The sequence below is a fragment of the Mesorhizobium carmichaelinearum genome, from assembly GCF_900199455.1.
GTDB lineage: Bacteria > Pseudomonadota > Alphaproteobacteria > Rhizobiales > Rhizobiaceae > Mesorhizobium > Mesorhizobium carmichaelinearum.
The window spans coordinates 1-56,344 of record NZ_FZQR01000029.1; the positions used below are offsets into that span (position 1 = coordinate 1).

General features: G+C 63.4%; 55 protein-coding genes and 1 tRNA gene (1 of these 56 cut by a window edge). 31 read left to right on the forward strand and 25 right to left on the reverse strand.

Translation table 11 applies throughout. The annotated features are described in order from the left end of the window. Positions 1-57 precede the first annotated feature (57 nt). A complete protein-coding gene (locus CKW40_RS35105; RefSeq protein ID WP_095204298.1) occupies positions 58-330 on the reverse strand; it encodes an usg protein in 273 nt (90 codons plus the stop codon). Between the two features lie 303 nt (positions 331-633). On the opposite strand from CKW40_RS35105, the gene acs reads away from it, so the two are divergent. The 3 genes from acs to CKW40_RS35120 all read left to right on the forward strand — a co-directional run bounded on the left by acs (position 634) and on the right by CKW40_RS35120 (position 4,298). After that, a complete protein-coding gene (gene acs, locus CKW40_RS35110) occupies positions 634-2,589 on the forward strand; it encodes an acetate--CoA ligase (RefSeq protein ID WP_095204299.1) in 1,956 nt (651 codons plus the stop codon). Next, positions 2,589-3,338: an MOSC domain-containing protein gene (locus CKW40_RS35115; protein ID WP_095204300.1), complete on the forward strand. Its 750-nt coding sequence runs from the start codon at positions 2,589-2,591 to the stop codon at positions 3,336-3,338. The genes acs and CKW40_RS35115 overlap by 1 nt, the downstream gene beginning before the upstream one ends. Before the next feature lie 141 nt (positions 3,339-3,479). Continuing rightward, positions 3,480-4,298 carry a sugar phosphate isomerase/epimerase family protein gene (locus CKW40_RS35120; RefSeq protein WP_095204301.1) on the forward strand — a complete coding sequence of 273 codons (819 nt, stop codon included), beginning with the start codon at positions 3,480-3,482 and terminating at the stop codon, positions 4,296-4,298. Between the two features lie 14 nt (positions 4,299-4,312). On the opposite strand, the gene CKW40_RS35125 is transcribed toward CKW40_RS35120, so the two are convergent. The 3 genes from CKW40_RS35125 to CKW40_RS35135 form a co-directional block, all read right to left on the reverse strand. Next, positions 4,313-5,575, reverse strand: coding sequence for an SAM-dependent methyltransferase (locus CKW40_RS35125; RefSeq protein ID WP_095204302.1), 1,263 nt, complete (start codon positions 5,573-5,575; stop codon positions 4,313-4,315). A 381-nt stretch (positions 5,576-5,956) separates the two neighbouring features. After that, entirely contained in the window at positions 5,957-7,381 is a 1,425-nt protein-coding gene (locus CKW40_RS35130; protein WP_095204303.1) for a pilus assembly protein, read from the reverse strand. A gap of 313 nt (positions 7,382-7,694) precedes the next feature. Continuing rightward, complete coding sequence (locus tag CKW40_RS35135) at positions 7,695-8,564, reverse strand: transglutaminase-like domain-containing protein (protein WP_095204304.1); 870 nt, start codon at positions 8,562-8,564, stop codon at positions 7,695-7,697. A 168-nt stretch (positions 8,565-8,732) separates the two neighbouring features. Between CKW40_RS35135 and CKW40_RS35140 the strand changes: the two genes are divergently transcribed. After that, positions 8,733-9,398: an HAD-IA family hydrolase gene (locus CKW40_RS35140; RefSeq protein WP_095204305.1), complete on the forward strand. Its 666-nt coding sequence runs from the start codon at positions 8,733-8,735 to the stop codon at positions 9,396-9,398. A 60-nt stretch (positions 9,399-9,458) separates the two neighbouring features. Here the strand turns inward: CKW40_RS35140 and CKW40_RS35145 are convergent, their stop codons facing one another. Next, positions 9,459-9,680: a DUF1674 domain-containing protein gene (locus CKW40_RS35145; protein WP_095204306.1), complete on the reverse strand. Its 222-nt coding sequence runs from the start codon at positions 9,678-9,680 to the stop codon at positions 9,459-9,461. 105 nt (positions 9,681-9,785) lie between these two features. On the opposite strand from CKW40_RS35145, the gene htpX reads away from it, so the two are divergent. From htpX to CKW40_RS35160, 3 genes are all read left to right on the forward strand, one after another. After that, complete coding sequence (gene htpX / locus CKW40_RS35150) at positions 9,786-10,802, forward strand: zinc metalloprotease HtpX (protein WP_095204307.1); 1,017 nt, start codon at positions 9,786-9,788, stop codon at positions 10,800-10,802. Next, positions 10,760-12,181, forward strand: coding sequence for an RsmB/NOP family class I SAM-dependent RNA methyltransferase (locus CKW40_RS35155; protein WP_095204308.1), 1,422 nt, complete (start codon positions 10,760-10,762; stop codon positions 12,179-12,181). Before htpX ends, CKW40_RS35155 begins: the two co-directional genes overlap by 43 nt. A 224-nt stretch (positions 12,182-12,405) precedes the next feature. Continuing rightward, positions 12,406-14,130, forward strand: coding sequence for a heparinase II/III family protein (locus tag CKW40_RS35160; protein WP_095204309.1), 1,725 nt, complete (start codon positions 12,406-12,408; stop codon positions 14,128-14,130). A 27-nt stretch (positions 14,131-14,157) separates the two neighbouring features. Here the strand turns inward: CKW40_RS35160 and CKW40_RS35165 are convergent, their stop codons facing one another. Beyond that, on the reverse strand, positions 14,158-14,466 hold the full coding sequence (locus CKW40_RS35165) for a putative quinol monooxygenase (protein WP_095204310.1): 309 nt from the start codon (positions 14,464-14,466) through the stop codon (positions 14,158-14,160). 148 nt (positions 14,467-14,614) lie between these two features. Here CKW40_RS35165 and purH point away from each other — a divergent pair, with 148 nt between their 5' ends. Beyond that, a complete protein-coding gene (gene purH, locus CKW40_RS35170) occupies positions 14,615-16,231 on the forward strand; it encodes a bifunctional phosphoribosylaminoimidazolecarboxamide formyltransferase/IMP cyclohydrolase (protein ID WP_095204311.1) in 1,617 nt (538 codons plus the stop codon). Between the two features lie 129 nt (positions 16,232-16,360). On the opposite strand, the gene CKW40_RS35175 is transcribed toward purH, so the two are convergent. Beyond that, positions 16,361-17,803, reverse strand: coding sequence for an MFS transporter (locus CKW40_RS35175; protein ID WP_095204312.1), 1,443 nt, complete (start codon positions 17,801-17,803; stop codon positions 16,361-16,363). 265 nt (positions 17,804-18,068) lie between these two features. Next, positions 18,069-22,859, reverse strand: a complete 4,791-nt coding sequence (locus CKW40_RS35180; protein ID WP_095204313.1) for an NAD-glutamate dehydrogenase — start codon at positions 22,857-22,859, stop codon at positions 18,069-18,071. Positions 22,860-22,995: 136 nt separating this feature from the next. Here CKW40_RS35180 and CKW40_RS35185 point away from each other — a divergent pair, with 136 nt between their 5' ends. Next, on the forward strand, positions 22,996-23,559 hold the full coding sequence (locus CKW40_RS35185) for a peroxidase-related enzyme (RefSeq protein ID WP_095204314.1): 564 nt from the start codon (positions 22,996-22,998) through the stop codon (positions 23,557-23,559). Between the two features lie 137 nt (positions 23,560-23,696). After that, complete coding sequence (locus CKW40_RS35190; RefSeq protein WP_095204347.1) at positions 23,697-24,023, forward strand: YciI family protein; 327 nt, start codon at positions 23,697-23,699, stop codon at positions 24,021-24,023. A 9-nt stretch (positions 24,024-24,032) separates the two neighbouring features. On the opposite strand, the gene CKW40_RS35195 is transcribed toward CKW40_RS35190, so the two are convergent. Beyond that, on the reverse strand, positions 24,033-24,647 hold the full coding sequence (locus CKW40_RS35195; protein WP_095204348.1) for a LysE family translocator: 615 nt from the start codon (positions 24,645-24,647) through the stop codon (positions 24,033-24,035). Between CKW40_RS35195 and CKW40_RS45470 the strand changes: the two genes are divergently transcribed. The 3 genes from CKW40_RS45470 to CKW40_RS35205 all read left to right on the forward strand — a co-directional run bounded on the left by CKW40_RS45470 (position 24,646) and on the right by CKW40_RS35205 (position 26,699). Further along, the gene (locus tag CKW40_RS45470) at positions 24,646-24,771 is read left to right on the forward strand and encodes a hypothetical protein (protein WP_280175420.1); all 126 of its coding nucleotides are present in this window, start codon (positions 24,646-24,648) and stop codon (positions 24,769-24,771) included. The genes CKW40_RS35195 and CKW40_RS45470 overlap by 2 nt on opposite strands. Before the next feature lie 47 nt (positions 24,772-24,818). Beyond that, positions 24,819-25,646 carry an alkaline phosphatase family protein gene (locus CKW40_RS35200; RefSeq protein ID WP_244571406.1) on the forward strand — a complete coding sequence of 276 codons (828 nt, stop codon included), beginning with the start codon at positions 24,819-24,821 and terminating at the stop codon, positions 25,644-25,646. A 426-nt stretch (positions 25,647-26,072) separates the two neighbouring features. Beyond that, entirely contained in the window at positions 26,073-26,699 is a 627-nt protein-coding gene (locus tag CKW40_RS35205) for a DUF1062 domain-containing protein (RefSeq protein WP_095204315.1), read from the forward strand. A gap of 60 nt (positions 26,700-26,759) precedes the next feature. Here CKW40_RS35205 and typA read toward each other — a convergent pair whose 3' ends face one another. Further along, on the reverse strand, positions 26,760-28,589 hold the full coding sequence (typA, locus tag CKW40_RS35210) for a translational GTPase TypA (protein ID WP_095204316.1): 1,830 nt from the start codon (positions 28,587-28,589) through the stop codon (positions 26,760-26,762). Between the two features lie 197 nt (positions 28,590-28,786). On the opposite strand from typA, the gene CKW40_RS35215 reads away from it, so the two are divergent. Next, positions 28,787-29,071: a hypothetical protein gene (locus tag CKW40_RS35215; protein ID WP_244571407.1), complete on the forward strand. Its 285-nt coding sequence runs from the start codon at positions 28,787-28,789 to the stop codon at positions 29,069-29,071. A 13-nt stretch (positions 29,072-29,084) separates the two neighbouring features. On the opposite strand, the gene CKW40_RS35220 is transcribed toward CKW40_RS35215, so the two are convergent. Then, a complete protein-coding gene (locus tag CKW40_RS35220) occupies positions 29,085-30,659 on the reverse strand; it encodes an alkaline phosphatase D family protein (RefSeq protein WP_095204350.1) in 1,575 nt (524 codons plus the stop codon). 53 nt (positions 30,660-30,712) lie between these two features. Next, a complete protein-coding gene (locus tag CKW40_RS35225; RefSeq protein WP_244571408.1) occupies positions 30,713-32,065 on the reverse strand; it encodes an MFS transporter in 1,353 nt (450 codons plus the stop codon). Between the two features lie 74 nt (positions 32,066-32,139). Here CKW40_RS35225 and CKW40_RS35230 point away from each other — a divergent pair, with 74 nt between their 5' ends. Beyond that, entirely contained in the window at positions 32,140-32,757 is a 618-nt protein-coding gene (locus CKW40_RS35230) for a TetR/AcrR family transcriptional regulator (protein ID WP_095204351.1), read from the forward strand. Between the two features lie 43 nt (positions 32,758-32,800). Further along, entirely contained in the window at positions 32,801-33,394 is a 594-nt protein-coding gene (locus CKW40_RS35235) for a hypothetical protein (protein WP_095204352.1), read from the forward strand. Between the two features lie 9 nt (positions 33,395-33,403). Here CKW40_RS35235 and ppa read toward each other — a convergent pair whose 3' ends face one another. From ppa to CKW40_RS35265, 6 genes are all read right to left on the reverse strand, one after another. Beyond that, positions 33,404-33,937, reverse strand: coding sequence for an inorganic diphosphatase (ppa, locus tag CKW40_RS35240; RefSeq protein WP_095204318.1), 534 nt, complete (start codon positions 33,935-33,937; stop codon positions 33,404-33,406). A 200-nt stretch (positions 33,938-34,137) separates the two neighbouring features. Further along, a complete protein-coding gene (locus CKW40_RS35245; RefSeq protein WP_010912199.1) occupies positions 34,138-34,644 on the reverse strand; it encodes a GNAT family N-acetyltransferase in 507 nt (168 codons plus the stop codon). Positions 34,645-34,887: 243 nt separating this feature from the next. Beyond that, entirely contained in the window at positions 34,888-35,526 is a 639-nt protein-coding gene (locus CKW40_RS35250) for a TPM domain-containing protein (protein WP_095204319.1), read from the reverse strand. A gap of 4 nt (positions 35,527-35,530) precedes the next feature. Then, on the reverse strand, positions 35,531-36,427 hold the full coding sequence (locus CKW40_RS35255) for a TPM domain-containing protein (RefSeq protein WP_095204320.1): 897 nt from the start codon (positions 36,425-36,427) through the stop codon (positions 35,531-35,533). 4 nt (positions 36,428-36,431) lie between these two features. Next, positions 36,432-37,232, reverse strand: a complete 801-nt coding sequence (locus CKW40_RS35260) for a TPM domain-containing protein (RefSeq protein ID WP_439331026.1) — start codon at positions 37,230-37,232, stop codon at positions 36,432-36,434. A gap of 48 nt (positions 37,233-37,280) precedes the next feature. After that, the gene (locus tag CKW40_RS35265) at positions 37,281-37,919 is read right to left on the reverse strand and encodes a LemA family protein (protein WP_095204321.1); all 639 of its coding nucleotides are present in this window, start codon (positions 37,917-37,919) and stop codon (positions 37,281-37,283) included. A 163-nt stretch (positions 37,920-38,082) separates the two neighbouring features. Between CKW40_RS35265 and CKW40_RS35270 the strand changes: the two genes are divergently transcribed. From CKW40_RS35270 to CKW40_RS35295, 6 genes are all read left to right on the forward strand, one after another. Further along, positions 38,083-38,334, forward strand: coding sequence for a hypothetical protein (locus CKW40_RS35270; RefSeq protein ID WP_095204322.1), 252 nt, complete (start codon positions 38,083-38,085; stop codon positions 38,332-38,334). A 13-nt stretch (positions 38,335-38,347) separates the two neighbouring features. Continuing rightward, entirely contained in the window at positions 38,348-39,232 is an 885-nt protein-coding gene (gene pdxY / locus CKW40_RS35275) for a pyridoxal kinase PdxY (protein ID WP_095204323.1), read from the forward strand. Further along, a complete protein-coding gene (locus CKW40_RS35280; RefSeq protein ID WP_095204324.1) occupies positions 39,229-39,996 on the forward strand; it encodes a DUF429 domain-containing protein in 768 nt (255 codons plus the stop codon). The genes pdxY and CKW40_RS35280 overlap by 4 nt, the downstream gene beginning before the upstream one ends. Positions 39,997-40,142: 146 nt before the next feature. Then, a complete protein-coding gene (locus tag CKW40_RS35285) occupies positions 40,143-40,787 on the forward strand; it encodes a carbonic anhydrase (RefSeq protein WP_095204325.1) in 645 nt (214 codons plus the stop codon). Next, positions 40,784-41,218: a hypothetical protein gene (locus CKW40_RS35290; protein WP_095204326.1), complete on the forward strand. Its 435-nt coding sequence runs from the start codon at positions 40,784-40,786 to the stop codon at positions 41,216-41,218. Before CKW40_RS35285 ends, CKW40_RS35290 begins: the two co-directional genes overlap by 4 nt. 90 nt (positions 41,219-41,308) lie before the next feature. Continuing rightward, positions 41,309-43,363 (forward strand): M3 family metallopeptidase, encoded by a 2,055-nt coding sequence (locus CKW40_RS35295; RefSeq protein WP_095204327.1) that lies wholly within the window; start codon positions 41,309-41,311, stop codon positions 43,361-43,363. 81 nt (positions 43,364-43,444) lie between these two features. On the opposite strand, the gene CKW40_RS35300 is transcribed toward CKW40_RS35295, so the two are convergent. From CKW40_RS35300 to CKW40_RS35315, 4 genes are all read right to left on the reverse strand, one after another. Beyond that, on the reverse strand, positions 43,445-45,022 hold the full coding sequence (locus CKW40_RS35300) for a M81 family metallopeptidase (protein WP_095204328.1): 1,578 nt from the start codon (positions 45,020-45,022) through the stop codon (positions 43,445-43,447). 23 nt (positions 45,023-45,045) lie between these two features. Further along, on the reverse strand, positions 45,046-45,870 hold the full coding sequence (locus tag CKW40_RS35305; RefSeq protein WP_095204329.1) for a carbohydrate ABC transporter permease: 825 nt from the start codon (positions 45,868-45,870) through the stop codon (positions 45,046-45,048). Next, complete coding sequence (locus tag CKW40_RS35310; RefSeq protein WP_095204330.1) at positions 45,867-46,736, reverse strand: carbohydrate ABC transporter permease; 870 nt, start codon at positions 46,734-46,736, stop codon at positions 45,867-45,869. The genes CKW40_RS35305 and CKW40_RS35310 overlap by 4 nt, the downstream gene beginning before the upstream one ends. A gap of 455 nt (positions 46,737-47,191) precedes the next feature. Next, positions 47,192-48,424, reverse strand: a complete 1,233-nt coding sequence (locus CKW40_RS35315; RefSeq protein WP_095204331.1) for an ABC transporter substrate-binding protein — start codon at positions 48,422-48,424, stop codon at positions 47,192-47,194. 182 nt (positions 48,425-48,606) lie between these two features. On the opposite strand from CKW40_RS35315, the gene CKW40_RS35320 reads away from it, so the two are divergent. The 3 genes from CKW40_RS35320 to CKW40_RS35330 are packed head-to-tail and all read left to right on the forward strand — an operon-like array spanning position 48,607 to position 51,374. Then, positions 48,607-49,377, forward strand: a complete 771-nt coding sequence (locus CKW40_RS35320) for an SDR family NAD(P)-dependent oxidoreductase (RefSeq protein WP_095204332.1) — start codon at positions 48,607-48,609, stop codon at positions 49,375-49,377. Positions 49,378-49,379: 2 nt separating this feature from the next. Then, positions 49,380-50,447, forward strand: a complete 1,068-nt coding sequence (locus tag CKW40_RS35325; RefSeq protein WP_095204333.1) for an ABC transporter ATP-binding protein — start codon at positions 49,380-49,382, stop codon at positions 50,445-50,447. A gap of 45 nt (positions 50,448-50,492) precedes the next feature. Next, positions 50,493-51,374 (forward strand): MurR/RpiR family transcriptional regulator, encoded by an 882-nt coding sequence (locus CKW40_RS35330; protein WP_095204334.1) that lies wholly within the window; start codon positions 50,493-50,495, stop codon positions 51,372-51,374. A gap of 118 nt (positions 51,375-51,492) precedes the next feature. On the opposite strand, the gene CKW40_RS35335 is transcribed toward CKW40_RS35330, so the two are convergent. After that, on the reverse strand, positions 51,493-51,813 hold the full coding sequence (locus CKW40_RS35335) for a DUF167 family protein (RefSeq protein ID WP_095204335.1): 321 nt from the start codon (positions 51,811-51,813) through the stop codon (positions 51,493-51,495). After that, complete coding sequence (locus CKW40_RS35340; RefSeq protein WP_095204353.1) at positions 51,810-52,112, reverse strand: YggT family protein; 303 nt, start codon at positions 52,110-52,112, stop codon at positions 51,810-51,812. Before CKW40_RS35340 ends, CKW40_RS35335 begins: the two co-directional genes overlap by 4 nt. 147 nt (positions 52,113-52,259) lie before the next feature. On the opposite strand from CKW40_RS35340, the gene CKW40_RS35345 reads away from it, so the two are divergent. From CKW40_RS35345 to CKW40_RS35380, 6 genes are all read left to right on the forward strand, one after another. Beyond that, a tRNA-Ala gene (locus CKW40_RS35345) sits at positions 52,260-52,335 on the forward strand. A 329-nt stretch (positions 52,336-52,664) separates the two neighbouring features. Then, the gene (locus tag CKW40_RS35355) at positions 52,665-53,414 is read left to right on the forward strand and encodes a helix-turn-helix domain-containing protein (RefSeq protein WP_095204337.1); all 750 of its coding nucleotides are present in this window, start codon (positions 52,665-52,667) and stop codon (positions 53,412-53,414) included. A gap of 412 nt (positions 53,415-53,826) precedes the next feature. Beyond that, positions 53,827-54,885: a SagB/ThcOx family dehydrogenase gene (locus CKW40_RS35365; RefSeq protein WP_244571409.1), complete on the forward strand. Its 1,059-nt coding sequence runs from the start codon at positions 53,827-53,829 to the stop codon at positions 54,883-54,885. A 67-nt stretch (positions 54,886-54,952) separates the two neighbouring features. Next, the gene (locus CKW40_RS35370) at positions 54,953-55,198 is read left to right on the forward strand and encodes a hypothetical protein (protein ID WP_095204339.1); all 246 of its coding nucleotides are present in this window, start codon (positions 54,953-54,955) and stop codon (positions 55,196-55,198) included. Positions 55,199-55,201: 3 nt separating this feature from the next. Further along, the gene (locus tag CKW40_RS35375; protein WP_095204340.1) at positions 55,202-55,447 is read left to right on the forward strand and encodes a hypothetical protein; all 246 of its coding nucleotides are present in this window, start codon (positions 55,202-55,204) and stop codon (positions 55,445-55,447) included. A gap of 21 nt (positions 55,448-55,468) precedes the next feature. Then, the gene (locus CKW40_RS35380; RefSeq protein WP_095204341.1) at positions 55,469-55,786 is read left to right on the forward strand and encodes a hypothetical protein; all 318 of its coding nucleotides are present in this window, start codon (positions 55,469-55,471) and stop codon (positions 55,784-55,786) included. A 9-nt stretch (positions 55,787-55,795) separates the two neighbouring features. On the opposite strand, the gene CKW40_RS35385 is transcribed toward CKW40_RS35380, so the two are convergent. Next, positions 55,796-56,344 carry the 3' portion of an energy transducer TonB family protein gene (locus CKW40_RS35385; protein WP_095204342.1) on the reverse strand. The gene runs 396 nt beyond the window's last position, so 549 of the gene's 945 nt are visible here — the last part of the coding sequence; the start codon falls outside the window, past its right edge; it ends in the stop codon at positions 55,796-55,798.

Sequence of the window (56,344 nt, forward strand, 5' to 3'; positions counted from 1 at the left end):
GCAGGACAGAGGGGGGCGCCGTAGAGCACCAAGCTCAACGGCCTCAGTGCAGCAGCCTCAGTGCAGCACGAACTCCCCATCCACCTTGCGCCATTCATTCGGCGCGATCAGCTTCTGGTGCGTGTAGACGACCGAGTGCAACGGCCCGTCCAGCTTGGCCTTCCAGAAATCGATGAACCGGATCAGCACCGGAAACTCTGGCGCCAGGTCGTAGTCCTGCCAGATGAAGCTCTGCAGCAGATGTGGATGATCGGGAAAGTGATAGAGAATCTTGGCCGTGGTGAGGCCATAACCCCTAAGCATCAGGTCCATTTCGGCATGGTCGCGCATTGCGGTCCCCAGGTTGATTAACCTCGCCTCCCAACGCAACATTGTGCGCGCCGTTGCTTAACTGTCTATTGATTTTTTCTGATCGAAACAGACTTTTCGACGCGAAAACATACAGTTAGCAGCGGACCTGCCCGAGTGCTGACAGCCGTGGAAAAGCTCCCTGCGGCATCCAGCCGCGCGAATCCAACGTCTAATGTTGCCGTCACGGCGGAACTGGTAATAATGCCGCCGAATTCGCGGCTGCTTCGCCGCGATCCCGCTGGCGTTTCAAGCCGGCGGATTGGTTCGGGAGGAAAATCAGGAATGTCCGAGGTTCATGTCCATCGCGTCCAGCCGGCGTGGAAGAAGAATGCGCTGATCGACAACGACACGTATCTCAAATGGTATGCCGACAGCATCAAGAACCCGGACAAGTTCTGGGGCAAGCACGGCAAGCGCATCGACTGGTTCAAGCCCTTCAGCAAGGTCAAGAACACCTCCTTCGACGGCAAGGTCTCGATCAAATGGTTCGAGGACGGGCTGACCAATGTTTCCTACAACTGCATCGACCGCCACCTGAAGAAGCGCGGCGACCAGATCGCCATCATCTGGGAAGGCGACAACCCCTACGACGACAAGAAGATCACCTATAACGAACTTTACGAGCATGTCTGCCGGCTCGCCAATGTGATGAAGAAGCACGGCGTCAAGAAGGGCGACCGCGTCACCATCTACATGCCGATGATCCCGGAAGCCGCCTACGCGATGCTGGCCTGCACACGTATCGGCGCCATCCATTCGATCGTCTTCGGCGGCTTCTCGCCGGACGCGCTCGCCGGCCGCATCGTCGACTGCGAATCGACCTTCGTCATCACCGCTGATGAAGGCCTGCGCGGCGGCAAGCCGATTCCGCTGAAGGAGAACACCGACAAGGCCATCGACATCGCCGCCAGGCAGCATGTGATGGTGAAGAATGTCGTCGTCGTGCGCCGCACCGGCGGCAAGATCGGCTGGGCGCCCGGCCGCGATGTCTGGTACCACGACGAAGTCGCGACGGTGAAAGCCGAGTGCAAGCCGGAAAAGATGAAGGCCGAGGATCCGCTGTTCATCCTCTACACCTCAGGCTCGACCGGCAAGCCGAAGGGCGTGCTGCACACTACCGCCGGCTATCTCGTCTATGCGTCGATGACGCACCAATATGTCTTCGACTACCATGACGGCGACATCTACTGGTGCACCGCCGATGTCGGCTGGGTGACGGGTCACAGCTACATCGTCTACGGTCCGCTCGCCAACGGCGCCACCACGCTGATGTTCGAGGGCGTGCCCAACTACCCGTCGCAGTCGCGTTTCTGGGAAGTCATCGACAAGCACAAGGTCAACATCTTCTACACCGCCCCAACCGCGCTGCGCGCGCTGATGGGCGCCGGCAACGACCCGGTGAAGAAGACCTCCCGCAAGTCGCTGCGCGTGCTGGGCTCGGTCGGCGAGCCGATCAACCCGGAAGCCTGGGAGTGGTACTTCAACGTCGTCGGCAACGGCAAGGTGCCGATCGTCGACACCTGGTGGCAGACCGAGACCGGCGGCATCCTGATCACACCACTGCCGGGCGCCACCGACCTCAAGCCAGGTTCGGCGACGCGGCCCTTCTTCGGCGTCAAGCCGCAACTGGTCGATGGCGAAGGCAAGGTGCTGGAGGGTGCGGCCGACGGCAATCTCTGCATCACCGATTCCTGGCCAGGCCAGATGCGCACCGTCTATGGCGACCACGACCGTTTCGTGCAGACCTATTTCTCCACCTACAAGGGCAAATATTTCACCGGTGACGGCTGCCGCCGCGACGCCGACGGCTATTACTGGATCACCGGCCGCGTCGATGACGTCATCAACGTCTCCGGCCACCGCATGGGCACGGCCGAGGTCGAATCGGCGCTGGTTAGCCATGATAAGGTGTCAGAGGCCGCCGTCGTCGGTTATCCCCACGACATCAAGGGCCAGGGCATCTACAGCTACGTCACCTTGATGAAGGGGGAAGAACCGACCGAGGAGCTGCGCAAGGAGCTCATCGCCCATGTCCGCAAGGAGATCGGCGCCATCGCCTCGCCCGACAAGATCCAGTTCGCGCCCGGCCTGCCCAAAACGCGCTCGGGCAAGATCATGCGCCGCATCCTGCGCAAGATCGCCGAAGATGATTTTGCCACCCTCGGCGACACCTCGACGCTCGCCGATCCGGCGGTGGTCGACGACCTCATTGCCAACCGGCAGAACAAGAAGGGCTGATGCGGGAAGACGCGGCATTGGGCTCCGTCAGCCAGCTCTGGCGCTATCCGGCGAGTTCGCTCGCCGGCGAGCGCCAGGATGCCATCCTGGTCGGACCGTCGGGCATGACGGGCGACCGCATGTTTGGCCTTGTCGATACCTCGGACAATGAGATCGCCCGGCCCGACCGCGAAACGAAATGGCACAAGGTTCCGCGCATCCGCACCCGGCTAACCAATGACCGCGACCTGGAGATCGCCATCCCTGACGGCGACTGGCTGAGCGCGCCCGGCCCCGAATGCGACCGCGCCCTATCGGCCTATCTCGGGTTCGCTGCCTCGATCCGGCCTTTCGGCCAGGAGAATGCACCGCCGGCCTATGCCGGTCCGGTCACTGCCGCCCGCTATAGCAAGGCACCGATCCATCTTTTGACCACGGCTTCGCTGGCGCGCCTGAAGGCGCTGCATCCGGATGGTGCCGCCGACCCGCGCCGCTTCCGGCCCAACATCGTCGTCGACATGGCAGCGGTCGAAGGCTCGTTTCCCGAAACCGAATGGATCGGCCGCAAGCTCGCCATCGGCGAATTGCTCCTGACGATTTCCGAACCATGCCGCCGCTGCGGCTTCACCATCATCGGCCAGGACGGCTTCGACCACGATCCCGGCATCCTGCGCAATCTGGTCCGCCACAACGCCCACAATCTCGGCGTCTACTGCACGGTCGACCAGCCGGCCCGCGTAGAGATCGGCGCGCCGATGCGCTTCGTTTGAGTCATACCGCCAACGCTAAGCCATGTGGCGGCGGCATTGGCGCAGCGTGTAATACGCCTGACAGAAAACCGCGTCATACAGCCCCCAGCGCGATCCCGTCCTGCTGCCCGACACCTTGAAATCCCACCGATCGGAGTCCCGATGACCTCCCTGCCCGTTCTTGGCGCCGCCATGACGCTTGACGACCTCGAAATCCATCGCGACTGGCTCTTCGAAAAACAGCGCGACCTGGAATTGCAGAGCTTTACCGAGGCCAGCGTTCTCAACGGCGACTGGGCACCGCTCGCCGCCCGCGCCAGAAAACTTCTCGACGGCCATCAGGGACGGCTCGGAATTCACGGACCTTTCTGGGGCTTCACCATTGCCTCACAGGACCCCGATATTCGCGATGTCGTCGGCAAGCGTCTGGTCCAGGGCATCGAGGTCTGCGCCGCGATCGGCGCGACGCAGATGGTTGTTCACAGCCCCTATACGACCTGGTCCTATAACAATCTCGACAACAATCCCGGCGAGCGCGAGAAAATCGTCGACTATTGCCACCTCACTCTACGCGATGCCGTCAGGCGGGCGCAGGATATCGGCTGCACGATGGTTCTGGAGAACATCGAGGACAAGGATCCGCATATCCGCGTGGCGTTGGCCGACAGCTTCAACTCTCCCGCGGTCGCCGTCTCGATAGACACGGGCCACGCCTATTACGCCCATGGCTCGACCGGTGCTCCGCCGGTTGACTACTATGTGCATGCCGCCGGCAACCGCCTGCAGCACATCCACCTGCAGGATGCCGACGGCTACGCCGATCGTCACTGGAGCCTTGGCGAAGGCACGCTTCCATGGCGCTCGGTCTTTGCCGCGCTGGCGAAACTCGAAAGCAATCCGCGCCTCATCATCGAAATCAGGGACAAGTCCAAGATCCCCGCTTCGGCGGCTTACATCGGCTCACTTGGCCTCGCCGAGTAAGGCGAGAATTCGCGCTACCGATACAAATCAGCCCGCGTCGGCGGCAGACCGCTTGGCCCCCGCGCGCGCTTGGTGACGACGGTCTGGAAAATCTGTGCCGAGCCGCGATCGAAGGTGATCGAGCAGCCTGTCAGGTAAAGCAGCCAGAGCCGCGCCTTGGGCTCGCCGACTTCGGCTATCGCCTCTTCGAAACGCGCCTGCAGGCGCTCGGCCCACAGCCTGCAGGTGCGGGCATAGTGCTCGCGCAGATTCTCGACGTCGGCGACGAGGAAACCGTGCGCCTCGAGATTGCCGAGCGTCATGCCGATCGTGTCGACCTCGCCGCCGGGGAAGATGTATTTGATCAGCGCCTTGTATTCCGCACCCTTGCGCAGAGTCTTGCGCGTACCACCCTTGCCGCGCCTTGTGATGGCGTGGTGCAGATAGATACCGCCCGGCTTCAGCAGCCGGTGGACGGTCGAGAAATAGGTGGCGTGGTTGGCGAGACCGACCGCCTCGAACATGCCGATGGACGAGATCTTGTCATAGCTGCCGTCGAGCTCGGTGTAGGATTTTATGTCGATGGTGATCTTGTCCTCCAGCCCTTCGGCACGGATGCGCTCGCGCGCCAGCCGGGTCTGCTCCTCGGACAGCGACACACCATGTCCGATCGCACCATAGTGCTTGGCGGCATGGATCAGCATCGCGCCCCAGCCGCAGCCTATGTCGAGCAGCCGGTCGCCCGGCTTCAGCCTGAGCTTGCGGCAGATATGGTCGAGCTTGTCCCTCTGCGCTTGGTCGATGCCATTGGCGAAATCGGTGAAGTAGGCGCAGGTGTAGACCATGCGCTCATCGAGGAAGAGCCGGTAGAAGGCGTTCGAAATGTCGTAGTGATGTTCGATCGCCTGCTTGTTCGACCCGCTGACAAAGGGATTGCGCCCAGCAAGATCGGCGCGCTTCGTCATCTGTCGTCGAGAGAACAGCACGGCGGGCAAGTCGCGCAGGATCGCCAGTTTCGGCAACGCCTTCAGCCTCAGCTTTCCCTTTGAAGGCAAGGCATAGAGATCGAACAGCGAGCCGTCCTCGACGTCGATCGTCCGGGAAATCCACATCTCCAGCAGCGTCGTGAAATTCGGCCGGCGGGCCAACTGCCAGACGATGTCCTGGTCGTTGATGGCAAGCACCGGGCCACCGGCGGGACCGATCCGCTCCCCGGTCCACAGCCTGACGGCAAAACCCGGCTTCAGCGCCTCGATCACGGTGCGAACGATGCGCGCGGCTCTTTCGGTGGCGTCCATGGTCCCTCCCGTGACCCGATAACGCATGTTGTCCGTTTGGGCCGTGGATCGCAAGCCGAAGCACGCTGATCCGGCAGGGTGCCTTTTTCAGCATGGCACTTGTCATTTGCTGCAACGCACCCCATCATGTCTATGTGTTCAACAATTCGAAAGGAGGTGATCCGATGTCGAGTGATTTCGTTTTCCAGAACGTGGCCTCAGCGGATTGCACTTTCGGGAAGCAGTCTTCCCGTTAAGGCGCGAGATGCGCGGCAGGTAACCCGAAGGGGTTGCCGCCACAGGCCGCGCCATGGACGGAAACACGGAAGGCCGCCGGCTTCGAAAGAAGCGGCGGCCTTTTCCTTTGGCCAGCGTTGCGAAAGACCAGCTGGTGTTCAAAATTCACTTGGCGATGGTCAGCCGCTCGATGTTCTGCACGATGGCATTGAAGGCGTCATTCAACTCGGAACCCGTGGCCGCCTCGTAATAGTGCTTTAGCGTAGACGTGTCCGCGGTCGAGCAGTCCTGGAGCACGCTCTTCGCCTGATCCCGCTCGGTCGATGTCATCGACGGATCGTCGAGGTCGAAACCGATGGTGAAGATCTCGATGCCGTCGCGTTTCATGTTGTCGCAAATGTTTTCGGCATTGCTTCGCGACATCTGGCCGGCATTCTGCGATCTGGGCGCGCCGCGTCCGCCGGCAAAGGCCGTGTTGAACTGGCCGTCCGTCATCAGGATGGCGACCTTGCCGACTTTCCTGCTGTCGAAATTGGCGGGACCGGCTCCCAGCCTGGCGTCGACAATGGTCGAGCGCCAGCTAGGCGAAAGCATGTAGTAGCCCCATTGCACGGCGATGCCGCCTGCGGTCACGCCGCCAGCCTTGAAACTCGCGATGGTGTTCAGCAATTTCTGCTTGTCGGCCGAGAGCGGAATGAGCTCCGGCTTCGGACAGCTTCCCATGCGATCGTCACGATTGATCTTGGCGAGATAGGTCTTGCCCTGATTGTTCAGGCGCGGCGCCGACGGTCCGTCGGACGAATAATCGGCATAGCCGTCCTTATCCTTGCGCTCGGTGGCGCAGTTGTCGGGCCGCGTGGGCGTGGATGAGTCCACCTGGATCGGCGTGTCCACCGGTGGCGGCAGATTCGAGCCTCCCGGCTGCTCAACGAAAACGCTGTCCGCGAGGCCGCCAGTATTCACCGCCTCGGCATAGGGAACAATGGCCACGCGCACGCGCGGATTCTTCGGGTCGATGTTGTTGTCGAGCAGGTCCTCGACAGCCGCGGAAGCAGCCGTTTGCAGATCGCCGATCTTGTCTGTCTTGGCCCACCAGTTGGCGGCCATCGATCCGGTCACATCGAGCATCATCGCCACTTCGATGGTCTTGTCCGAATAAAGCGATGTCGTCGACGCGGTCACCCGCTTCGTGTCACCCATGCCGAAGACCGGGAAGAACAAGGCGACATCGACATGGGCGTCCACCTGCACCGTATTGGCGGTCCTGTCGACGACAAGCTTGTCGAGCACGATCTGGTCGGGCTGCAGGATGCCCGCCATGCTGTTGGCCACGAGAAAGTTCTGCACCGCCTTGTTGGCATCGGCTTCCTTGATGACCCCGGTCGTCAGGTCGCGCGCCGTTGATGTCACCGCGGCGTCGACCACGCCCTGCAAGCTCGATTTGGCGTTGTAGAACTGCGAGATGTTGACCGAGAAGCCGGCGGCCAGCGCCAAGACCGAGGCAGCAAAGCCGAACAGGACCGCGAAATTTCCACCGCTGTGTCTGGCGAACCCGCCGACCGCGTGAACAAGACCCCCGTAATTTCGCATCCAACAGCCCCTCCGCATGACTCGGCCTCGTCGCCGCAATAAGGGCAATGCAGGATTCCAGCCGGAAGCCGCTCGTCGGGCGCCGGAACCAAGACGTAGACCATCAACCTGTTGTTTTTGTTGGATTTTGCTCTTTACAAAGGTGAATGACCGGTAAACGGGAGAGCGCGGTTTCTGCGGTGTTTGCCGACCGCTTACCATGCTCGAATGGAAGCAATCGCGGAATGCTCCGCGCCGTCCTGTTGCGGCACAGGGTCTATGTGCCGAAGCGGACCACCTGTCCCTCGATTGTGGAACGCGAAACGGCGAAGGACTACGCAAGCATCTGTGCGCTGACCGTCCGGTCGATGCCGTGATGGGGCGGATTGAACAATCTGCCCTCCTGCTCATAGGTCCAGACCTTGAACAAAGCGAGCCGGTGTGGACCAAAACTGTGCAGCAAGGGCACGTCGGTGGCGTCGCGGCCGCGCGCGATGACGACCCGTCCGGTGCGGGGCCGGTTGTGGCGTGGATCGAACGTGTACCACTTGCCGTCGAGGAACACTTCCATCCAGGCCGAGAAGTCCATCGGCGCCGGATCGATCGGCACGCCGATGTCGCCGAGATAGCCGTTTACATAGCGCGCCGGAATGTTCATGCAGCGGCAGAGCGTGATCGCCAGATGGGCAAAGTCGCGGCAGACGCCGACCCGTTCCTCATGCGCCTGTGCTGCCGTGCGGGTCGAACGGGCATAGCCATAGCCGAACGACAGGCGGTTGTGGACATAGTCGACGATCGCCTGCACCCGCGCCCACCCGGGCGGCAGATGGCCAAACAGCTGCCAGGCGAGACTGCTGAGGTGATCGGTCTCGCAATAGCGGCTGCCGAGGAGATAGCCGAGCACCTCGTCGGGCAGTTCGGCCACCGGCATTTCCCTGGCCAGCGTGTTGACCTCGTCCGTCTCGCCACTGTCCTCGATAACTGCATCGTAGAGGATGCGAAAGGTGCCGGCTGGTGCGGTGAAGCGGCGGCAGCCATTGCCATGCAGGTCATGATAGAGCTTGGTCGGCACCGATGGCGAGGTCAGGACACGCGTTTGCCGCTTGATGTCGGCCTGCCTGTCCTTGTGGATCTCGAGCAGCGAAATCACCGGAGTGGCCTCGGTGCATTCAATGGCGATTTCGTAGCCGAGCCGGATCAGCATCGCAGTCCCCCTTCGAGCGTTGTGAAAAACGGTTTTGCTCAAACGTCGCAAGGTGGCTGTGGTTCCCTGGATCGCCGCAAAATACGCCCTCGTGCCTTTCCATGGCCGCACCTTGACGTTACGGTTGCACCCTCCCTCGACACACTCTCCCGGACTTCAAGGAAAATCATGTTTGCTGGCAGAAAATTCGCGGCCTTCCTTTTCGACATGGACGGCACGCTCATCAATTCCATCGCCTCGGCGGAGCGGGTGTGGAGCGATTGGGCGCGCCGCCATGGCCTCGACGTCGCCGCCTTCCTGCCGACGATCCACGGTGTGCGGGCGATCGAGACCATCACCGCCCTGGCGCTGCCGGGCGTCGACCCGGCGCACGAATCCCACCTTCTCCTGAAGGCCGAAGCGGCCGATCTGGATGGTATTGTCCCGATCGCCGGCGCCGTGGCGTTTCTCAACGCGTTGCCATCCGAGCGCTGGGCGATCGTGACGTCGGCGCCGCGCGAACTGGCGCTGCTGCGCATGGCGGCGGCCGGCATCCCCGTGCCAGCGGTGATCGTCGCGGGAGAAGATGTTTCCCGCGGCAAGCCGGCGCCCGACTGTTTCCAGCTTGGCGCGAGACGACTGGGCTTCGATGCCCGCGATTGCCTGGTGTTCGAAGACGCTCCGGCCGGTATAGCGGCGGCCGAGGCCGCGCAGGCTTCGGTCATGGTGATCAACGCAACCCACGCGCACCCGATGCAAACGCCGCATGCCGCGATCGCGGGCTACGACAATGTTGGCATCACCGTCGACGAGCGCGGCTGGATTGCGCTTGAACCACAGCGCAACGCTGCTTGAAGCACCGGAGCGCGGGCAACCACCGTTTGCAGGCCGGCATCACCTGAATATCGGCACACTCTAAAAATCGCTGGTCAGGCCTTTGACTTCCCAGTCGCCGTAGCGGCCGGGCTCCTTGCCGCCGCGGCCGCCGATTTCCCGGGGCAGCGCGGCTTCCTTCTGGCGATAGTCTTGCCGCCGTGCCTCGGCTTCCGCCAGCGCGCGGCGGGCGGCGGGCGTCAGTTCTTTTGACGGCGCGCCGTCATCCCGGCCGGCGGGCGTTTTACTGGTTTCGTCGGTCATGCGATATTCCCCGAAGATTGAAACAGGGGCAGGCGTTTCCCATCATATAGCCATGAACCCAAGACGATCGACCCCTTTTTGCCACCGACTCGACAGGAGCAGACGATGAACACCCTTCGCACCGCCATGCTTCTTGCGGCGATGACGGCTCTGTTCATGGGCGTCGGCTTTCTGATCGGCGGTTCGGGCGGCATGATGATCGCGCTGGTGATCGCCGCCGGCACCAATCTGTTCAGCTACTGGAACGCCGACAAGATGGTGCTGTCGATGAACCGCGCCGTCGAGGTCGACGAGAAGAACGCGCCTGAATATTACGCCATCGTCCAGGCACTGGCCAAGCAAGCCGGGCTGCCGATGCCCAAGACCTACCTGATCGACAATCCGCAGCCGAATGCTTTCGCCACCGGCCGCAACCCGCAGAACGCGACGGTCGCCGCCTCGACAGGCCTGTTGCAGCGGCTGACCCATGAAGAGGTCGCGGCTGTCATGGCGCACGAGCTCGCCCACGTCCAGCATCGCGACACCCTGACCATGACCATCGTCGCCACCTTTGCCGGCGCTATCTCGATGCTGGGCAATTTCGCTTTCTTCCTCGGTGGCAATCGCGACAACAATCCGTTCGGCTTCGTCGGCGTGCTGGCGGCGATGATCGTGGCGCCTTTTGCCGCGATGATCGTGCAGATGGCGGTGAGCCGCACCCGCGAATACGAGGCCGACCGGCGCGGCGCCGAAATCTGTGGACACCCGCTGTGGCTGGCATCGGCGCTTGACAAGATCGCCCGTGGAGCAGAACGCATCCCCAACCCCGATGCGGAACGCAATCCGGCGATGGCGCATCTCTTCATCATCAATCCCCTGCACGGCGAGCGCATGGACAATCTGTTCTCCACCCATCCGAGCACCGACAACCGCATCGCCGCCTTGCAGGAGATGGCACGGCAGATGGCAGGCGGCGGCACCCAGGCCGCTCGCCCGGCGCCGGCGCCCCGGCAGGCCGAGGAACAACAGCCGTCCGGCCCGTGGGGCCAGGTCGCGCAACCGGAGTTGCCGGCGGAGCCTGAGAAGCCGAAGTCCAATCCATGGGGACGCAACCCGACCGGGCCCAAAGGCCGGTGGTCGTGAGCGTGGCAGCACCTCGACGCACAGGTTCAGGCGATCAGGATCATAGAGACGGCGGCGAATTCGTCGCCGGCCTCGCCGCCCGCAAGGCCGCGGCGCGACTACTTGCCGCCGTCATCGATGCCAGGACGCCGCTCGACGGCCTGACTGACCACGAGAACGGCCACCCGCAATACAAGGCGCTCGATTTGCGCGACCGTGGCCTGGTGCGCGCCATTCTGGTCACAGCGCTGCGCTTCCGCATGACCATATCAGGCCTGCTGGCGCGCAGGCTGGAAAAGCCGCTGCCGCCCAACGCCACCGCTTTGTCGCACATACTGCATGTGGCGGCGGCGCAAATCCTGTTCCTCGACATTCCCGACAGCGCCGCAGTCGACCTCGCGGTGACACACGCCAAGTCCGATCCGCGCACGCAGCGCTTTTCCGGCCTGGTCAACGGCGTGCTGCGCACGCTGGCACGGGCCAAGGACACTGAACTGCCGAAGGCCCTTGCCGCCACTGACGAAGCGCCAAAATGGTTTTCCGACCGGCTGAAAGCCGCCTACGGCGCTGACAAGGCCAGGCAGATTCTCGAAGCCCATCGCATTGAGGCGCCGGTCGACTTCTCGGTCAAGGCCGATCCCGAACTCTGGGCTGAAAAACTCGGCGGCGTCGTGCTGCCCACCGGCACGGTGCGCGTGGAAAACCTTGCCGGGGCCGTCACCGACCTGCCCGGCTTCGCGGACGGCGCCTGGTGGGTCCAGGATGCCGCCGCCAGTCTGCCGGCACGGCTGTTCGGCGATGTCAGGGGGTTGCGCGTCGCCGATCTCTGCGCCGCGCCTGGCGGCAAGACCGCCCAGCTGATCCTGGCCGGCGCCAGGGTCACCGCGGTCGACACCTCGAAGAACCGGCTGGCCCGGCTGACGCAGAATCTCGACCGCCTCGGCCTGTCGGCCGAAATCGTCCAGGCCGACCTCCTCAAATACGAGCCGGAGGAGCTGTTCGACGCCGTGCTGCTCGATGCACCCTGCTCGTCGACCGGCACGGTGCGCCGGCACCCCGACGTGCCATGGACCAAGACAGCGGCCGATGTCGAAAAACTCGCCGACCTGCAAGGGCGGTTGCTCGCCCGCGCCGTCACGCTGGTCAAACCCGGCGGCCGGATCGTCTTTTCCAACTGTTCGCTCGACCCGCTCGAAGGCGAGGATCTTTATCGCGCTTTCCTCGAAGGAACGCCTGATGTCGTCGACGATCCGCTGCGGCAGAGCGAGGTCGCCGGCATCGATACGTTCCTGACGGCACAAGGCACGCTGCGCACCACGCCCGCCGATCTCGACCTTGGGGCGCCGGAGCGCTCGGGCCTTGACGGCTTCTTCGCGGCGCGCATGCGCAGAGCCGGCTAATGCATGGCGCCCAAAAGTGCGTAGCGGTTTTGGGGTAACCGACATGCATGGACCAAAAACAAATCGCGTCGTATCGCGCGGCGCTATTTGACTTAACCGGCAGAATTTGCTGACTTTTTTAGGGAGGGTATGGGGCGCCGGACCCATTCCCAGGAATTCGCCTTCGCACGACTCGTTCAATCATGTAAACTCCGCACCGGGGTAGAGGACGACCAGGAGGGCTTTTGGCACTTGCTGCCGGCAACACGACGCGTCTGTGGACGCTGGTCGCGAAGGAGTTCTGGCGCAAGACGCGCCGGCGCCTGCGTGCCGGGCCGGTCTATCGCTGGCGCTATTCCGGCCGCACGCCCGAACGCGTCCTGATCGCGCCACCGGACCTGCGCCTCGCCGACCCGCAGATCGCGCTCGAGATCTATTACGGCCGCTATCCCCTGTCGGGGCATCTGGTCGAGACCGGTGGCAAGTCGCCTTTCCAGATCAACGTGCCCAACCATGGCTGGCAAAAGACGCTGCATGGCTTTCGCTGGCTGCGCCACATGCGTGCCGCCGGCACCGAACTTGCCGCTGCCAATGCACGTGCCCTGGTGTCCGACTGGATCGCCATGCATGGCAACAACATTGCCGGCATCGCCTGGGAGCCTGGGACGACGGCCAAGCGCATCATCGCCTGGCTGCAGCATTCCTCCGTCGTGTTGCAGGGCGCCGAGTTCCCCTTCTACCGCGCCTTCCTGAAGTCGCTGGCCGTCCAGATCCGCTATCTCAGGTCGATGGCGCGTGAAATGCCCGACGGCAAGGACCGGCTGCGCGCCCGCATCGCGCTCGCCTTCGCGGCGCTGTCCCTGCCGGCGCCGGCTTCGGCGCTGCGCGGCGCCACCCGCAACCTCGCCGAGGAACTCAACCGCCAGATCCTCGCCGATGGCGGCCATATCTCACGCAATCCAATGTCGGTGCTGGAAATCCTCGCCGACCTTTTGCCACTGCGCCAGACCTACGCCAACCAGGCGGAAACCCCGCCGCAGGCGCTGATCGGCGCCATCGACCGCATGCTGCCGGCGCTGCGCTTCTTCCGCCACCAGGATGGCAGCCTTGCCCGCTTCAACGGCATGGGCGCCACCATCCATGACCGCATCGCCACCATATTGCGCCATGACGACACCGCCGGCGCGCCGCTGCTGCACGCGCCGCATTCGGGCTATGAGCGGCTGTCGATGGGCGGCGTCACCGTCATCGCCGACACCGGCCTGCCACCGCCGGTCGACGTTTCCAACGCCGCGCACGCCGGCTGCCTCGCCTTCGAACTGTCGTCCGGCCGCCAGCACTACATCGTCAACGCCGGCATCGACACCTATGGCGCCGCCGAGTTCCGGCCGCTGGCGCGCGCCACCGCGGCGCACTCGACCGCCACCATCAACGACACCTCGTCGGCGCGCTTCAGCCATTCGCTGCGCGTCAACGACCTGCTCGGTTCGCCGCTGATCGGCGGTCCGCAGAATGTGCAGTGCAAGCGCATCGACCAGAAGGGCGTCCAGGGCTTCATTGCCCGTCATGACGGCTATGTCCCGCGTTTCGGCTTCCTGCATGAGCGTGAGCTGAAGCTGTCGACGAATGGCAATGTGCTGGCCGGCAGGGACCGGTTCCAGCGCCCCGGCAATGCCGCGATCCGCAACAATGGCCGTGACTTCATCACCGTGCGCTTCCATGTCCATCCCGACATCAACCTTTTGCAGGACGAACACGATCGCCTGGTGCTCACCGCCGACCAGGCCGACAGCTGGGTGTTCACGGCGAGCGAAGTGGTGCCTGAGGTCGAGGAATCGATCTATTTCGCCGGTCTTGGCGGACCGCGCCGAAGCCGGCAGATCGTGCTTGCCTTCAAGGCGTCCGACGTGTCTGAAGTCCACTGGCAGCTGACGCGCACCAGCATTGCCGGCTACCCGGAAAACAACTGATTTGCCGCGCGAAGGCGGCCGGCTCGCTCAATGCTGCTGCGGGAGACCGAAGGCGTCATAGGTGCTGAGCATCGGCGGACCGGCGAAGGCGAAGCGGATCTTGTCGACCATCGCCGCCGCCTGACCGCTGCGGTCATAGCGCTCCGCATCCTCGACGGTGCTCCATACGGTGATTGCCATGAACGCGTCGCGGGCCTGATGCTGCTGCAACAGCACGGCGCTGATGTTGCCGGTTGCGGCGCGGATAGCGGGGATCGCCTCGGTTTCGTAGATCGCGCGCAACCGCTCCATCGTATCCGGTAACGCCGTGAACTGGCCAATGCGGACAAATGCCATCGGTGTTCCTCCATCGCGAGGAGATCAGCCTACATCCGAGGCCGGCAAATTGCATATCAAACCGCCGAATGGCGCACGACGCTTGATTTCCTGATGTCATGTGCTACGGCGCGGGCTTGCCCCTCCAGCCGTGAAAGGCCGCCAGCCCATGGCCGTCGCCGCCAAGAACATTCCCGCACCGGATCTCGTTCCCGTTCGCCGTGCCTTGCTTTCGGTGTTCGACAAGACCGGCCTCATCGACTTCGCCAGGGCCTTGGCCGCGGCCGGTGTCGAGCTGGTCTCGACCGGCGGCACCGCCAAGGCGATCGCCGAGGCGGGCCTCGCGGTGCGCGACGTCTCCGAGCTCACCGGCTTTCCCGAAATCATGGATGGCCGCGTCAAGACGCTGCATCCTTCCGTGCACGGCGCGCTGCTTGGCGTGCGCGACGACCCCGAACATGCCGCGGCCATGCGCAAATATGGCATCGAGCCGATCGATCTCCTCGTTTCCAATCTTTATCCGTTCGAGGAAGTCCGCCGCTCCGGTGCTGATTACGCATCGATCGTCGAGAACATCGACATTGGCGGCCCGGCGATGATCCGCGCCTCGGCCAAGAACCACGCCTATGTTGCGATCGTCACCGATCCCGGTGACTACGCCTCGGTGCTGAACGCGCTGGAAATGAACATCGGCTCGCTGTCGCTGGATTTCCGCAAGAAGCTGGCCGCCAAGGCCTTTGCCCGCACCGCCAGCTATGACGCCGCGATTTCCGGCTGGTTCGCCGAGGCGCTGGAGATAGAGCATCCGACCTGGCGCGCCTTCGGCGGCAGGCTGACCGAAGTGATGCGTTATGGCGAAAATCCGCACCAGAGCGCCGGCTTCTACGTCAATGGCGACAAGCGGCCGGGCGTCGCCACCGCGCGCCAGTTGCAGGGCAAGCAGCTCTCCTACAACAACATCAACGACACCGACGCCGCCTTCGAACTGGCCGGCGAGTTCGACCCTGCCCGTTCCGCCGCCGTCGCCATCATCAAGCACGCCAACCCCTGCGGTGTCGCCGAGGGCGCGTCGCTGAAAGCAGCCTATGCCAAGGCGCTGGCCTGCGACCCGGTCTCGGCCTTCGGCGGCATCGTCGCTGTCAACCGCACCCTCGACGCCGAGGCGGCGGAAGAAATCGTGAGAACCTTCACCGAGGTGATCATCGCGCCCGATGCCACGGACGAAGCGGCGGCAATCGTCGCCGCCAGGAAGAACCTGCGCCTGCTGGTCACCGGCGGCTTGCCGGACCCCCGTGCGGCCGGCACGACGGTCAAATCCGTTGCCGGCGGCATGCTCGTCCAGGGCCGCGACAACGCCGTGATCGACGACCTCGACCTGAAGGTGGTGACCAAGCGCGTGCCGACGCCGGCCGAAATGGCCGATCTCAAATTCGCCTTCCGCGTCGCCAAGCACGTCAAGTCGAACGCCATCGTCTATGCCCGGGACGGCGCCACCGTCGGCATCGGCGCCGGCCAGATGAGCCGCGTCGATTCCTCCCGCATCGCCGCCCGCAAGGCGCTCGACGCGGCCGAGGCCGCGGGCCTGGTTGAACCGCTGACCAAGGGCTCGGTCGTTGCGTCCGACGCCTTCTTCCCCTTCGCCGACGGCCTGCTTGCCGCAGTCGCAGCCGGCGCTACGGCGGTGATCCAACCGGGCGGCTCGATGAACGACAAGGACGTCATCGCCGCGGCTGATGAGCACGGTATCGCCATGGTGTTTACCGGGGTTAGGCATTTCCGGCATTAAGGCGCCTCACCCTCCCCTCGATGGGGAGGGTCGGTGCGCTCGCTTGCGAGCGCGCCGGGGTGGGGTGATGGCGCTGACCCCCACCCCGCGCTTCGCGGATCGACCCTCCCCACAAGGGGGAGGGTAAGCTCACTCCGCCGGCCGATCCGCCGGATACGGCGTGCGAACCAGGATCGCCATGCCGATGCCGAGGAACAGCACGATGGCTGCCATGCCGAGCCGCTGTGAACCGCTGAGCCAACCGATGGTCGACACCATAGTTGGCGCCAGGAAGCTGGTCGCCCGTCCGGACAATGCATAGATGCCGAAATAGCGCCCGGATTCCGCCGCCGTGACGCTGCGCGCCATGTAGGAACGCGACGACGCCTGCACCGGCCCGAAGGCCAGCCCGATCAAAAGCCCATAGAGGATGTAGGCTTTCTCGGCCCCTGTACCGAAAAAGCCGCCGGAATCGGCAGCGGAGAACGAAATCAGCCCAAGCAGCGTGAAACCTGGTCCGGTCGAGACAACCCCGATCGTAGCAACCGACAGCATGACCAATGAGATCATCACCACGGCCTTGGACCCGAGCGCCGTGTCAACGCGGGCCGCGATCCAGCAGCCGAAAATGGCAGCGACGTTCAGGATGATGCCGAACAAACCGACCTCAGTGGTCGACCAATTGAACATCCCCTGCGCGAAAACCGCCCCAAGAGAGAGCAGTGCCAGGACGCCGTCCTGATAAATCATGCGGGCGACGAGAAAGCGGAAGATACCGACGCGCTTGCGTGCTTCAGCCAAAGTCGATTTCAGTTCCGAGAGGCCCTCGCGCACTGCCGGCCCGATAGGGATTCCTTTGATTGCGTCCGGCGTGAAGAAAAACATCGGCAGGATAAACAGGAAATACCAGCCGGCCGACAGCGGGCCGGTGGCGCGCGCGTCCTCGCCCAGGTTTAGATCCAACCCAAAGATCGGGCTGGCGCCGATGAGCGTCTTGCCGGTTTCCGGCGAGCCGGCCATGAACAACACGACGAAAATCAGCGCAATCATGCCGCCGAGATAGCCGAGCCCCCAAGCTACGTTGGAGATATGGCCGATCTCGCTCTTCGGCACTAGCCGCGGCATCATGGAATCGTTGAACACGGTCGAGAATTCCGCTGCCACCGAGGCCAGCGCGAACAACGCTACGGCCAGAAACAGACTTGAGCCCGGAGCAGCAACCCAGAGCAGGCAAAGGCTGGTAATCTTGATGGCAGCGAAGAAGGCGATCCACGGCTTGCGCGGTCCGGTCTGGTCCGCGATAGAGCCGAGGATCGGAGACAGAATGGCAATGACCAGCCCGGCGGCGCCGATGCCATAGCCCCAGATGGTCTGACCGAGCAGGTGCTGGCCGTCGACATAGGCCTTTAGGGCCTCCGGGCCGGCAGCCTGGGCTGCCTGCATCGCGACCGGATCCAGAACCATGCGCGAAGCGAAATAGGGGCCGAAGATAAACGTGGTAACGACCGTGAAGAACGGCTGCGCCGCCCAGTCGAAGAACATCCATCCCCAGATGCCGCGCCCGGACGCCCGCTGCACTGCTACCTCGGCCATATCCCCTCCACTCGCCTATGTTTTGCTGGCGGCGTCATGTCTGCATGTTTTCCGATGGTCATGCAAACACAAGCGTCGTGCTGCCGTTCATTGGCTTGCACCACCTTCATTTCCGAGTGAGCAGGAGCAAGGGCACGCTTACCCTCCCCCTTTGTGGGGAGGGTCGCTGCGAAGCAGCGGGGTGGGGGCAGCGCCGACCCCCCACCCGGACCTTCGGTCCGACCTCCCCACAAGGGGAGGTAGGGTTGCCGCGCCAAGCGAAGCCTCACATCCCCGTCAGATCGCTCATCAGCCCTGACGCCACCGACAGCCGCGACACGGTGATGTCGCCGCCTTCGGTCAGCGCCTGCAGCCGCTCGCGGATGCGTGCCACCCGCTCGCCGCCGGCTTCCAGCCAGGCCGCCACCGGATCGGCCGCCTTGGCATGGCCGGTGAGTGCCGCGACCGCAATGCCGCGCCGTGCAGCGCCGATCGTGTCGGTGGCGCGCGACAAAGCGAGCTGATCATAGTAGTCCGATGGCGTGATCGAGCGTGCCGCGTCTTCGACGCGCGGAATGCGGAAGGCATCGCTGACGGCGAAGAACGCCTTGGCCGCCGCGACGATGTCGGCATTTGCCATCCGCGCGGTCAGCGCGATGTCGGGGATCAGTTCCGCCACCTCGCTCAGCGCCAGTTGCTCTGCCAGCCTTTCCGGCGCACCGGCCTTGAACAGTCCGTGCCGCTTCTCCTCGATCCGCTCGCGCGAGAAGGCCGGCAGCAGCGAAACGAGCTTCGGCTCCAGCGCCTTGCGCGCCTCCTGCAGTTCGGCGATGCGTTGGCCGAGGGGTGCGGTGCCGGCATCGTTCTTCAGATACCAGCCGCTGGTCACATAGATCAGCCGGCTCACCATCTGGTAGAGATCGAGTTGCACCTGGCCGTCGATCTGGTTGTCGAGCGCGTCGATCTCGCGGTAGAGCGCCGGCAGCGCGAAGCCGTCGCGCACCACGGCGAAGGTGCGCACGACATCGGCGGCGGTGCGCCCCGTGGCTTCCTGCAGCCGGTTGACGAAGGACGCGCCGCCGCGATTGACGAGGTCGTTGGCAACGACTCGAGCGATGATTTCGCGGCGCAGCCTGTGGCCATGGATCTCGGCGGCGTATTTCTTCGCCATCCGGTCGGGGAAATAGCCCATCAGATCGCGGTCGAAATGCGCATCGTCAGGCACGTCGCTGGCGACGATGTCGGAAAACAGCACGATCTTGGCATAGGCGAGCAACACGCCGAGCTCGGCCCGGGTCAGCGGCTCGCCGCGCGCCTCGCGCTCGGCGAGTGCGGCCGGTGACGGCAGCGTCTCCACCGCGCGGTCGAGCAGGCCGCGCGCTTCCAGCGCCGTCATGAACCGGGCCTGATGCGCGATATCGGCAAGGCCGCGCTTGCGGGCGATCGAAAGCGCCAGAGTCTGCTGGTAGTTGTTGGACAGGACAAGCCCGCCGACCTCGTCGGTCATCTCGGCCAGCAGCTTGTTGCGGGCCGGGCGCGTCAGCGATCCCTTGCGCATGGCCGACGCCAGCGCAATCTTGATGTTGACCTCGACGTCGGAGCAGTTGACCCCGCCCGAATTGTCGATGGCGTCGGAGTTGCAGCGGCCGCCATTCATGCCGAACTCGATGCGCGCCCGTTGCGTGACGCCGAGATTGGCGCCCTCGCCGATCACCTTGGCGCGCACGTCGAGCGCGGTGATGCGGATGGCATCATTGGCGCGGTCGCCGACCTCGGCATTGGTTTCGGTGGAGGCCCTCAAGTAAGTGCCGATGCCGCCGAACCACAGAAGATCGACCGGCGCCTTGAGGATGGCGGTCATGATCTCGGCCGGCGTGGCGGTGGTCTTCGCCAGGCCAATCGCCGCCGCTGCCGCCGGCGGCAAGGTAATCGACTTCTGGCTGCGCGAGACGATGACGCCGCCTTCCGACAGCTTCGACTTGTCGTAGTCCTGCCAGCTCGAACGCGGCAAAGCGAACATGCGCTCGCGCTCAGTCATCGAGGCCGCCATGTCAGGATCTGGATCGATGAAGATGTCGCGATGGTCGAAGGCGGCGATCAGCCTTGTCTGCGGCGACAACAGCATGCCATTGCCGAACACGTCGCCCGACATGTCGCCGACACCGACGACGGTGAAGGGCGAGGTCTGGATGTCGCGGTTGATCTCGCGGAAGTGCCGCTTGACCGCTTCCCAGGCGCCCTTGGCGGTGATGCCCATCTTCTTGTGGTCGTAGCCGGCCGAGCCGCCGCTGGCGAAGGCGTCGTCGAGCCAGAAGCCATGCTTCTCGGAGATGGCGTTGGCGGTGTCGGAGAAGGTCGCCGTGCCCTTGTCGGCGGCGACGACGAAATAGGGATCGTCCTGGTCGCGCCTGACAACGTCGGCCGGCGGAATGACACCATCCAGCCCGATATTGTCGGTGATCGACAGCAGGCTGGACACAAAATTCTTGTAGGCCGAGGTGCCGGCCTCGAAGATAGCGTCGCGGCTGCCGCCCGCCGGCAGGCGCTTGGGGAAGAAGCCGCCCTTGGCGCCGACCGGCACGATGACGGCGTTCTTGACCTGCTGCGCCTTGACCAGGCCGAGCACTTCGGTGCGGTAGTCCTGGGCGCGGTCCGACCAGCGCAGGCCGCCACGCGCCACCGGGCCGAAGCGCAGATGCAGTCCTTCGACCTCGGAACCGTAGACGAAGATCTCGCGCCACGGCCGTGGCGCCGGCAGTCCCTCGACCGCTTGCGATTCGAGCTTGATCGCCAGCGACTGGCCTTTCTGCTTCGTATCGGCAACGAAATGATTGGTGCGAAGCGAGGCTTCGATCAGGTTGAGATAGCGGCGGATGATGGTGTCGTCATCGATGTTGGGCACATCTTCCAGCGCGTCCTTGATCTTGGCCTTGAGGTGCTTTGCCGCCACCACGCCGTCGCCTTCCGCCGTCGGGCCAAGCCGGGCGATGAACAGCGCGTGCAAGCCGCGAGCGATCTCGGGATAGCGGTTGAGTGCCGCAGCGATGAAATCCTGGCTTTGCGGAATGCCGACCTGCTGCAGATAGCGGCCATAGGCGCGCAGGATGGTGATTTCGCCGGACCACAGGCCGGCGGTCTGGGCAAGACCGTTATAGCCGTCATTGTCGACATCGCCGCGCCACACCGACAGGAACGCATCCTCGAACAGCGCGCCGCCATCGGTAAGGTCGATCGGCTTGCCGTAGCTGTTCTCCAGCTCCATGTCGTGGATGAAGACCATGCCGGACTGGTCGTCGCCGACCTCGAAGGTGCGCTCGCTGATGACGCGGAAGCCGATGTTTTCCAGCACCGGCACGCGCCGCGACAGCGCCACCGGGCTGCCATGGTGATAGATCTTCAGCGCCGCCTGATGCGGCTTCTGCTCGGCGTGGCGGTAATAGTCGATGGCGATCGGATTGTCGGCGCTGATCCCAGCGATGCGCCCGGCATCGACCAGCGCCACCGCGGCGCTGAACGAATCGCGGTAGCTTTCCGGCAGCCTTGCGGCGATGGCCTTCAACACCTGGTCGCCGCCATTGGCATCCGCCGCGTCGGAAAGGGCATCCTCCCAGGTCCGCACGATGTCGCGGATCGCCGCCTCGATCGTCGCCTGCTCGACCTTAGGCGTCTTGCCGCCGGAGCGGCCGATGATGAAATGCACGCGCGCCAGCCCGCCTTCGGGGAAGGCCGGGTAATAGGCCGACAGCCGGCCCTCGAACACGGTTTTCAGATACGTGCCGACCTTCTCGCGCACGACGCTGTCATAGCGGTCGCGCGGCACGAAGACGAGGATCGAGACGAAGCGATCGAACTGGTCGGCGCGCACCAGCGCCCGAACGCGCGGCCGCTCGATCAGGCCGAGAATGGCCGCGGCGTGCTTGCGCAGGATCGGCACCGGCACTTGGAACAACTCGTCGCGCGGATAGCTCTCCAATACGTTGATCAGCGCCTTGCCGGAGTGATCGTGCCGATCGAAGCCGGACTTGGCGATGATGGTTTCGGCCTTCGACCGGAGATACGGGATCTTCATCACCGAGCGCGTGTAGGCGGTCGATGTGAACAGGCCGACGATCCGCAACTCGCCGGCAAGCGCGCCCTTCGGGGTATAGGTCTTGACCCCGATGTAATCGAGATAGATGCGGCGATGCACGGACGACTTGGCATTGGCCTTGGTGACGATCAGCGGCTCCGGTCCATGCAAGAAGGCGCGAATCTCTGGCGTCGTCGTCACCGCTTCGGTGCCGCGCCGCAGCACCAGCACGTCGGGGTCAGAGAGAATGCCGAGGCCGGGCTTGTCAGCGCGCTCCAGATTGCCGCTTTCCTCGCCGCCGGTGTATTTGAATTCGCGCATGCCGAGGAAGGTGAAATTGTCGTCGCGCAGCCATTCCAGGAAGGCGATCGCCTCGGCGACGCTCTTCTTGTCCAGCGGCACTGCCGAATAGCGGAATTCCGAGATCGCCTGGTCAAGCCGGGCCAGCATCGGCTTCCAATCGTTGACGGCGGCGTGCACCTGGCCGAGCATCTTGCGCAGCCGCTCGGTCAAGCCGTTCGCCGCCTCCGCCGTCAGCCGCGGTATATGGACGTGGATGACGCTCAGCCGGTCATGATTGCCATCGTCCTTGGCGAAATTGCCGTCGCCGAGGATTTCCTCGACACCGCGTTTGCCGTGGCGCACCGTGATGACCGGGTGGGTGACGAGCGTCGGCTCGCCTGATGTCTCGGTGATCTCGCCGAGGATGGAATCGAACAGGAACGGCATGTTGTCGTTGACGACGGTTATGACCGTCACCGGACGGCCTTCGCGAACGACGCCCGAATCGGTCTCCACGGCAACGACGCACTCACCCTTCTTGTGGCCGGCCACCGCCTGGCCGGCGAGGTCGGCGGCGCGTTCGAGGGCGGACACGTCATAGGCGGCAATGTCTTCGGCCGGCGCGCGGGCGAGCAGGTAGTCGGCAAGCCTTGATGGCTTTTCCTCGGTCTTTGCCGCTGATGTGGCTTTTTTCTTCGGCTTCGCTGCGGATTTCACGCTGGCCATGACGCTATTCCCTCCCGTCGAATGCTTTTACGACTATCGTAGCAGATGACCGCTGTTTGGCGACAAAGGTTTGACGGCTTGCCAAGAATTATCCGAATTCGGCGGCAAGCCACCGCCCAAAGAGGAGAAACGACCCATGACCGGCAAAATTTCGGCGCTTGATCTCGCCTCGGGAGAGTTGAGCGAGGCGACGAAAACCTATTTCGCCAAATGCGAGGAGAAGCTCGGCCTCGTTCCCAACGTGCTCAAGGCCTACGCCTTCGACGACAAGAAGCTGCGCGCCTTCACCGACATGTACAATGATCTGATGCTGGGTGAGTCCGGCCTGTCGAAGCTGGAGCGCGAGATGATCGCGGTCGCCGTCTCCTCGATCAACCATTGCTACTACTGCCTGACCGCGCATGGCGCCGCGGTGCGCCTGCTGTCCGGAGACCCGGCGCTCGGCGAGATGATGGTGATGAATTTCCGCGCCGCCGATCTTTCGCCGCGGCAGGCCGCCATGCTCGAATTCGCCGTCAAGCTGACCGAAGAGCCGGCCAAGATCGTCGAGGCCGACCGGGCGGCGCTTCGAAAAGCCGGCTTCAGCGACCGCGACATCTGGGACATCGCCTCGACCGCAGCCTTCTTCAACATGTCGAACCGGGTGGCTGCGGCGATCGACATGCGGCCGAACGGCGAATACCACGCCATGGCGCGATAAGGGATCGCATCCAATGGCCCATCACGCCGTATATTAGCGGCCACGCATTCCCGTTGCTTGTTTGCCAGTTTGGTCCGATGATCGGCAGGCGGCATGACCGCATGCCGGTTCGATGCCGCTCATCAAGGGAGGAGAACATGGCGAAATTTCTCTACGTTTATCATGGCTCCGGCAAGATGCCGACGAGCGAAGCCGAGCAAAAGGCGATGACCGACGCCTGGACAGGCTGGTTTGGAAAGCTCGGTTCGGCCGTTGTCGACCCAGGCAATCCGGTCGGCATGTCGAAGACTGTCCTGCCTGGCGGCAAGATAGAAAACAACGGCGGCAGCAACCCGACCGGCGGCTACTCCATCATCGAGGCCAGGGATATCAACGATGCCGCCGAGAAGGCCAAGGGCTGCCCGATGCTGGCCATGCCAAACTGCAACGTCGAGATCGCACCGATCATCAATATGATGGGCTGACGCCTCGCCTCAGGACCGTGCCGCGATCGCCGCCGCGGCACCGGCCATGGTCGTGGCGCTGACGCGGTTGGCGATCTTCATGGCGCGCTTGCTTTTTAAGAGCTTGCGCGCCTGCGAGGCGGCGAGCACCCAGGCGAGATCGATGGCGATCAAAACCACCGCCATCGTCGCCGTCAGTTCGACCCAGCCGACGATGCTGACCGAAGCGAGGTCGATGATGGTCGGCAGCAGCGCCAGGTAGAACATCATGATCTTGGGGTTGCCGAGTGTGACAGCCATGCCGGCGAAGAACAGTTTTATCGCCGAATCCTCGCGTGGCATCTCGCCCTCTTTGGCATCGACAGGCGCCGTCCACATCTTCCAGGCAAGGTAAGCGAGATAGGCGACGCCGGCCCATTTCACCACGACAAAGGCAAAGTGGAAGGTCTGCGCCACCACGGCCAGTCCGAACACCGCCAGCGACAGCCAGATGCCCTCGCCGATCCACATGGCGAGCAGGAACGGAAACACATCGCGAAAGCCCTTCGCGATGACGCGCGCGACGAGGGCCGCGATCGACGGGCCGGGCGAACCGGCGGCAACAAACAAGGCGGCGGCGAAGATCAGGAGCGAGGTGAGGTGCATGGCACTGCCTTCCAAGCGGTTGAAGGGCGGACGATATACGATCGACATCACCGCTTGCAACGTCGGCGCCAGCAGATCCCAGACCGGCTCCGCGTTCGGCCATGCCCTTGACTGCCATGCCTGACTTGCAGTCAGGTTGATCGTGCCGAGCAGGCGGGAGGAGGAGTTTTCATGGTTGTGCAAAGTTGGCGCACAGTCGTTCGACAGTTCTCCATACTGGCTGTCCTGGTAGCCAGCATGGCGCTGAGCGGAGCGCTGCAGGCCGTAGCATCGTCGAGGAAGCCGCCGAAATATGATCACGTCGTTGTCGTGATCATGGAGAACCACACCTTTGAACAGATTTCTCTGGCGGGACGAGCTGCTCCCTATTTGCATAAGTTGGCAAGAGGTGGTGCGCTGTTCGATCGATCCTACGGGGTTGCTCACCCCAGCCAACCCAATTACTTCGCGCTGTTTAGCGGCCTGACACAAGGCGTCCACGATGACGGCATGCACGGCTTTGCCGCGCCGAACCTGGCCGCTCGTCTTCGGACTCACGGCAAGACATTTACGGGCTACGTCGAAGCCGGATCACCGCGAAAACATAATCCTTGGGAATCGTTTGCCGACGCGAAGGGATTTGAGAAGTCTCTTGCCCACCTCCCTCGCGACTACGCGAAGCTACCATCCGTCAGTTTCGTGATCCCCAATCTCGAAAATGACATGCATGATGGCACAATAAAGACGGCTGACACCTGGTTGAAAACTCACCTTGGTGGTTATGCCGCCTGGTCGAAGAAAAACAACAGCCTTCTGATAGTGACTTTCGATGAAGACGACTACCGTACAGAGAATCATATATTCACGGTATTCTACGGATCTGGAATAAAATCAGGACGTTACTCCGAAAGGATCGATCACTATTCGGTCTTGCGAACCATTGAAGACATAGAGAGCATACCCCCCTTGGGCACCAGCGTCATCAGAAGGGTGATCACAAGTGGCTGGAACCGACGGTAATTTCGCGCTGGACATGTCACATGCACCGATCGTCGTCGCCGTCGGCGGTCGCTCCTGCCCGTCGCCTCGACAATTGGTCGTCTCCAGACACGTTGGAAGCCAATAGCACCCTTGCAGTCCTCATTGGCTACGGCTAGAAGACCCGCCGCGAAACAATCTTGAGCTTCACTTTGCCTCAGTAACCGCCGGTCTCGTCAACTCCCCCGACACACCTGATGGCGCCGCATCCGCGGTGCCTGTTTCATGTTTATGTGTTCCTCTGGGCGGCGCTTCGAGACCGGTTTGGCACTGCTGAACCACTGTCGCGCGCTTTCCGCCAGCGACACCTGACTTCACCATCTCCGCAGCCTACCGCCACGCCGCGCCCGCATGGGCATCTCGATCGTGCCGACCTGATGAACTTCCCGACGGGAAGGGCTTATCGGCATGTCTTCTACTCTGCGCATCCACTGGGCGATCGCCCCCCAAATCGCACCTCAACCGCTGATCAACTGCAATCGCTGCGGCGGCGTGAAGGCCTATCGTTGCAGCGGCAAATTCCGCGTCAACGCCAACGGCAAGCGCATCGACGTCTGGCTGATCTACCGCTGCGTCGACTGCGACAATTCCTGGAATTTCGGCATCTTCGAACGCTGCAACCGCCGCGACATCGAGCCGGCGCTGCTGCAGGCACTCGAAAGCAACGATCCGGGGCTGGCGCGGCGCCATGCCTTCGACACCGGCGCCTTGCGCAGCCAGGTGGGGCGTGTCGAGGAGTTTCCCGATGTCGCCGTGCACAAGCGATTGCTCGGCGGCGCCAGGGACAACGCAGCGGCCCTGGAACTCCTGCTTGGGATGGAAATGCCGACATCGCTCCGGCTCGACCGCTTGCTTGCCAATGAACTCGGCATCTCGCGCTCGCGGCTTCAAACGCTTGGGGAACGGCGCCGGCTGGTCGTCGATCCGGACGGCGCCAAAGCCTTGCGCAAACCGGCCCGCCAGGGAATGACGGTCCGGATCGACCTGGCCGGCGAGCCGGATCACCAAGCAATCATCGGCGCGGCCGGTGGATGAACGAGAAAGGGGCGGAGCACCGGATGCTCCGCCCCTTTCAGAGAATCGTCGGAAGAAAAATTACGCCGCGCCGACCGCCTTGGCAGACTTCTCGAAACGCTTGCGCTCGTTCGGATCGAGATAGAGCTTGCGCAGCCGGATGGTCTTCGGCGTCACCTCGACCAGCTCGTCGTCCTGGATCCAGGCCAGCGCGCGCTCCAGCGTCATGCGGATCGGCGGGGTGAGCTTGACCGCCTCGTCCTTGCCGGCGGCGCGGATGTTGGTCAGCTTCTTGCCCTTCAGCACGTTCACTTCGAGGTCGTTGTCCCTGGAATGGATGCCGATGATCATGCCCTGGTAGACCTTGACGCCCGGGTCGATGACCATCGGGCCGCGATCTTCCAGGTTCCACATGGCGTAGGCGACCGATTCGCCCTGCTCGTTGGAGATCAGCACGCCGTTGGTGCGGCCCGGCAGTTCGCCCTTGTAGGGCTCGTAGGCATGGAACAGCCGGTTCATCACGGCGGTACCGCGCGTGTCGGTCAGAAGTTCCGACTGGTAGCCGATCAGGCCGCGCGTCGGCGCGTGGAAGACGATGCGCTGGCGGTTGCCGCCAGAGGGGCGCAGTTCGACCATCTCGGCCTTGCGCTCCGACATCTTCTGCACGACGACGCCGGCATGTTCCTCGTCGACGTCGATGACGACTTCCTCGACGGGTTCCAGCAATTCGCCGTTCTCGCCCTTCTGCATGACGACGCGCGGACGCGACACGGCGATTTCAAAGCCTTCGCGGCGCATCGTCTCGATCAGCACGGCGAGCTGCAATTCGCCGCGGCCGGAAACGAAGAACGAATCCTTGTCGGGCGATTCCTCGATCTTCAGCGCGACATTGCCTTCGGCCTCGCGCAGCAGGCGGTCGCGGATAACGCGGCTGGTCACCTTGTCGCCTTCGGTGCCGGCGAGCGGGCTGTCATTGACGAGGAAGGACATGGTCACGGTCGGCGGATCGATCGGCTGCGCGTGCAGCGCCTCGGTCACCGCCAGATCGCAGAATGTGTCGGCGACGGTGCCTTTCGACAGGCCGGCGATGGCGACGATGTCACCCGCCTGGGCTTCTTCGATCGGCTGGCGCTCGAGGCCACGGAAAGCCAGGATCTTCGAGATGCGGCCGGTTTCGATCTGGGTGCCGTCATGGTGCAGCACCTTGACCGCCTGGTTGGCCTTCAGCGTGCCGGATTCGATACGGCCGGTGATGATGCGGCCGAGGAAGGGGTTGGCTTCCAGGATGGTGCCGATCATACGGAACGGGCCAGGATGAACGGTCGGCGCCGGCACATGCTTGATGACGAGATCGAACAGCGGCGCCAGCTGCTGGTCCTTCGGGCCTTCCGGATTCTCGGAGACCCAGCCATCGCGGCCCGAACCGTAGAGGATCGGGAAGTCGAGCTGCTCATCGGTGGCGTCGAGCGCGGCAAACAGGTCGAACACCTCGTTGACGACCTCGACATGCCTAGCGTCCGGGCGATCGATCTTGTTGATGACGACGATCGGCTTCAGCCCGACCTTGAGCGCCTTGCCGACGACGAATTTGGTCTGCGGCATCGGGCCCTCGGCGGCATCCACCAGCACGATGGCCGAATCCACCATCGACAGGATGCGCTCGACCTCGCCGCCGAAATCGGCGTGGCCGGGCGTGTCGACGATGTTGATGCGGGTATCCTTCCAGTCGACCGAGGTCGCCTTGGCCAGGATGGTGATGCCGCGTTCCTTTTCGAGGTCGTTGGAATCCATGGCGCGCTCGGCGACGCGCTGATTGTCGCGGAAGGAGCCGGACTGCTTCAAAAGCTGGTCGACAAGGGTGGTCTTTCCATGGTCGACGTGCGCGATGATCGCGATATTACGGAGTTTCATGTTCTGGGTCTCGGAAGCGTTGCAGGCAGCAGGCCAAAGGCGCTGCCTCTTTCGGTTGCGCGGCTCATACAGGGTTTTTCGCAGTTGCGAAAGGGGAAGCGCGACACCAAATACTCATCAAATCTTAAGCATCTGCGTGTGAGATGATTTTGTTAACCAAGGCGGGAACCATTCAGGGCCCGGGCAGTTCGACCATCATGACCGATAAACTCAACCGTTTTTGGCCACTCATCGCTTCGGTGGCCTTTGCCTTGCTGCTGGCGGCCAATGCCGCGCAGTCGGCTGCCGCAACGCAGAAGGGCGCGCGCGCCGTCGCGCAGTCCGACACCCAGACCGCCGAACAGGCCTTTGCCGATGCGCCGGATGGCGTTGACCCGATGGTGACGGGACCGGTCAGCACCGCCTTCAAGCAGAGACAAGCCAGCGCCAACTGCGACAGCGCCGTGTGGCCAAACATTCCGATGGTCTGCTACCCGGACTGATGATTGCGGGCGCTTACGCCGATCGTACCGGATCGAGTGTGACCTTGTAGAGTTCGTGGTCGTCGCGATCCATCAGCCGCACTGTGAGCTGCTCGGTCGCGCCTGAGATATCGACAAGGCCGAAGAACTGCAGGCCGGCCGACGGCGGCAAGTTCTGGCCCTGCTCGGCGGTCGGCGCCTTGATGAACTTCAGCTCCGGACCGAAGGTCATGTCGAGATCGTTGGGGCCGAAGGTGCCGGCGTGGATCGGGCCGGAGACGAATTCCCAGAAGGGATTGAAATCCTGGAACTGCGCCTTGTCTGGGTTGTAGTAGTGCGCGGCCGTATAGTGCACGTCGGCGGTGAGCCACACCGTGTTGGTGACGCCGGCAGTCTTGATGAAGCGCAGCACGTCGGCGAATTCCATCTCGCGGCCCTTCGGCTTGCCGTTGTCGTTGTTGCTGACGGCTTCGAAGCCGACCTTCTTCGCCGCGTCGTCCCAGACCACGAGGCTGAGCGGCATGTCGGCGGCGATGATCTTCCAGGTCGCCTTGGAGTTGGCCAGTTCCCGCTTCAGCCACTTCGACTGCTCCTCGCCGATCATGCGCGACTGCGGTGTGAGGGTTTCCTGCAGGTTCGCGCCGTTCGGGCCGCGATAGGAGCGCATGTCGAGGAAGAAGACGTCGAGCAGCGGCCCGTGCGAGATCTTGCGATAGACCCGGCCCGGTTCCGCCGGCTCGTAACGGATGGTGGTCATCTCGTGGAAGGCGCGCGCCGCCCGCGCCGCCAGCACGTGGATGGATTTTTCCTTGTAGCGGTCGTCCTTGCTAAGGTCCTTCGAGTCCGACCAGTTGTTGAGCACCTCGTGGTCGTCCCACTGGTAGAAGGTCGGGCAGATGGCGCTGAGTTCCAGCACGTTCTTGTCCATCATGTTGTACTTCCACTGGTCGCGGTATTCGTCCAGCGTCTCGGCAACCTTGCGTTTGCCGTCGATGAGCACGACGTTCTTCCACTTGCCGCCGCCGGGCAGGTCGACCTCGTCCTTCATGGCACCGTCGGCATAGATGGTGTCACCCGAATGCAGGAAGAAGTCCGGCGTGTGCTTGGCGATGGTGGCGTAGGTTTTCATGCCGGTCTCGTCGATACCCCAGCCCTGGCCGGCGGTGTCGCCCGACCAGGCGAACTTGACATCGCGCTTCGACGACGGCGCGGTGCGGAAACGGCCGATGATCGGCTCTGAGACGGCATTGATGTCGGAGAGATCGGCGGCGACCATGCGGTAGAAGATGTCCTGATCGGAGGCGAGATCGGTGAGCAGCCGCTTCACCGTGTAGTCGCTGGCAGGCGAGGTATCGAGCGGCGCCAGACGCGTCGCATTGGCAAAGCTTTCCGTCGACGAGACCTCGAACATGACGCGCGCCGGACGATCCGTGCGCGTCCACACCATGCCGCTGGCGGCATCGACATCGCCGGACTGGACGCCATGGGTGAAGGCCGGACGCTGGCTGGCGCGGGAATAGTAGGGCAGCGCGAGACCCGAGGCGCCAAGCAGACCGGCAGCACTTGCGGATGTGACGAAGGCGCGGCGGGTCATGGAAAGCTTGTTCATGGCTGTCTCCTGGATGGCTTTGAACGTCGCCATCAAGGTCCGGCCTCAATGTTTCAGCCGCATCTCGGAACCATGAAGTTTTTATAACAGTGGACAGGCCTCCCCCACGGAGGGGGAGACCTGCTTCTCAAGCCGGCTGTGGTTCCGAGGGCCGGCCGGCTGGTGTTGATCAGCAGCGAGATACAGGCAGCCGCGATCGCCGTCATGCCGGCGATCAGGAAGGCCAGTTCGTAATTGCCCTGCAGCTCGCGCATGGTGCCGCCGAAGGCTGCGGCGGTGGCAGCCCCGACCTGATGGCCGGCGACGATCCAGCCGAACACGATCGGTCCGCTGCGGTCGCCGAAGGCTTCATTGGCGAGCCGCAGTGTCGGCGGCACGGTGGCGATCCAGTCGAGGCCGTAGAGCACGGCGAAGATGATCAGGCTGGTTGCCGAGAAGCCGGAATAGGGCAGGTAGATCAGCGAAAGGCCGCGAATGGCGTAGTAGACGCCGAGCAGCTTGCGTGGATCGAAACGGTCGGTGAGCCAGCCCGACAGCGTCGTGCCAATCAGGTCGAAAATGCCCATCATCGATAGCAGGCCGGCGGCCTGCACCTCGCCGATGCCCATGTCGCCGCAGAAGGCGATGAGATGGGTGCCGACCAGACCGTTGGTGGTGAAGCCACAGACGAAGAAGGTGGCGAACAGGTACCAGAACACCCGCGTGCCGGCGGCGCGGCGCAGCGTGTTGAGCGTATGCGCCAGGAAATTGCCTTGCGAGGCCGGCGATGTCGGCGGCACGTCATCGACCTCGGCGCCATAGCGCACCATGCCGATCGAGGCCGGCCGCTCCGGCACCAGCAGCCAGACCAGCGGTATCATAGCAGCTGTGGCGACCGCGACCGCAACGGCAACCGGCTGCCAGCCACCCGATTGCGCCAACGCGGCGATCAGCGGCAGGAACACCAGCATGCCCGACGCGCTGGAGGCCGACATCAGACCCATGACGAGACCGCGATTGGTCTTGAACCAGCGATTGACGATGGTGGCGCCGAGAACGCTGGCGACAGCCCCCGAGCCAATGCCGGAGAAGACACCCCAGGTGATGAAGAGATGCCAGGGCTTGGTCATCAGCAGGCTGAGAGCGGTCGAGCCCGACATCACGACCAGCGATCCGATCAGCGTGCGGCGCAGCCCGATCCGCTCCATCAGCGCGGCGGCGAACGGACCGGTCAGACCATAAAGCAGGATGCCGACGCCGGCGGCCAGCGAGATGACGTCGCGCCGCCAGCCAAAACTGTTTTCCAGCGGCAACATCATGACCGAGGGTGCGGAGCGAAGCCCCGCCGCGACCAGCAGGCAGAGAAAGATGACGCCGACCACGACGAAAGCGTAGCGCTGGCCAAAGGGACGGGACTGAGCTATCATGTTACTGACCGGTACGTTGCAAGATGGGAGCCTGTATACGTACCGATCGGTAACACTGTCAATCGAGTTCCATGATGCCAACTGACAAAAATATTGAACTGACCATCAGCGACGATCATGCATCGACGCCGCCGAAGGCGGCCAAGAAGATCCTCGACGTGGCGTATGACCTGTTCTACCGGCGCGGTATCAGGGCGATCGGCGTCGACGAGATCGTCAAACGCGCCGGCGTCACCAAGCCCAGCCTCTATCGCAGCTTTCCCTCCAAGGACGAATTGGCCGCTTCCTACCTCCGGCAATACGACCACGAATTCTGGGAGCGCTTCGACGAGGCGGTCGACGCCCATCCCGGCGACCCGCGCGCGCAGATCGGCGCCTTCCTGACCCGCGTCGGCAAGCGCACGCAAAAACCGGACTATCGCGGCTGCGGCATGACCAATGCGGCGGTGGAATATCCCGAGCATGGCCATCCGGCGCGTGTCGTCAGCGAGAACAACAAGCAGGAACTGCGCCGCCGCTTGCGCGCCATGGCCGCCGCGATGGGCGCTGAGGACGCCGACACGCTCGGCGACGGGCTGCTGCTCCTGATCGAGGGCGCCTATATCAGCGGCCAGTTGTTCGGCCTCGGCGGTCCTGCCAAGTCGGTGGCCCGCAACGCCGATCTGCTGATCGAAGCGAGCTTGAAGAAATAGCGATTGGCGGTACGTTGCTCCGGCCGAACCGGAGGTGTCCGCCATGCGTGCCATTCTGATCCCGCTTGCCCTTGCCGGTCTCTGCCAGGCAGCTCACGCCGGCGACATTTCCAGCGCCTACACCGACCTCGACTCGAAGAAGGATTGCGTGACCTACGCACAGGCCGGAGAAGGCGATGGCGACTGGGCCGATCTCGCCTGTTCGGGCTATCGCGGCTATCCCGTGCTGATCGCTTATGACGACGCCCGTGAATCGCTGTTCTACGGTTTTCCGCCCGGTGGCGACATGACGTCCGTCTGGGAGAGTTTTTCGGGCTTCAATTCGTCCGGAGCCAAGGTCGAATGGCGCATTGAAACCAATGGCGACAAGGCCGTGCCCTTCGCGGTCATCCACCGCCGCACGATCAGCAATGGCGACGACGAGAACAAATCGACCGACGTGCTGCTCGTTGCCAAGGTCGGCCAGATGGATGCGCGAGAAAGCTGCACGGTCGGTCTTGTCCAGGCCACCGGCAACCCGCAAGCCAACGATCAGGCGCGAAAACTCGCCGACGAGAAGGCGCGAACCTTCGCCTGCGGCAAGGACAGGCACACCGTCATCGGCAATGTGCCGCCCTTCGGCCGGGTGGATAACTGACAGCTCGGACTACTTGCTCTTCTTCGCCCGTTCGATCGCGTCGACGATCATCTTCTTGGCATATTTGGAATCATGCCAGCCTTCGATCTTGACCCATTTGCCGGGTTCGAGATCCTTGTAGTGCTCGAAGAAGTGCTGCACCTGCTGGCGGGTGATTTCGGGCAAATGCGTGTATTCGGTGACGTTCTCGTAGCGCAGGGTCAGCTTGGGCGACGGCACGGCGATGACCTTCTCGTCCTGGCCGGCATTATCTTCCATCACCAGCACGCCGATCGGCCTGACATTGATGACGCAGCCCGGCACCAGCGCGCGCGTGTTGCAGACCAAAACGTCGATCGGATCGCCATCGCCCGACAGCGTGTGCGGCACGAAGCCGTAATTGCCGGGGTAGCGCATCGAGGTGTGCAGGAAGCGGTCGACGAACAGCGTGCCGGCCTCCTTGTCCATCTCGTATTTGATCGGCTCGCCGCCGATCGGCACTTCGATGATGACGTTGATGTCCTCAGGCGGATTCTTTCCGATGGCTATGGCTTCTATGCGCATGGTTTTGTCCCTCTCTCGGTTGGGGAGGAGATAGCGGGCGGCGCAGAATGGCGCAATGCGGCGAATCGTATTCGCGGACGTCAGGTGAGACGCGATGCCACCCGACCCGTTCAATCATCGGCACAAGATGTTTCAGCGTCGTGATTTCACTGGGATGGGCGCGGCGTATCGGCTTTGGCCTCCGCGATCATCCCCGGCTGTCATTCCCAGACGAAGGCGACCTTCTTCAGCGCTTTCTGCTCGAAGATCTCGACACCCTCGGCGACATCGCGGCCGCCGGCTCCGGCATAGAAGGCCAGCGCGTTCTGATTGTCTTCCAGCGCCCACACCACCATGCCTTTCAGGCCATGGTCGGCAAGCCGCGCCCTGGCCGCCGAAAACAGCCGCCGGCCGAGACCGATGCCCTGATATTCCGGGCGCAGGTACAATTCGTAGATCTCGCCTTGCTGCTTGAGTTCCCGGGCGCGGTTCTTGCCGATCGTCGCATAGCCGGCGATGGTGCCGCCGATTTCGACCACCAGCACGGTGGCGGCGCGGCGAATCGCATTCGCCCACCAGTCGGCGCCACGACGGTTGATCATCGACGTCAGCGTGCGATGCGGAATGATGCCGGAATAGGCGCCGCGCCAGGCTTCCAGATGCACCTCGGCAATGGCGCCAGCATCGCGCGGGTCGGCTTTGCGGATATCGATCGTCAGCGTATTCATGATTTGTTAACCATAAACCCGCGTCGCCCGATTGCAAGAGTCCGGGCGGCCCGCTGGCTGCTTTCTCACAGCCGATCCTGACATTGCTGACATCGGGCAAAGCCCGTCTGAAAACGCGCTCAGCCGAGACGGATGGCGTGGCCTTCGAGAACCGAAGCGCAGTGGACTTTCAGGTCCGATAGCATCGGAAGCGCAGAAAGCCGCGTCAGGCGTCCGGCTGAGTAGTGTTTGCAGGCGGGCTTTTCAGATTTCGACCAGATGGTCGTCCAGCTCGTTGGTATCGCCTGAGGTGACCGGGAAATGCTCGGCCAGCACCGCACCCACCTGCTCGATCGCCTTGACGAAACCGTCGGCAAGCCGGTCGTCGCCGGCGTGCGCCGTCAGGTCACGCACCACGCCGTCCCAGACATGCTGGCCGACCTTGGCGTCGATGCCCGAATCGGCGACCACTTCGGCGTAGCGCTCGGCGATTGAGACGAAGACCAGCACGCCGGTGCGCGCCGTGGTGCGGTGGACGTTGCGGGCGAGGAACTGCTTGATCGCATTGGCGTGCGCCGCCTGATAGCGCAGCCGTCGCGGCACCATATGGATGCGCAGGCCCGGGACCGCCCACAACAGGGCCAATACGCAGGCCATCGCCAACAATTGCGCGATGACGAAATGCGGCAGGCGGATAGTGAGCCACCACGCTTCCAGCCCATAGGCGACGGCGAGGCTGACGACCAGCATGCCAAGCGTCGCCATCAAGGCGGCCGGCGCGAAATAGCCGTCGCTGGCATGCGCGACGACGCAGTAAATCTCGCCGTCGGTTTTGGTTTCCGCGGCACGGATCGCATCGGCGATGCGTTCGTGATCTTCTGGACTGATCGGTCGTGTTGCCATTGTCTCACCAGCTTCCTGAAGAACCGCCACCACCGGACGAGCCGCCACCGCCCGAAAACCCGCCGCCGCTGCTGCTCGACCCGGACGACCAGCTGCTGCCGGAGCTTCCCGACGACCAGCCGCTGCTTGACGAGCCCGATGTCCAGCTGCTGGAGCCCGAGGACGATCCGCTTGGCCCCCGGCCGTACCGAAACGTCATGCCCAGCCATTTGTATACGCCCGGCGACAGCTTGGTGCCGAACATCGGCGGCAGGAACGCCATCGCCAGGCCGCCGAAGAACATCGTCGCCCACAGGATCAGGAAAATCGTAACGATCGGGTCCATGGGGGTGCTGCTGTCGGCGGGATTGCGCTTGCCGCGCGCTTCCAGCTCTTCGGGATTGCCCTCCAGCACCATCACCATGTCGTCGACGGCCTTGCTGATGCCGCCGGAGAAATTGCCGGCGCGGAAGGCCGGCACCATGTCGTTCTCGATGATCAGCTTGGTGTGCAGGTCGGTCAGCGTGCCTTCCAGCCCATAGCCGACCTCGATGCGCATCTTGCGGTCGTTCTTGGCCACCAGCAAAAGCACGCCGTTGTTCTCGCCGGCCTGGCCGAGCTTCCAGAAGCGGAACAGCCGGTTGGCGTAGGGCTCGATCTCCTCGCCGTCGAGGCTGGGGATGGTCGCCACGACGATCTGGTCGGAGCCCTTTTTCTCGAAATCGGCGAGTTTTTGCGTCAGCGCCGCCTTGGTGCCGGCATCGATGATCCCGGCATTGTCGACGACGCGGCTGGTCAGCGCCGGCAACTCGGCAGCGAAAACCGCGAAGCAGGACAAAAGCAGTGCCAGCGTGCCCAGGAGCGCATGGGTTGCCGGGTTGAAATGGCCGGGCCTCAAAGGGCTGATGGTGCGTGTCGTCATGCCGTCACCAGCTTCCCGAGGAGCCGCCGCCGCCGGACGAACCGCCGCCGCCGGAAAAGCCACCACCGCCGCCACCTGAAGACCAGCCACCGCCGGAACTCCCGGATGACCAGCCACCACTTGAGGAGCGTCGGCCGGGCTCGAAGGTCATGCCGAGCCAGCGATAGCGGCCGGGTCCGAGCTTCTGGCCGAAGATCGGCGGCAGGATCGAGGCGGCCATGCTGCCGAAGAAGATGATCGCCCAGATGCCGATGAACACCGCGAAGAACAGATTGTCGGTGTTGATGGGTGGCTGCTGGTTGCGTTCGCCGCGCGCCACCAGTTCTTCCGGATTGCCTTCCAGCACCATGATCATGTCGTCGACGGCCTTGGAGATGCCGCCGGAAAAATCGCCGGCCCGGAACGCCGGCACCATGTCGTTCTCGATGATCAGCTTGGTGTGCAAATCGGTCAGCGTGCCTTCCAGCCCATAACCGACCTCGATGCGCATCTTGCGGTCGTTCGGCGCGACCAGCAGCAACACGCCATTGTTCTCCTTGGCCTGGCCAAGCTTCCAGAAGCGGAACAGCCGGTTGGCGTAGGGCTCGATTTCCTCGCCGCCGAGGCTGGGGATGGTGGCGACGACGATCTGGTCGGAACCCTTTGTCTCGAAGGCGGCGAGTTTCTGCGTCAGCGCCGCCCTGGTCCCGGCATCGATGATGCCGGCATTGTCGACGACGCGGCCGGTGAGGGCGGGGAGATCGGCGGCGAGGGCCGCGAACGGAAGTGCCAGGACGAACAGCGCAACAGCGACAAGGCGACCCAGGCGCCGTCCCTCATCGGCCCACGAGATCACGACGGTTGGCCCCGGCTGTCACCCGCCCTGCTTCGTGCCGAAATCGACCTTCGGCGGCTGCATCTTGTCTTCGTCGACTGTGAAATTGGCGAAGGGTTCGTTGCTGCGGAACCAGAAGGTCGCCCACAGCACCGACGGGAAGGTCTTCAGCGTCAGATTATAGTCCCTGACCGCCTGGATGTAGTCGCGCCGCGCGACTGCGATGCGGTTCTCGGTGCCCTCGAGCTGCGCCTGCAGCGCGAGAAAATTCTGGTTGGCCTTGAGGTCGGGATAGGCCTCCGACACCGCGATCAGCCGCGACAGCGCGCTGGTCAGTCCGGCCTGGGCATCCTGGAATTTCTTGAGGGCTTCGGGATCCTTCAGCGTTTCCGGCGTCACCGTGATCTGCGTCGCCTTGGCGCGCGCCTCGACCACCGCGTCGAGCGTGTCCTTTTCATGCGAGGCGTAGCCCTTGACCGTCTCGACCAGATTGGGGATGAGGTCGGCGCGGCGCTGATACTGGTTCAGCACCTCGCTCCAGGCCGCCTTGGCGTTTTCCTCCGCCGTCGGGATCGTGTTGTAGCCGCAGCCGGCAAGCAGCGGCAGCACGATTGCCATCATCAGGAAGGCGGGCAGCGAGCGGAATGTCGATGGTCGAGCAAGGCGCTGGGCAAGCATGATGGGGTCCCTCGGTAGAAGTTGCATGCGAAGCATTACCACAATCAGCGCGCAAGAAAACGGCCTCGGTCCCCGGAGCAGGCCCGGCATCTACCGTCCTCTCGCAAGGCCCTGTGATTGGCCGCGCGAACGCGATAAGGTCCGGTCAAAACGGGACATCATCATGGCAGGGCGCCAGGACAGCGACAGGGAATCACGCCGCATCCTCGAGCGCGTCGCGCAAGAGACCGATCCGGCCGGCACCTCCTTCGTGGCACGGACGACGAAAGGCGTGCGCGACCATGTCGCCGCCGCCGACGCTGACCGCGCGGATCCGATCGAAGTCTGGGGCACGCGCATTGGCCGGATACTCGGCCTGCTTCTGGCGCTGGGCCTGATGGTCTGGCTTGTGCTTTTCCTCACCCAGGGCAGCTAGGAATCAAAAAACAATGAGCGCCGAAAAACCCGACGCGCCGCGTGCGGTCATCGTCATTTCCAGCCATGTCGCGCGCGGCTCGGTCGGCAATCGTGCCGCCGTCTTCGCGCTGGAGACGCTGGGCTTTCCGGTCTGGGCCGTACCCACGGTCATCCTGCCCTGGCATCCCGGCCATGGCCGGGCGACGCGCATCGTGCCGCCGCTCGACCAGTTCAAGGCGCTGATGGCCGATTTGGAGCGGGCGCCATGGCTGGGCGAGGTCGGCGCCGTGCTGTCGGGCTATCTCGGCGAGGCCGGCCAGGCCGAGGCCGTCGCCTCGCTGGTCGCGGCGGTCAAGGCCAGGACGCCTGATGCCGTCTATATCTGCGATCCGGTGATGGGTGATTCCGGCGGTCTCTACGTGCCCGAGCCCACCGCCGCGGCCATGCGTGACCGGCTGATGCCGATCGCCGACATCGCCACGCCCAACCGCTATGAGCTGGAATGGATGGCCGGCGCGCCGCTGCCCGATTTGAAATCGGTGATTTCGGCCGCACTTCATGCCGGGCCGTCGACCATGCTGGTCACCTCGGCGCAGTCGATGATGATTGGCGGCACCGGCAATCTGCTGCTCGACGGCACCCAGGCGCTGCTCGCCGAGCACCGGCTGATCGACAAGCCGCCGAACGGCTTGGGCGACCTGACGGCTGCCGTCTACCTCGCCCGCATCCTCTCCGGCCAGCCGCCAATCAAGGCGCTGCAGTCGACCACGGCGGCGGTCTACGAGATCCTGGCGCGCACCGCAAAACGCGGCGGCGACGAGCTGCAGCTCGAAACCGACGCACAGAGCCTGTCGCACCCGATGGCCATGGTGCAGTTGCGCCACCTCACACATCCGGGGCGGGACCGCCGGGCGTGATCTCTGAGGTCGCGCTGGTCGGCGCCGATGGCTGCAAGGCCGGCTGGATCGCTGTCCGGCGCAATCCCGGCATGGCGCCTTCCGTCGAGGTCTTTGCCAGCTTCGCCGCTCTGCTTTCGGCAATTCCCCAAGAGGCTATCGTCGCCGTCGACATGCCGATCGGCCTGCCGGATTTTTCCAGCAAAGGCGGACGCGGACCGGAGGCTCTGGTCAGGCCGCTGCTCGGGGCACGCCAATCCAGCGTTTTCTCGATCCCGTCCCGCGCCGCGCTCTATGCCGACACCAGCGACTTCACCACGGTCGAAGCCTGGTATGCCGCGCATCGCAGGGCAAGCGAGGTGGCCAGAGCCACATCCGATCCGCCGCGCGGCGTTTCGATCCAGGCCTTCGGCATCTTTTCAAAAATCCGCGAGATCGACACATTGTTGATCGCACGCCCCGATTTGCGCGGACGCGTCTTCGAATCGCATCCGGAAGTCGCCTTCTGCCGTCTGAATGGCGACCGGGCGATGCAGTTGCCGAAGAAGATCAAGGGCGCCGTCAATCCGGCCGGGATGGCGGAGCGCAAGGCGCTGCTGTGCCGGCACGGCTATGCCATGGACTTCCTCGACCAGGCGCCGCCGCGTGGTGCGGCGGCCGACGATTTCCTCGACGCGGCCGTCATGATGCTGATCGCCGGCCGCATCGCCGGCGGCAAGGCCAGGCCGTTTCCGGACCCGCCACTCGCTGACGGTTTTGGCATACCGGTCGCCATCTGGGCATGACAATGTCGGCGGACGTCCCGCTTTGGCGCATGGCATTTATGGCCAGCCCCCACAATTCTGCATTGCTCGCGACAGGCTTTTACCGTTAGAGCCTTCTCGACCGCAAAGAGCTGCCGCCTCCAACCCCGGAAAGGCCTTAGCCGCCCATGCCTCATCTTCCCGATCACCTCCTCGCCGGCTACCGCAATTTCATGAATGGCCGCTACCTCACCGAAAGCGGCCGCTATCGCGAGCTCGCCCGCGAGGGGCAGGCCCCGGAGACGATGATCGTCGCCTGTTGCGACTCCCGCTCGGCCCCCGAAGCGATCTTCGACGCCGGGCCAGGTGAACTCTTCGTGCTGCGCAATGTCGGCAATCTGGTGCCGCCCTACGAGCCGGATGGCGAGTTCCATTCGACCTCGGCGGCGCTCGAATTCGCGGTGCAGAGCCTGAAGGTCAAGAACATCGTCGTCATGGGCCACGGCCGCTGCGGTGGCATCCGCGCCGCGCTCGACCCCAATGCCGCGCCGCTGTCTCCCGGCGATTTCATCGGCAAATGGATGAGCCTGATCGCGCCGGCTGCCGAAACCGTCTCTTCCAGCACCTTCATGACGGCAACGGAGCGCCAGACAGCACTGGAGCGCATCTCGATCCGCTATTCCATCGCTAATCTCAGGACCTTTCCTTGCGTCTCGATTCTCGAGGGCAAGGGGAGGCTGTCGCTGCACGGCGCCTGGTTCGACATTTCGACCGGCGAGCTCTGGGTGATGAACAAGGAGACCGGCGATTTCGAGCGGCCGGTGCTGGAATGAACGGTAAGGCGCGCCAGGTGAGGAACGTCCGGTCGGTCGTCTTCACTGCCGCCGCGCTGCTGATCGCGATTGTTGCCGCGCGCGCCGATGACGGCGCCATCATCAGCCGCTGGTATTCGGCGCTGCTGGTCGCCGACCGCACCGAACTCGCCGACCTGCTTGCCGACGACGTCCGCATCAAGCTCGACGACCTCGGCATCGTCCAGAGCAAACAGGAATTCATCGCCTCGCTCGACGAGTGGAAAGGCGCGGTTGCCGGCGCCGCGATCCGCCACCGGATCGAGAAGAGCAAGGGCGGCGTCACCACGGTGATCGCCTGCTACGACTTCCCCGACAATGACATGCTGATGCAGGAAACCTTCGCGGTGACCGACAACCGCATCACCGCCAGCTCGCAGGCGGCCATCGCCGAAAACTGCGAAGCCTATTGAGGCGGATCGGCCAACTGCCATATTGCGGGCCTGCGGCCTGCGCCCTACATCGGTGACACCCTCCTTCTTGATCCCAGCGAAAGACCCTCCATGCCCTCCACGAAAGCCATCGATCTCGTCGCCCATCCGTTGACCACGTGGCAAGGGCCGCTCGGCCTGCCCGACTTCGCCCAGATCGGCGACGGCGATTTCTCGCCGGTCTTCGGCGCGGCGCTGAAAGCGCATGAGGCGGAAATCGAGGCGATCGCCGGCAACACGGATGCGCCGACCATCGAGAACACGCTTCAGGCGCTGGAGCTCGGCGGCGACGCGCTCGATCATGTCTCGTCGATCTTCTGGTGCCGCGCCGGCGCCTACACCAACGAGGCCATCCAGGCGCTGGAGCGCGACATCTCGCCGAAAATGTCCAGGCATTTCTCGGCGATCTCGATGAACGAGAAACTCTTTGCCCGCATCGACGACCTCTACCAGCGCCGCGAGAGCCTTGGCCTCGACGCCGAAACCTTGCGGGTGCTGGAGAAGACCTGGAAGGGTTTCGTCCGTTCCGGCGCCAAGCTCGATGCCGAAGGCAAAAAGCGGCTCGCGAAGATCAATGAGGAGCTGTCGTCGCTCGGCACGACTTTCGGCCAGAACGTGCTGGCCGACGAACGCGACTGGGCGCTGTTCCTCGACGAGGCCGACCTTGCTGGCCTGCCTGATTTCGTGAAGAGCTCTATGGCCGAGGCGGCCGAAATGCGCGGCCAGAAGGGCCGCTACGCGGTAACCCTGTCGCGCTCGATCTATGAGCCGTTCACGACCTTCTCGGAACGCCGCGACCTGCGCGAGATCGCCTTCCGCGCCTTCACCATGCGCGGGCAGAATGGCGGCGCCAGCGACAACACCGAAGTGGTGCGCGACATGCTGAAGCTGCGGGCCGAAAAGGCCAAGCTGCTTGGCTACGCTTCCTTCGCCGCGCTGAAGCTCGACGACACCATGGCCAAGACGCCGAAGGCGGTGCACGACCTGCTCGACCCGGTCTGGGAAAAGGCGCTGGAGAAGGCGGCGGCCGACCAGAAGCAATTGGAACGGCTGGCGGCGGAAGCCGGCAGCAACGAAAAATTCGCCGCCTGGGACTGGCGCTTCTACCAGGAGAAGCTGCGCGCGGAAAAATTCGCGTTCGACGAGGCGGAACTGAAGCCGTATCTGCAGCTCGAGCGCGTCATCGACGCCTGCTTCGACGTGGCGACAAGGCTCTTCGGCATCACCTTCGAGGAAAAAAAGGGCATCGCCGCCTGGCACCCCGACGCGCGCGTCTTCGTGGTGAAAAATGCCGATGGCAGTGAGCGCGGCCTGTTCCTCGCCGATTATTTCGCACGGCCCTCGAAGCGTTCCGGTGCCTGGATGAGCGCGCTGAAGTCCGGTTATAAGCTTGGCCACGGCTCGAAGCCGGTGATCTACAACATCATGAACTTCGCCAAGCCGCCGGCCGGTGAGCCGGCACTGCTCTCGGTCGACGAGGCGAAGACGCTGTTCCACGAATTCGGCCACGCGCTGCACGGCATGCTGACCGACGTCACCTGGCCATCGGTGTCGGGCACTTCGGTCAGCCGCGATTTCGTCGAACTGCCCTCGCAGCTCTACGAACACTGGCTGACGGTACCGGCGGTGCTGGAAAAGCACGCGCTGCATGTCAAGACCGGCAAGCCGATGCCCAAGGCGCTGCTCGACAAGATGCTGGCCACGCGCACCTTCGGCGCCGGCTTCGCCACCGTCGAATTCACGTCTTCCGCCTTGATGGATATGGCCTATCACGCCCGGCCCGATGCCCCGGCAGAGCCGCTTCGTTTCGAATCCGAAACGCTCGACAAGCTCGATATGCCCGACACCATCGCGATGCGCCACCGCACCCCGCATTTCGGCCATGTCTTCTCAGGCGACGGCTATTCGGCCGGCTACTATTCCTACATGTGGTCGGAAGTGCTCGACGCCGACGCCTTCGCCGCCTTCGAGGAGACCGGCGACCCCTTCAACCCGGCGCTGGCCGAACGGCTGCGCAAGAACATCTACGCCGCCGGCGGCTCGAAGGACCCGGAAGAGCTCTACACGGCGTTTCGCGGCAAGATGCCGTCGCCAGAGGCGATGATGGTGAAGCGCGGATTGGTGTGATTAGCCGATCTCCCCCCTCGTGGGGGGGATGGCCGGCAGGCCAGAGGGGGGCGCTGTCCCGCCGACGTCTCCGCCAGAAGATCAGCGATCTTCGTTCGATTTCTTGCCCGCAGGACTGGCAAGGTCGCGATCCTTCGCGCCCCCCTCTGCCCTGCCGGGCATCTCCCCCACGAGGGGGGAGATCGGCCGCTTCCACGGATCCGCTACCCTCGGCCACACCGGCCGCGTCAGCTTCCTGTAATCCGTCACCGCCGGATTGCTCGGATACGAACTCGGCGCGGAAACATAGATGATTTCCGCCGCGATCGGTTCGAAGCCGGCGTAGAAATGGTTGGTCGATTTGATCAGCAAGATATCCTTGCCCAACGGATCGACGCCGATGTTGGAAAAAATGTCAGGCTCGAAGGTCTGGGTGCGGTTGGTGTTGAGGATGATGTCAACCTCGGTGCCCTCGATGCGCACCAGCGCTGTCGGTCCGAGCGTCACCCGGCTCGGCCCGAAACTCTGCCAGCCCTCGGCGACGGCCTTCAGCACCTTGACGCGCGCGTCGATCGGCTCGCCGGCCAATGGCCCAGCCTTCCCGCCGAAGCGCAGATCGATGACGGCGCCCTCGCCCGCCGCCTGACAGAAGGTCACGGCGATCGGATCCCAGATCGTCGCCACACCGACATTGTTCAAGCCACGTTCCAGCATGGCACGCAGCACGACCGTGCCGTCACCGGCAACGCCGCCACCCGGATTATCCCAGATGTCGGCAATGACCACCGGCTTGCCCGGATTCTCGGCGCGCACGGCCAGCGCGCGGTCGATGCCGTCGGCGGTATCCAGCATCGTCATCGCCGTCTTTTCGCGCAGTGCGTAAAGCTCGCGCCCCAGCCGCTCCGCCAGCGCGTCGCCCTTGGCCTTGTCATTGTCGGTGACGACGAGGATGCGCGTGCCCATTTCGGGCACGTCGGCCGCCATGAAGCCGTGGACGACGGACACCGACAGCACGCCGTCCTTGCCGTGCAGCGCCTTGATGCGGTCGACGAAGGAGCGCATCGGCTCGCGGCTGGTCGGCAGAACCTGGATCATGCGGCAGTCGAAGGTCGAGATGACGGGCTTGATCTCGCCGCGCGCGGCCGCCAGTCCAAGCTCGACGACATGCTCGCCACGCTCATAGAAGTCCGTGTGCGGAAATTCGAGGAAATAGGCCATGACATTGGACGCCGCCACGCGCTTCGGCGTCAGATGGCTGTGCGGATCGAACTCGGAGGCGATCACCACGTCGGGCCCGACGATCGCCCGCACACGTTCCAGCAGATCGCCTTCGCAATCGTCATAGCCTTGCGCCACCATGGCGCCGTGCAGGCCGAGAATAACCGCATCGACCGGCAAAGCTGCCTTGAGCTGGTCTAGAATTTCGTCGCGCAGCGCCTCAAAAGTCTGCCGCTGCACCAGGCCGCCGGGCTCGGCCCAGGTGGCGGTGCCTTCGATGACGGTAAGGCCTTCCTTTGCCGCGCGCCGGCGCAAGGCGACGATCGGCGAGGAGCACAGCGTCGGCGTCTCCGGGTGCTTGCCCGGCCCGGCATAGAACGCCATCTCGAACGAGGCCCGGTCGGTCGGCACCGGCGAGAAGGTGTTGGTTTCCGTCGCCAGCGAGGCGGTGAAGATGCGCATACAAGCTCCGTGGAATGCAAAGTCTATTTGACGGCCCCGAGCGCCAGGCCCCGGACGAGGTAGCGCTGCAGCCAGATGAACAGGATCGCCACCGGCAGCGTCGCCAGCAGCGTCGCCGCCATGACGTGATGCCATTCGATCGTGTAGCGGCCGGCGACGAGAGAAAAGACCTGGATCGGCAGCGTGTAGCTCTCCTGGCTGCGCAGCATGGTGAGCGCCACGACGAACTCGTTCCAGGCGTTGATGAAGGTGAAGATCGCGGTCACCGCGATCGCCGGCAGGCAGAGCGGCAGGAAGACTTTTCTGAGCGTCAGCCAGCGGCCGGCGCCCTCCATCCAGGCGGCCTCTTCGAGGTCGCGCGGAATGGTGTCGAAATAGCTCTGCAGCATCCACACGGTGAAGGCGACGTTGAAGGCCATGTAGATGAAACCGAGCGCGGTGGTCGATTCGACCAGCCCCCAGGCGGCCATCAACCGGAACAGGCCGAGCACCAGCACGATCGGCGAGATCATCTGCGAGATCAGCAGGAACTGGCGGAAGGCGCCATAGCCGGCAAAGCGAAAGCGCGACATAGCATAGGCTGCCGGCACCGAGATCAGGATGGCGCCGACCGTCGCGATGATCGAAACATAGAGCGAATTGGCCAGCGCCTGGCCGAAGCCGGTCGCCACCCACATATCGGCAAAATTCGACCAGCGGAACTCGCTCGGCCACCATGTCGGCGACAGCACCTCTTGCCGCGGCTTGACCGCGGTCAGGAACATCACCGCGAAGGGAAAGAGCGTCACAACGATCAAAGGTGCCAAAAGCAGCCAGGCGATGACGGTGCGTTTGAGCTTGCTCGTCATGCCCGCTGCTCCCGCATCGCCAGGCGCACATAGATCATGGTGAAGACCAGCAATATGACGAACATCACCAGCGACACCGCCGAGGCCTCGCCCAGCTTGCCGATGCGGAAGGCGAGCTTGTAAAGGTGGGTGACAAGGATGTCGGTCGAGTTGGCCGGCCCGCCCTGCGTCATCACCCAGATGATGGGGAAGGAATTGAAGACGTAGATGGTGTTGAGCACGATGGCGATGTTGATGAACGGTTTCAGCAGCGGAAAGGTGATCTCGCGGAACTGCTGCAGCGGTGTCGCCCCTTCAAGTGCCGCCGCCTCGTAGAGATCGTCCGGGATCGACGACAGGCCGCCGAGGAAGATCGTCGTCGTGAACGGCACCGTCACCAATATGCCGATCAACACCTGCATCGGGAACGCCGTCTCGGCGCTGGCCAGCCACTGGATGTTGTGGTCGATCAGGCCGAGGCCGAGCAGCGCCGAATTCAGCATGCCGCTTTCGCCGCTCAGCGCCCAGCGCCAGACCACCGCCGTCATGGTCAGCGACACCGCCCAGGGCAGCATGATGATGACGCGAGCCAGGCCACGGCCGTAGAAATCGGTGTTGAGGATCATCGCCACCGGCACCGACAAAAGCAACGCGCCGCCGACCACCAGCACGGTCCACAGGCCGGTGCGCCAGAGTGCGGCAACGAAATCGGGATCGGCGGCGAGTGCCGCGAAATTGGTGAGCCCGCTGAACTCGCGCAACTGGCCGAAACGGTTGACGTCATGCGTCGAGATCTGGATCAGGTCCCAGACCGGCCAGAAGATGACGACCGCCGCCAGGAACAGGCTGGGCAAGGTCAGGAGATAGGGCAAGAAACGATTTTGCATCGGCTGGTTTGTACCGCGTTGCGAGGCATCCGTAGCGCGCTGGCTTGCCAGCTAGGCTAATACTCACTTGTTCTTTTTAGGCGCTCAGTTTCAAACTCTTTCCCGGCGTTTGCGCCGCCCCTCACCTGCCTGCCGGCATCCTCTCCCCGTATAGTGACGGGGAGAGGGGCGCTTCCATCACTGCCTTCGCCAATGGCCAACGTCCCAAGAAGGGCGCCGAGGTCGCGGCCAGCCCTTTCTCCCCGTCACTATACGGGGAGAAATGCCCGGCAGGGCAATGAGGGGTGGCGCCAACGTTGGCGATTTATCCTTTGTCCGGAGTGATTGCCTTGTCGGCCTTCACCATTCTCTCGGGAGTCGTTGCATGCTTCTTCCAAGGGAGTGGCGCGCCCCGCCTGAGTCTGGGGCGCGCCACGGGGCGCAGGGAGATACGCCCTATTTCTTGAGCACGGCCCCTACTTCTTCAACACGGCGTTGGCCTTGGCCGCCGCGTCCTTCAGACCTGCCTCAGGGTCGCCGCCGAGATAGATCTTCTGCATGGCGTCCGAGGTGATCTGGGCGACTTCTTCCCAGCCCGGAATGACCGGCGCGAAGCGGGCGTCGGGCAACAGTGCGGTGAAGGCGGCGAGATCGGCATTGTTGACGTAATAATCCATCTTGGCCTCTTCCTTGTTCACCGGCAGGAAGCCTTCACCTTGCGTGAACTTGGCGCGCTGCTCCGTGGTGAACAGGAAGTCCATCAGCTTCCACGCCTCATCCTTGTTCTTGGAGTTCTTGAACATGATCATGGAGTCGGTGACGCCATAGGTGCCGCGCGCGCCGGTCGGGCCGGCCGGAATGGCTGCCACACCGTATTTCAGCTTCGGTGCCTCATCCTTGATCTGGTTGGACAGGAAGGGCGCGGTGATCATCATGCCGACCTTGCCCTGCTTGAACAGGTTCTGCACGTCCTCGCGGTTGTTGGAGGTGACGCCCGGCTCGGTCAGCCCCTCGTCGATCATCGACTTGTAGAGCTTGGCGGCCTCGAGCGCGCCCGGCGTGCCGAGGCCTGACGTGCCATCCTTGTTGAGGATCTCGGTGCCCTGCGACCACATGGCGTAGTAGTAATAGACGTCGGTCTCGATCTCCTTGCCCTGCAGGCCGAAGCCGAAGGCGCCGGTTCCCAGCGCCTTGATCTTGCGGGCATCGTCCTGCAGCTCGGTCCAGGTTGCCGGCGGCTTGGCGATGCCGGCCTTCTCGAACAGCTCCTTGTTGTAATACATGGCGCGCGCCGAGGCCGCGATCGGCAGGCCGTAGGTCTTGCCGCTCATGATCGAGGGCGACAGGAAGGTGTCGATGAAGCGGCCCTTGAAGTCAGGCGTGATGTAGCCGTCGAGCGGCTCGGCGACGTCCTGCTGGACGAAGTCGATCAGCCAGCGCGTGCCGATGATCGAGAGATCCGCGTTGGTGCCGGCGGTGATGTCGGTGGTCAGCTTCTGCAAGAGCACGTCCCACGGCACGATTTCGAACTTGACGGTGATGCCGGGGTTCTTGGCTTCGAATTCCTTCTTGACCTCTTCGAAATAGGGGCCGGTCTTGGCGCTGTATTCGGCGACGGTGACGCGCACTTCACCCGCATTCGCCTGCGCCGCGAAGGCCAGCATGCTCATTCCGGCCATAAGGCCGACAGTCCATTTGGCAAGGCTCATCTGATCTCTCCCATTTGTTCCGCGCATTTGCGCTCCTTGTGCCGATGGCGGACACAAGATTTATGTGACTTTCCTACATTATCGAGGAATTCCCGGCATGCAAGCAGATTATCATGTTGCTTAATTACATTCTTTTCAGTAGCCTACCGGCATCTGCCTGACCTGTGGGAGGAGCAAGCGCCGTGGTTTCGAAAGCCGAATTCGAAGGCCGCACTGTCGTCATCACCGGTGCCGGCGGCGGCCTTGGCTCGGCGATCGTAGCGCTGCTGGCCGGAAGGGGCGCCCGGGTGGTCGGCTGCGACCAGTCCGAGGAGGCGCTGGCCAGCCCGCACCTTGCCTCGCGCCATGTCTTCAACCTTCTCGACCGGTCTTCGATCGAGGCGGGAATAGCCGCTGTGCTGGACAAGGACGGCGTGCCCGACATCCTGATCAACAATGCCGGCTGGACACGCGCCGAGACGATTTCCGCGCTCAACGCCGACAGGATCGAGCACGAGCTCGACCTCAATCTGACCGGGGTGATGACTTTCGCCGACCCTATTGCGAAGGCGATGGCCGCGCGCGGTTCGGGCAGCGTCGTCTTCATCTCCTCCGTCAACGCCATCGCGCATTTCGGCAACCCCGCCTATGCCGCGGCCAAGGCTGGCATCAACGCCTATGCCAAATCGATCGCCGTCGAGCTCGGCCGCAGCGGCGTGCGCGCCAATGTCGTCTGCCCCGGATCGATCCGCACCGCTGCCTGGGACCATCGCCTGGCCAAGGATCCGGAGATCCTCGGCAAGCTCAAGCGGCTCTATCCGCTCGGCCGCATCGTCAATGCCTCGGAAGTGGCCGAAGCCGTGGCTTTCCTTGCCTCGGACCGCGCATCGGGCGTAACAGGCGTGGTGATGCCCGTGGATGCCGGGCTGACCGCCGGCTGCCTGCCATTCATCGACGATATATTGGGAGCGTGACCATGACCGACGTCCTGTTTCGCAACCTGTCGAAATCCTTCGGCCAACACAAGATCCTCGAGAACATCGATCTCGATATCAAGACAGGCGAGTTTGTGGTGCTGGTCGGCCCGTCCGGCTGCGGCAAATCCACCTTGTTGCGTATGCTGGCCGGCCTGGAGACAATCACATCAGGCGATCTTCTCATCGGCGGCACACGCGCCAATGATTTGCCGCCGCAGCAGCGCAACATCGCCATGGTGTTCCAGTCCTATGCGCTGTTCCCGCATCTGAAAGCCTCGGACAATATCGGCTTCGGCCCGAAGATCCGTGGCGAGAACCGCGCCGCGATCGACGACAAGGTCAAGAAGGCGTCCGGCGTGCTCAACCTGTTCTCCTACCTCGACCGCTACCCGCGCCAGCTGTCGGGCGGCCAGCGTCAGCGTGTCGCCATGGGCCGCGCCATCGTGCGCGAACCCTCGGTGTTCCTGTTCGACGAGCCGCTCAGCAATCTCGACGCGCAATTGCGCGTGCAGATGCGCACCGAGATCAAGGCGCTGCACCAGCGGCTGAAATCGACCATCGTCTACGTCACCCACGACCAGATCGAAGCCATGACCATGGCCGACCGCATCGTCGTGATGGACCGCGGCCGGATCCAGCAGGTCGGCGCGCCGCTCGAGCTTTACGACCGGCCGGCCAACAAATTCGTCGCCGGCTTCCTCGGCTCGCCGTCGATGAGTTTTGTCTCCGGGGCTCTCAAGGCAACGTCTGAAAAAACCTGGTTCGAATCGGCCGGTGGCGGGCGGCTTGCGCTTGCCGGCAAGGCGGTGCCGGCGGACAGTGCCGTGGAGGCTGGCATCCGGCCCGAGCACTTCATCATCGGCGCGGCCGCCGACGCCATGGCGCTCAAGGTGGATGTCGTCGAGCCGACCGGCTCCGAAACCCATGTCTATGGCGCGATCGGCACGGATACGGTACGCGCCGTGTTCCGCGACAGGGTACCGGTCAGGCCAGGCGACCTGCTGCCGGTCTCGGTCGATCCCGGCAACATCCATCTGTTCGACAAGACGACCGGCCTGCCGCTATAACGCCTACCCCTGCGAAGGCAATGGCATGAATACGAAGCGACAAACATGAAGACGCCGGCCGACATCATCACGCGGCTGCAGTTGATGTCGCAGGACGGCACCAAGTCGGATCGCCGGCTGGCCAGCCTTGTGCTCTCCGATCTCGATTTCGCTTCCAAGGCTGCCATCTCCGAGATCGCCGCGCGCGTCGGCGTCAGCGAACCGACGGTCACCCGCTTCTGCCGCAACCTCGGCTGCGAGGGCCTGCGCGATTTCAAATTCTATCTGGCGCAGGCCATCGCCATCGGCGGCCAGTATCTGTCGCCCGAACCACTGAGCCGCGATGCGCGTGAGCAGCGCATCGCCTCGGCCATCACCGAAGCGGCGATCTCGGCCATCCAGCGTGCCAGCGAGAATCTTGACATGACGACGCTGGTCGCTGTCGCCGAGCGGCTTGCGACGTCAGGCAATGTGCTGTGCATCGGCTCCGGCGGCATCTCCTCGATGATGGCGACCGAGATGCAGAACCGGCTGTTCCGGCTCGGCCTGCCGGTGCTGGCGCAGATCGACGGCCAGTTGCAGCGCATGTACGCCGCCGTCGCCACTCCGGACACAACCGTGGTCGCTTTTTCGGTGTCCGGCTATGCGCGCTCGGTCATCGAGGCGGTGCAGGTCGCGCAGCAATATGGCGCCACCACGGTCGCCATCACCGCGCCCGATTCGGCACTGGCCAAGGCCGCCGACACGGTCATCCATTTGCAACCGCTCGAGGACGGCAACATCTACAAGCCGACATCGTCGCGCTACGCGCTGCTGGCGATCGTCGACATGATCGTGACATCGGTTGCCGAAACGCGCGGCCCCAAGGTGCTGGAGAATTTGCGCCGCATCAAGCAGAGCGTGAACACGCTGAAGGTCGACGATCCAAGGCTGCCGCTGGGGGATTGAGGGCCGGCGCCGAAGCTGCTGATCTCCCCCCTTGTGGGGGAGATGTCCGGCAGGACAGAGGGGGGCGCTGTCCCGCCGACATTTCAGGTTCGGAGTTGCCACCGCACCGGATTGCGGATCAGCCAAGCGCCTCAACGCGCTGCGCCAGCACCTTCGGATCGCCCGCGACACGCAGCGTCTTCAGCCGGGCCGTGCCGCCCGCGATGACCGAGACCGCCGACGCCGGCACACCCAGCGCCTTGGCGACCAGTCTCTCCAGCGCTTGATTGGCCGCGCCGTTTTCCGGCACGGCACGGACCCGCGCCTTGAGATGGCTACGACCGTCCGCCGATGTTTCGGCGCCCTCAAACCTGTCCACGGAAGATTTTGGTGTCAGCCGCACGAACAGGTGGATGCCGTTCTCGCGCAGACGAAAGAAACAGCCGGTCCCTTGACTCAAATGGGGCCGATGCCGAATAGCGGCTGGACACTCGTATTCAAGAACACGCCGATAAAAGTTAGCGCCAACAGCACGATGATCGGCGAGATATCGACTCCGCCAAGGTCGGGCAGGAAGCGACGGATCGGTCGCAGCACCGGCTCAGTCAGCCGATAGAACATAGTGCCGAGGGAATTGACGAACTGGTTCCGCGAATTGACAACGTTGAAGGCGTAGAGCCACGAGAAGATAGCGGCGCCAACCACGATCCACCAATAGATACTTATCGCTGCGTGCAGCGTGTAAAAAACAGCGTACATCCGTTGCTCCTTGCAGTTGCCGACATGTAGCCATTGCGCGCCAAACCGGCAAGGGCCGCCGGCCGGCGCGCCGGCAACAGGGAATTTCGGCAAAACGCCGCCTTGACAGAAATCCGCCGCGCCCGATAAATGCGCCATCCGTTGGACGGGGCTGTAGCTCAGCTGGGAGAGCGCGTCGTTCGCAATGACGAGGTCAGGAGTTCGATCCTCCTCAGCTCCACCATCGGAACAATCGGTTTCTCGCCTTTCTGCTGCGCCACCAGGGCGCAAGCACGATCCGATGCACCGCGATGCGGCGTTCGGCGCCAAAGTCCCCCCAGAAAAAGCCATAGGCGATTTCGCCATATCCGCGGCAAGGCAGTTGTCAATTGGACTTATGGCGATGGCCGCTGCCGGAATCGGCGCTATTTTTTTTGAAAGCCGTCCCATTAGACTGGCGTTCTCAAATCAGTTTTTCCTGTGTGTTGTGACAAGGCGTTTCGGCGGGGGCGACCGAAGGCGCTATATGGATTCCTGAGTCGAAATGAAGAATTCGCCTGTGAAAGCAAAGACGTGTCCATTCGCGAGAACCTCGCTGCAAATCTCAGACGGCTCTGCAAGGACCATGCCTCCGTTAGCGCGGTATGCCGTGAGTTGGGTATCAACCGCACGCAGTTCGAGCGTTACCTGCAGGGGCAGACCGTTCCGAACAAAGCCACTGCCAAGCTGATCTGCGACTACTTCCGCATCGACGAGGCCGAACTCTACCAGGACCCTGGGACCCCCGAGCCCAGGGATCCCGGCCTGCCGCCGATTTCCGAAAGCCTGTTCAACCAGATGATCCGCCCACCCGCCCCATCGATCGCGGGCGGCACCTATTTCACCTACTTTTCGATCCCGACCCGTTCCGACCTTTTGATGCGGTCGGTGACCTTCGTGCGGCGCGAGGCCGAACTGGTCACATTCCGCAGGGTGACCGGATGGTCGGAGCGCCGTGGCTCGACATGGGCGCGGGCACGCGGCAACCACTATGGCGTGGCGATCTCACGCCTGAACTGGATCTATTTCAGCGGCGTCAACCGCCGCCAGACCGGCGAACCGTCGCTAATCTCCGTGCAGTGGGCGCCCATCTCCGAACCGGTGCTGACGGGCAAGGCCATGCTTCTGACCGAGGCTGGGCCGGCATTCGTATCGGTTATCATGCGGCAGGATATGTCCGGTATCCGGCCACGCCATGCGATCCGCATGGCGCATGTCATCAAGCTTGACGACCCGGGCATCGATCAGCTCGTCGTCAGCCTTGCCCGGGACGGGCTGGGCTAGCGGATCGGTTACGCTAAATAAGAATAAGATTATCCCGAAAAAGCGTATGCTAGCGATTGCCTACTCCATATTTGAGCAAAATCGATTTTTTAGACTTTACCACCAAGAAAGATATTTTAGATCACGTTGGCTTTACTACAATTTTAACAAACCATTAACTCTTTCGACCTTACCTTTCTTCATGCGGATCCCGCTGTGGGGATCTTTCAACAGATCCCATTGGGGGGTCGGGAAAGGGACGAAAATGGCCAAGAAAGTGAACAATGCCCCGAAGCTGACGGTTGCCGCGGGCACGCAGACCGTCTTCTTCTCGCAGGGCATGCACTACAACAAGCGCTGAAGTCGTTCGGCGCCGGTGGGCTCTTCGCTTGTCGGCGCCTCACACTCACAAACGGCATTCAGCATCATGAAAATGCGCTCCGCAAAAACGCTTGTTTTCTATCCCGGGACCAACAAGGTCACGGCCTGCAACTTCCTGACCAGAAGCGTCTTCGAATGCAGCCCCGAGGTGATCGGCCTTCTTGCATCCTGGGACGAATGGGCCTCCACAGCGGAAATCGCGCGCGCCCATGGATGGTCGAAATCCGACCTCAATGCCGTCGTCCCGCAATTGCTTGATTTTTCCGCCCTGGTCACCGCCGGTTCACCGCTGGCCGAACAGGAAACAAAATTCTCCGGACAGTGGAGCTGGGGCATCCCGACCGCGCTGATGCACTTTTGCGTCCAGGACTCGGAGTTCATGACCATTGAACAGGCCGAGGCACGCCAGATCGAACGCGCCGGCCACGTCGCGCAACCCGACCTCATGCTCAAGAATATCGCCGGCGCCATTCGGCTGCCGAACGCACTCGACGACAACGACCTTCTGAGCCTGATGGCGCGGCGCCGCACCAACCGCACCGCGGCCGCCCCCACCATCACCGCGCAGCAGCTTTCCGATTGCCTGTTCGCAGGCATGGGCATTACCGGCGAGACCAGCAACTGCGTCGGCACCCTGCCGCTGGGCATGACCCCTTCTGGCGGCGCCCGGAACCCCTATGAGGCCTATGTGGTTGCGCTTGGCGTCGAGGGTCTGGAGCCCGGCGTCTATCATTATTCGGCCGCCGATCACGACCTCGGCAGAATCTCGGCCAACCATCTGCCGAAGATCTCCGAGCTGGTCGGCGGGCAAGAATGGGCTGACGCCATGCCTTGCCTGATCCTGCTTTGTGCCAAGCTCGACCGCACCATGTGGAAGTATGAGGATGCCAACGCCTATCGCGTCGTGCTGATCGAGGCCGGCCATATCGGCCAGAACATGATGCTGGCGGCGACCAGGCATGGTCTGTCGGCCTGCCCCACGGCAGCACTCAGCCATTCAGCGATCAAGCGCCTTCTCGGCCTCGACCGCCTCACCGATGCACCCATCTATGCGTTGACACTCTCTGCCCCGGAACCAAGCCCGCATTCGGCGGGTCAGTCAATTAATTAGCCATCTTACAATGTCCAGTGCAACCAGTACGCGTTCCCTGAGTTTCACCAGATGACAGGAGAAGCACGTGGCAAATCAGTCCCTACGTCAGTCAGAGATCGATAGCCTTCACTATATCGCGACGATGACCAATGAGCTGGTGCAGATGGCCGAAGCAAGCCGTTTTCCCATGATCTCTTATCTGCTCGGCATGGCCTATGCCGAAGCCTTCGACGTCCTGCGCGGCGCGCGGCCGGCAAGGCATGCCCAGCTCAGCGGCAACCCGATGTATCCCAAGCCGAAGGAAAACCACGCTCAGCCAAGGAGAGCGTAGCGGATGCAGCCGTCAGCCCTGTGCGCGGCGGCGGGCTCTTCGCCGAACCGGTGGGAGACGCTGTGTGCGCTGCAAAGCCTGCTGCCGCTCCTGAAAAAGGCCGCCGCCGACCTTGACCGGCCCGACATGGTCTACTGGTTCGCGCAGACCGACGCCGAAATTGCCAACATCATCAGGGGCCGGCCATCCGACACCGCCGCGATCCCTGCCTTGATCGCCAGCAGCCCCGCAAATGGACTCTGTGCATAAAGATTCGAGGGGGACCCGCCAATGAACATGATCGCACCCATCAGGAGCGCTGACGCCAGGGACAGCGTCTTTGGCCGGCTCCAGGTCCTGATCGCCAGCCGGCCGGCATCGCCGGATGCCGCACGCGTCGAGGCCCGGCACCTGATTTCGATGGCGATGGCCGACACCTGGCAGGCCGACAGCCTGTGGGGCGCGGCGGACGCCTTTCACGCCCATTTCGACTTCATGATGCAGACCATCGAGATCAACGGCGCCGACGATCCGAACCTCAGGGGCCTGCGCACGAGATGCCGCTTCTACCTGGAGCAGGTCGAAGCGCTGTGTCAGTCGATGAGCTGAACTGCCGCTTCAGTCCCGCAAATTGAACACGAACGGCGCCGTGCGGCTGACGCGCGCGCCGAGTTCCGACGGCGGCGCCGGCACCGTGGCGCCTTGCAGCACGGCAAGCGCGGCGCGGTCGAGGTCGGGATCGCCTGAAGAACGGGCCACGCGGGCCGACATCACCCGGCCGGACGCATCCACCGTGAAGGTCACGTTCACATTGCCCTGCGCGCGCCTGGATTTCGCAGCGCTGGGATAGCGCTTGTGCCGGTTGATCCATGCCGTCAGCCGGGATTCCCACTTGGCCGGGCTGACGCCTGAAACCCCGGCCGCCGATTTCGGCGCCGCCGCCTTGGCCGCCGGCTTTGTCTCCGCGCTTGCGGTTGCTACCGTCTTTGCCGGCTCGGCCTTTTCCTTCTTAGGCTTAGGCTTGGGCTTTTCGACCGGCTTTTTCGCCTTGGCCTGGACAGGTTTCTTTTCCTTGGGCTCTTCGACCGGCTGCGGCATCGGAACGACAACCTCTGGCGTCACCGCCTCGACAACGTCGGGAATGACTTCGTCCGGCGGCGGCTGGTC

Coding starts and splice junctions, on each gene's coding strand:
- CKW40_RS35290 (WP_095204326.1), top strand. CDS start 40,784: ATGAACGGTAAGGCGCGCCAGGTGAGGAACGTCCGGTCGGTCGTCTTC.
- pdxY (WP_095204323.1), top strand. CDS start 38,348: ATGAGCGCCGAAAAACCCGACGCGCCGCGTGCGGTCATCGTCATTTCC.
- CKW40_RS35300 (WP_095204328.1), bottom strand. CDS start 45,022: ATGCGCATCTTCACCGCCTCGCTGGCGACGGAAACCAACACCTTCTCG.
- CKW40_RS35235 (WP_095204352.1), top strand. CDS start 32,801: ATGCGTGCCATTCTGATCCCGCTTGCCCTTGCCGGTCTCTGCCAGGCA.
- CKW40_RS35380 (WP_095204341.1), top strand. CDS start 55,469: ATGAACATGATCGCACCCATCAGGAGCGCTGACGCCAGGGACAGCGTC.
- CKW40_RS35125 (WP_095204302.1), bottom strand. CDS start 5,575: ATGGACGCCACCGAAAGAGCCGCGCGCATCGTTCGCACCGTGATCGAG.
- CKW40_RS35305 (WP_095204329.1), bottom strand. CDS start 45,870: ATGACGAGCAAGCTCAAACGCACCGTCATCGCCTGGCTGCTTTTGGCA.
- CKW40_RS35315 (WP_095204331.1), bottom strand. CDS start 48,424: ATGAGCCTTGCCAAATGGACTGTCGGCCTTATGGCCGGAATGAGCATG.
- CKW40_RS35175 (WP_095204312.1), bottom strand. CDS start 17,803: ATGGCCGAGGTAGCAGTGCAGCGGGCGTCCGGGCGCGGCATCTGGGGA.
- CKW40_RS35285 (WP_095204325.1), top strand. CDS start 40,143: ATGCCTCATCTTCCCGATCACCTCCTCGCCGGCTACCGCAATTTCATG.
- CKW40_RS35130 (WP_095204303.1), bottom strand. CDS start 7,381: ATGCGAAATTACGGGGGTCTTGTTCACGCGGTCGGCGGGTTCGCCAGA.
- CKW40_RS45470 (WP_280175420.1), top strand. CDS start 24,646: ATGGCACTGCCTTCCAAGCGGTTGAAGGGCGGACGATATACGATCGAC.
- CKW40_RS35220 (WP_095204350.1), bottom strand. CDS start 30,659: ATGAACAAGCTTTCCATGACCCGCCGCGCCTTCGTCACATCCGCAAGT.
- CKW40_RS35135 (WP_095204304.1), bottom strand. CDS start 8,564: ATGCTGATCCGGCTCGGCTACGAAATCGCCATTGAATGCACCGAGGCC.
- CKW40_RS35185 (WP_095204314.1), top strand. CDS start 22,996: ATGACCGGCAAAATTTCGGCGCTTGATCTCGCCTCGGGAGAGTTGAGC.
- CKW40_RS35330 (WP_095204334.1), top strand. CDS start 50,493: ATGAAGACGCCGGCCGACATCATCACGCGGCTGCAGTTGATGTCGCAG.
- CKW40_RS35140 (WP_095204305.1), top strand. CDS start 8,733: ATGTTTGCTGGCAGAAAATTCGCGGCCTTCCTTTTCGACATGGACGGC.
- CKW40_RS35365 (WP_244571409.1), top strand. CDS start 53,827: ATGCGCTCCGCAAAAACGCTTGTTTTCTATCCCGGGACCAACAAGGTC.
- CKW40_RS35195 (WP_095204348.1), bottom strand. CDS start 24,647: ATGCACCTCACCTCGCTCCTGATCTTCGCCGCCGCCTTGTTTGTTGCC.
- purH (WP_095204311.1), top strand. CDS start 14,615: ATGGCCGTCGCCGCCAAGAACATTCCCGCACCGGATCTCGTTCCCGTT.
- CKW40_RS35245 (WP_010912199.1), bottom strand. CDS start 34,644: ATGAATACGCTGACGATCGATATCCGCAAAGCCGACCCGCGCGATGCT.
- CKW40_RS35295 (WP_095204327.1), top strand. CDS start 41,309: ATGCCCTCCACGAAAGCCATCGATCTCGTCGCCCATCCGTTGACCACG.
- CKW40_RS35325 (WP_095204333.1), top strand. CDS start 49,380: ATGACCGACGTCCTGTTTCGCAACCTGTCGAAATCCTTCGGCCAACAC.
- CKW40_RS35190 (WP_095204347.1), top strand. CDS start 23,697: ATGGCGAAATTTCTCTACGTTTATCATGGCTCCGGCAAGATGCCGACG.
- CKW40_RS35115 (WP_095204300.1), top strand. CDS start 2,589: ATGCGGGAAGACGCGGCATTGGGCTCCGTCAGCCAGCTCTGGCGCTAT.
- CKW40_RS35105 (WP_095204298.1), bottom strand. CDS start 330: ATGCGCGACCATGCCGAAATGGACCTGATGCTTAGGGGTTATGGCCTC.
- CKW40_RS35340 (WP_095204353.1), bottom strand. CDS start 52,112: ATGTACGCTGTTTTTTACACGCTGCACGCAGCGATAAGTATCTATTGG.
- CKW40_RS35230 (WP_095204351.1), top strand. CDS start 32,140: ATGCCAACTGACAAAAATATTGAACTGACCATCAGCGACGATCATGCA.
- CKW40_RS35265 (WP_095204321.1), bottom strand. CDS start 37,919: ATGCTTGCCCAGCGCCTTGCTCGACCATCGACATTCCGCTCGCTGCCC.
- CKW40_RS35250 (WP_095204319.1), bottom strand. CDS start 35,526: ATGGCAACACGACCGATCAGTCCAGAAGATCACGAACGCATCGCCGAT.
- CKW40_RS35180 (WP_095204313.1), bottom strand. CDS start 22,859: ATGGCCAGCGTGAAATCCGCAGCGAAGCCGAAGAAAAAAGCCACATCA.
- CKW40_RS35145 (WP_095204306.1), bottom strand. CDS start 9,680: ATGACCGACGAAACCAGTAAAACGCCCGCCGGCCGGGATGACGGCGCG.
- CKW40_RS35155 (WP_095204308.1), top strand. CDS start 10,760: ATGGGGACGCAACCCGACCGGGCCCAAAGGCCGGTGGTCGTGAGCGTG.
- CKW40_RS35375 (WP_095204340.1), top strand. CDS start 55,202: ATGCAGCCGTCAGCCCTGTGCGCGGCGGCGGGCTCTTCGCCGAACCGG.
- acs (WP_095204299.1), top strand. CDS start 634: ATGTCCGAGGTTCATGTCCATCGCGTCCAGCCGGCGTGGAAGAAGAAT.
- CKW40_RS35165 (WP_095204310.1), bottom strand. CDS start 14,466: ATGGCATTTGTCCGCATTGGCCAGTTCACGGCGTTACCGGATACGATG.
- CKW40_RS35215 (WP_244571407.1), top strand. CDS start 28,787: ATGACCGATAAACTCAACCGTTTTTGGCCACTCATCGCTTCGGTGGCC.
- ppa (WP_095204318.1), bottom strand. CDS start 33,937: ATGCGCATAGAAGCCATAGCCATCGGAAAGAATCCGCCTGAGGACATC.
- CKW40_RS35255 (WP_095204320.1), bottom strand. CDS start 36,427: ATGACGACACGCACCATCAGCCCTTTGAGGCCCGGCCATTTCAACCCG.
- CKW40_RS35310 (WP_095204330.1), bottom strand. CDS start 46,736: ATGCAAAATCGTTTCTTGCCCTATCTCCTGACCTTGCCCAGCCTGTTC.
- typA (WP_095204316.1), bottom strand. CDS start 28,589: ATGAAACTCCGTAATATCGCGATCATCGCGCACGTCGACCATGGAAAG.
- CKW40_RS35225 (WP_244571408.1), bottom strand. CDS start 32,065: ATGATAGCTCAGTCCCGTCCCTTTGGCCAGCGCTACGCTTTCGTCGTG.
- CKW40_RS35120 (WP_095204301.1), top strand. CDS start 3,480: ATGACCTCCCTGCCCGTTCTTGGCGCCGCCATGACGCTTGACGACCTC.
- htpX (WP_095204307.1), top strand. CDS start 9,786: ATGAACACCCTTCGCACCGCCATGCTTCTTGCGGCGATGACGGCTCTG.
- CKW40_RS35270 (WP_095204322.1), top strand. CDS start 38,083: ATGGCAGGGCGCCAGGACAGCGACAGGGAATCACGCCGCATCCTCGAG.
- CKW40_RS35200 (WP_244571406.1), top strand. CDS start 24,819: ATGGTTGTGCAAAGTTGGCGCACAGTCGTTCGACAGTTCTCCATACTG.
- CKW40_RS35205 (WP_095204315.1), top strand. CDS start 26,073: ATGTCTTCTACTCTGCGCATCCACTGGGCGATCGCCCCCCAAATCGCA.